Annotated in this window: 53 protein-coding genes and 1 tRNA gene (1 of these 54 running past the window's edge); 30 read left to right on the forward strand and 24 right to left on the reverse strand. The window is 41.5% G+C overall.

The features are described 5' to 3' along the window. The first annotated feature begins 161 nt into the window (after window positions 1-161). The 22 genes from ORI98_RS04015 to ORI98_RS04120 all read left to right on the forward strand — a co-directional run bounded on the left by ORI98_RS04015 (window position 162) and on the right by ORI98_RS04120 (window position 23,828). Window positions 162-237: transfer RNA gene (locus ORI98_RS04015), tRNA-Gly, on the forward strand. A 652-nt stretch (window positions 238-889) separates the two neighbouring features. After that, window positions 890-1,345 carry a hypothetical protein gene (locus ORI98_RS04020; protein ID WP_306134343.1) on the forward strand — a complete coding sequence of 152 codons (456 nt, stop codon included), beginning with the start codon at window positions 890-892 and terminating at the stop codon, window positions 1,343-1,345. Between the two features lie 165 nt (window positions 1,346-1,510). Further along, window positions 1,511-1,969: a tRNA (adenosine(37)-N6)-threonylcarbamoyltransferase complex ATPase subunit type 1 TsaE gene (gene tsaE, locus ORI98_RS04025; protein WP_306134345.1), complete on the forward strand. Its 459-nt coding sequence runs from the start codon at window positions 1,511-1,513 to the stop codon at window positions 1,967-1,969. Window positions 1,970-1,971: 2 nt separating this feature from the next. Beyond that, window positions 1,972-3,294, forward strand: coding sequence for an N-acetylmuramoyl-L-alanine amidase (locus tag ORI98_RS04030; protein ID WP_306134346.1), 1,323 nt, complete (start codon window positions 1,972-1,974; stop codon window positions 3,292-3,294). A 2-nt stretch (window positions 3,295-3,296) separates the two neighbouring features. Next, entirely contained in the window at window positions 3,297-5,240 is a 1,944-nt protein-coding gene (mutL, locus tag ORI98_RS04035; protein ID WP_306134347.1) for a DNA mismatch repair endonuclease MutL, read from the forward strand. Continuing rightward, entirely contained in the window at window positions 5,237-6,163 is a 927-nt protein-coding gene (gene miaA, locus ORI98_RS04040; RefSeq protein WP_306134348.1) for a tRNA (adenosine(37)-N6)-dimethylallyltransferase MiaA, read from the forward strand. The genes mutL and miaA overlap by 4 nt, the downstream gene beginning before the upstream one ends. Before the next feature lie 83 nt (window positions 6,164-6,246). Next, window positions 6,247-6,504: an RNA chaperone Hfq gene (hfq, locus tag ORI98_RS04045; protein ID WP_188840239.1), complete on the forward strand. Its 258-nt coding sequence runs from the start codon at window positions 6,247-6,249 to the stop codon at window positions 6,502-6,504. A gap of 21 nt (window positions 6,505-6,525) precedes the next feature. Then, window positions 6,526-7,833, forward strand: coding sequence for a ribosome rescue GTPase HflX (gene hflX / locus ORI98_RS04050; protein ID WP_306134350.1), 1,308 nt, complete (start codon window positions 6,526-6,528; stop codon window positions 7,831-7,833). Window positions 7,834-7,866: 33 nt separating this feature from the next. Further along, a complete protein-coding gene (gene hflK, locus ORI98_RS04055) occupies window positions 7,867-9,024 on the forward strand; it encodes an FtsH protease activity modulator HflK (protein WP_261297161.1) in 1,158 nt (385 codons plus the stop codon). Between the two features lie 3 nt (window positions 9,025-9,027). Then, on the forward strand, window positions 9,028-9,918 hold the full coding sequence (gene hflC, locus ORI98_RS04060; RefSeq protein ID WP_261297160.1) for a protease modulator HflC: 891 nt from the start codon (window positions 9,028-9,030) through the stop codon (window positions 9,916-9,918). Between the two features lie 411 nt (window positions 9,919-10,329). After that, window positions 10,330-10,920 carry a ubiquinol-cytochrome c reductase iron-sulfur subunit gene (gene petA / locus ORI98_RS04065; protein WP_261297159.1) on the forward strand — a complete coding sequence of 197 codons (591 nt, stop codon included), beginning with the start codon at window positions 10,330-10,332 and terminating at the stop codon, window positions 10,918-10,920. Then, on the forward strand, window positions 10,920-12,134 hold the full coding sequence (locus ORI98_RS04070; RefSeq protein ID WP_261297158.1) for a cytochrome bc complex cytochrome b subunit: 1,215 nt from the start codon (window positions 10,920-10,922) through the stop codon (window positions 12,132-12,134). The genes petA and ORI98_RS04070 overlap by 1 nt, the downstream gene beginning before the upstream one ends. Next, window positions 12,134-12,832: a cytochrome c1 gene (locus ORI98_RS04075; RefSeq protein ID WP_261297157.1), complete on the forward strand. Its 699-nt coding sequence runs from the start codon at window positions 12,134-12,136 to the stop codon at window positions 12,830-12,832. Before ORI98_RS04070 ends, ORI98_RS04075 begins: the two co-directional genes overlap by 1 nt. A gap of 94 nt (window positions 12,833-12,926) precedes the next feature. Continuing rightward, window positions 12,927-13,556, forward strand: a complete 630-nt coding sequence (gene sspA, locus ORI98_RS04080) for a stringent starvation protein SspA (protein WP_188840246.1) — start codon at window positions 12,927-12,929, stop codon at window positions 13,554-13,556. Beyond that, complete coding sequence (locus ORI98_RS04085) at window positions 13,556-14,008, forward strand: ClpXP protease specificity-enhancing factor (protein ID WP_261297156.1); 453 nt, start codon at window positions 13,556-13,558, stop codon at window positions 14,006-14,008. The genes sspA and ORI98_RS04085 overlap by 1 nt, the downstream gene beginning before the upstream one ends. A gap of 77 nt (window positions 14,009-14,085) precedes the next feature. Continuing rightward, complete coding sequence (locus tag ORI98_RS04090; RefSeq protein ID WP_261297155.1) at window positions 14,086-14,655, forward strand: aminodeoxychorismate/anthranilate synthase component II; 570 nt, start codon at window positions 14,086-14,088, stop codon at window positions 14,653-14,655. A 135-nt stretch (window positions 14,656-14,790) separates the two neighbouring features. Then, entirely contained in the window at window positions 14,791-17,298 is a 2,508-nt protein-coding gene (locus tag ORI98_RS04095; RefSeq protein ID WP_306134358.1) for a prolyl oligopeptidase family serine peptidase, read from the forward strand. An 84-nt stretch (window positions 17,299-17,382) separates the two neighbouring features. After that, on the forward strand, window positions 17,383-18,525 hold the full coding sequence (locus tag ORI98_RS04100) for an HDOD domain-containing protein (protein WP_306134359.1): 1,143 nt from the start codon (window positions 17,383-17,385) through the stop codon (window positions 18,523-18,525). Between the two features lie 550 nt (window positions 18,526-19,075). After that, window positions 19,076-20,293 (forward strand): aspartate aminotransferase family protein, encoded by a 1,218-nt coding sequence (locus tag ORI98_RS04105; protein WP_306134360.1) that lies wholly within the window; start codon window positions 19,076-19,078, stop codon window positions 20,291-20,293. A 109-nt stretch (window positions 20,294-20,402) separates the two neighbouring features. Then, the gene (astA, locus tag ORI98_RS04110; protein WP_306134361.1) at window positions 20,403-21,422 is read left to right on the forward strand and encodes an arginine N-succinyltransferase; all 1,020 of its coding nucleotides are present in this window, start codon (window positions 20,403-20,405) and stop codon (window positions 21,420-21,422) included. 9 nt (window positions 21,423-21,431) lie between these two features. After that, a complete protein-coding gene (gene astD, locus ORI98_RS04115; protein ID WP_261297150.1) occupies window positions 21,432-22,892 on the forward strand; it encodes a succinylglutamate-semialdehyde dehydrogenase in 1,461 nt (486 codons plus the stop codon). A 135-nt stretch (window positions 22,893-23,027) separates the two neighbouring features. Continuing rightward, window positions 23,028-23,828 (forward strand): DUF1338 domain-containing protein, encoded by an 801-nt coding sequence (locus ORI98_RS04120; RefSeq protein WP_261297149.1) that lies wholly within the window; start codon window positions 23,028-23,030, stop codon window positions 23,826-23,828. A gap of 104 nt (window positions 23,829-23,932) precedes the next feature. On the opposite strand, the gene ORI98_RS04125 is transcribed toward ORI98_RS04120, so the two are convergent. From ORI98_RS04125 to crp, 4 genes are all read right to left on the reverse strand, one after another. After that, window positions 23,933-25,282 carry an ATP-binding protein gene (locus ORI98_RS04125; protein ID WP_306134362.1) on the reverse strand — a complete coding sequence of 450 codons (1,350 nt, stop codon included), beginning with the start codon at window positions 25,280-25,282 and terminating at the stop codon, window positions 23,933-23,935. Continuing rightward, window positions 25,279-25,956: a response regulator transcription factor gene (locus ORI98_RS04130; protein ID WP_261297147.1), complete on the reverse strand. Its 678-nt coding sequence runs from the start codon at window positions 25,954-25,956 to the stop codon at window positions 25,279-25,281. Before ORI98_RS04130 ends, ORI98_RS04125 begins: the two co-directional genes overlap by 4 nt. Next, window positions 25,937-26,284, reverse strand: a complete 348-nt coding sequence (locus ORI98_RS04135; protein ID WP_306134363.1) for a PepSY domain-containing protein — start codon at window positions 26,282-26,284, stop codon at window positions 25,937-25,939. Before ORI98_RS04135 ends, ORI98_RS04130 begins: the two co-directional genes overlap by 20 nt. Window positions 26,285-26,370: 86 nt before the next feature. Next, complete coding sequence (gene crp / locus ORI98_RS04140; protein ID WP_188840258.1) at window positions 26,371-27,006, reverse strand: cAMP-activated global transcriptional regulator CRP; 636 nt, start codon at window positions 27,004-27,006, stop codon at window positions 26,371-26,373. A 438-nt stretch (window positions 27,007-27,444) separates the two neighbouring features. On the opposite strand from crp, the gene ORI98_RS04145 reads away from it, so the two are divergent. Next, a complete protein-coding gene (locus tag ORI98_RS04145) occupies window positions 27,445-28,134 on the forward strand; it encodes a tetratricopeptide repeat protein (protein ID WP_261297236.1) in 690 nt (229 codons plus the stop codon). Between the two features lie 325 nt (window positions 28,135-28,459). On the opposite strand, the gene ORI98_RS04150 is transcribed toward ORI98_RS04145, so the two are convergent. From ORI98_RS04150 to ORI98_RS04160, 3 genes are all read right to left on the reverse strand, one after another. Beyond that, window positions 28,460-29,344: a phosphoribulokinase gene (locus tag ORI98_RS04150; protein WP_261297145.1), complete on the reverse strand. Its 885-nt coding sequence runs from the start codon at window positions 29,342-29,344 to the stop codon at window positions 28,460-28,462. A 123-nt stretch (window positions 29,345-29,467) separates the two neighbouring features. Further along, window positions 29,468-29,710, reverse strand: a complete 243-nt coding sequence (locus ORI98_RS04155; protein ID WP_306134364.1) for a YheU family protein — start codon at window positions 29,708-29,710, stop codon at window positions 29,468-29,470. Next, entirely contained in the window at window positions 29,707-30,708 is a 1,002-nt protein-coding gene (locus ORI98_RS04160) for a hydrolase (protein WP_261297143.1), read from the reverse strand. Before ORI98_RS04160 ends, ORI98_RS04155 begins: the two co-directional genes overlap by 4 nt. 106 nt (window positions 30,709-30,814) lie before the next feature. Between ORI98_RS04160 and ORI98_RS04165 the strand changes: the two genes are divergently transcribed. After that, on the forward strand, window positions 30,815-31,321 hold the full coding sequence (locus ORI98_RS04165) for a TAT leader-containing periplasmic protein (RefSeq protein ID WP_306134365.1): 507 nt from the start codon (window positions 30,815-30,817) through the stop codon (window positions 31,319-31,321). Window positions 31,322-31,537: 216 nt separating this feature from the next. Continuing rightward, window positions 31,538-33,127 carry a GMC family oxidoreductase gene (locus ORI98_RS04170; RefSeq protein ID WP_306134366.1) on the forward strand — a complete coding sequence of 530 codons (1,590 nt, stop codon included), beginning with the start codon at window positions 31,538-31,540 and terminating at the stop codon, window positions 33,125-33,127. Between the two features lie 308 nt (window positions 33,128-33,435). On the opposite strand, the gene ORI98_RS04175 is transcribed toward ORI98_RS04170, so the two are convergent. Together ORI98_RS04175 and ORI98_RS04180 are read right to left on the reverse strand one after the other, a co-directional pair. Further along, on the reverse strand, window positions 33,436-33,897 hold the full coding sequence (locus ORI98_RS04175) for a TIGR02444 family protein (RefSeq protein ID WP_306134367.1): 462 nt from the start codon (window positions 33,895-33,897) through the stop codon (window positions 33,436-33,438). A gap of 76 nt (window positions 33,898-33,973) precedes the next feature. After that, window positions 33,974-35,899: an ABC transporter ATP-binding protein gene (locus tag ORI98_RS04180; RefSeq protein WP_306134368.1), complete on the reverse strand. Its 1,926-nt coding sequence runs from the start codon at window positions 35,897-35,899 to the stop codon at window positions 33,974-33,976. A 141-nt stretch (window positions 35,900-36,040) separates the two neighbouring features. Between ORI98_RS04180 and ORI98_RS04185 the strand changes: the two genes are divergently transcribed. Beyond that, window positions 36,041-36,238 (forward strand): YheV family putative zinc ribbon protein, encoded by a 198-nt coding sequence (locus ORI98_RS04185; RefSeq protein WP_261297138.1) that lies wholly within the window; start codon window positions 36,041-36,043, stop codon window positions 36,236-36,238. 167 nt (window positions 36,239-36,405) lie between these two features. Here ORI98_RS04185 and ORI98_RS04190 read toward each other — a convergent pair whose 3' ends face one another. The 8 genes from ORI98_RS04190 to sfsA all read right to left on the reverse strand — a co-directional run bounded on the left by ORI98_RS04190 (window position 36,406) and on the right by sfsA (window position 43,157). Then, window positions 36,406-36,930, reverse strand: a complete 525-nt coding sequence (locus ORI98_RS04190; protein ID WP_306134369.1) for a DUF4124 domain-containing protein — start codon at window positions 36,928-36,930, stop codon at window positions 36,406-36,408. Window positions 36,931-37,181: 251 nt separating this feature from the next. Beyond that, entirely contained in the window at window positions 37,182-38,027 is an 846-nt protein-coding gene (panC, locus tag ORI98_RS04195; RefSeq protein WP_306134370.1) for a pantoate--beta-alanine ligase, read from the reverse strand. Between the two features lie 25 nt (window positions 38,028-38,052). Continuing rightward, on the reverse strand, window positions 38,053-38,847 hold the full coding sequence (gene panB, locus ORI98_RS04200) for a 3-methyl-2-oxobutanoate hydroxymethyltransferase (protein ID WP_306134371.1): 795 nt from the start codon (window positions 38,845-38,847) through the stop codon (window positions 38,053-38,055). Between the two features lie 48 nt (window positions 38,848-38,895). Beyond that, complete coding sequence (gene folK / locus ORI98_RS04205; RefSeq protein WP_306134372.1) at window positions 38,896-39,399, reverse strand: 2-amino-4-hydroxy-6-hydroxymethyldihydropteridine diphosphokinase; 504 nt, start codon at window positions 39,397-39,399, stop codon at window positions 38,896-38,898. After that, window positions 39,399-40,844, reverse strand: coding sequence for a polynucleotide adenylyltransferase PcnB (gene pcnB / locus ORI98_RS04210; protein WP_371931113.1), 1,446 nt, complete (start codon window positions 40,842-40,844; stop codon window positions 39,399-39,401). The genes folK and pcnB overlap by 1 nt, the downstream gene beginning before the upstream one ends. Before the next feature lie 111 nt (window positions 40,845-40,955). Further along, window positions 40,956-41,825 (reverse strand): tRNA glutamyl-Q(34) synthetase GluQRS, encoded by an 870-nt coding sequence (gene gluQRS / locus ORI98_RS04215; protein WP_261297133.1) that lies wholly within the window; start codon window positions 41,823-41,825, stop codon window positions 40,956-40,958. A gap of 66 nt (window positions 41,826-41,891) precedes the next feature. Continuing rightward, window positions 41,892-42,335 carry an RNA polymerase-binding protein DksA gene (dksA, locus tag ORI98_RS04220; protein WP_261297132.1) on the reverse strand — a complete coding sequence of 148 codons (444 nt, stop codon included), beginning with the start codon at window positions 42,333-42,335 and terminating at the stop codon, window positions 41,892-41,894. 117 nt (window positions 42,336-42,452) lie between these two features. Then, the gene (gene sfsA / locus ORI98_RS04225) at window positions 42,453-43,157 is read right to left on the reverse strand and encodes a DNA/RNA nuclease SfsA (protein ID WP_306134373.1); all 705 of its coding nucleotides are present in this window, start codon (window positions 43,155-43,157) and stop codon (window positions 42,453-42,455) included. Between the two features lie 157 nt (window positions 43,158-43,314). On the opposite strand from sfsA, the gene pepB reads away from it, so the two are divergent. Next, on the forward strand, window positions 43,315-44,589 hold the full coding sequence (gene pepB, locus ORI98_RS04230; protein WP_261297130.1) for an aminopeptidase PepB: 1,275 nt from the start codon (window positions 43,315-43,317) through the stop codon (window positions 44,587-44,589). Between the two features lie 73 nt (window positions 44,590-44,662). Here the strand turns inward: pepB and thpR are convergent, their stop codons facing one another. Further along, the gene (gene thpR / locus ORI98_RS04235) at window positions 44,663-45,235 is read right to left on the reverse strand and encodes an RNA 2',3'-cyclic phosphodiesterase (protein WP_261297129.1); all 573 of its coding nucleotides are present in this window, start codon (window positions 45,233-45,235) and stop codon (window positions 44,663-44,665) included. A 279-nt stretch (window positions 45,236-45,514) separates the two neighbouring features. Here thpR and ORI98_RS04240 point away from each other — a divergent pair, with 279 nt between their 5' ends. The 3 genes from ORI98_RS04240 to mrcB all read left to right on the forward strand — a co-directional run bounded on the left by ORI98_RS04240 (window position 45,515) and on the right by mrcB (window position 52,845). Then, the gene (locus ORI98_RS04240) at window positions 45,515-47,815 is read left to right on the forward strand and encodes a bifunctional diguanylate cyclase/phosphodiesterase (RefSeq protein WP_261297128.1); all 2,301 of its coding nucleotides are present in this window, start codon (window positions 45,515-45,517) and stop codon (window positions 47,813-47,815) included. A gap of 120 nt (window positions 47,816-47,935) precedes the next feature. After that, window positions 47,936-50,506, forward strand: a complete 2,571-nt coding sequence (gene hrpB, locus ORI98_RS04245) for an ATP-dependent helicase HrpB (RefSeq protein ID WP_306134375.1) — start codon at window positions 47,936-47,938, stop codon at window positions 50,504-50,506. Window positions 50,507-50,547: 41 nt separating this feature from the next. Then, complete coding sequence (gene mrcB, locus ORI98_RS04250) at window positions 50,548-52,845, forward strand: penicillin-binding protein 1B (RefSeq protein ID WP_306134376.1); 2,298 nt, start codon at window positions 50,548-50,550, stop codon at window positions 52,843-52,845. 88 nt (window positions 52,846-52,933) lie between these two features. On the opposite strand, the gene ORI98_RS04255 is transcribed toward mrcB, so the two are convergent. The 6 genes from ORI98_RS04255 to ORI98_RS04280 form a co-directional block, all read right to left on the reverse strand. Beyond that, window positions 52,934-53,743 (reverse strand): ion transporter, encoded by an 810-nt coding sequence (locus tag ORI98_RS04255; RefSeq protein WP_306134377.1) that lies wholly within the window; start codon window positions 53,741-53,743, stop codon window positions 52,934-52,936. A gap of 112 nt (window positions 53,744-53,855) precedes the next feature. Beyond that, window positions 53,856-54,182: a hypothetical protein gene (locus ORI98_RS04260; protein WP_261297124.1), complete on the reverse strand. Its 327-nt coding sequence runs from the start codon at window positions 54,180-54,182 to the stop codon at window positions 53,856-53,858. 18 nt (window positions 54,183-54,200) lie between these two features. Then, entirely contained in the window at window positions 54,201-54,854 is a 654-nt protein-coding gene (locus tag ORI98_RS04265) for a hypothetical protein (RefSeq protein WP_261297123.1), read from the reverse strand. Between the two features lie 6 nt (window positions 54,855-54,860). Next, on the reverse strand, window positions 54,861-55,550 hold the full coding sequence (locus ORI98_RS04270) for a PspA/IM30 family protein (protein WP_261297122.1): 690 nt from the start codon (window positions 55,548-55,550) through the stop codon (window positions 54,861-54,863). A gap of 10 nt (window positions 55,551-55,560) precedes the next feature. Next, window positions 55,561-55,974, reverse strand: coding sequence for a YjfI family protein (locus ORI98_RS04275; protein WP_261297121.1), 414 nt, complete (start codon window positions 55,972-55,974; stop codon window positions 55,561-55,563). A 78-nt stretch (window positions 55,975-56,052) separates the two neighbouring features. Then, window positions 56,053-57,671, reverse strand: partial view of a polyamine aminopropyltransferase gene (locus ORI98_RS04280; RefSeq protein ID WP_306134378.1) — the 3' portion only. The gene runs 160 nt beyond the window's last position; only the last 1,619 of its 1,779 coding nucleotides appear in the window; its start codon lies beyond the right edge, outside the window; the stop codon is at window positions 56,053-56,055.

Raw genomic sequence — 57,671 nt, forward strand, 5'->3', positions numbered from 1 at the left:
ACATTAGCTCAGTTGGTAGAGCGATACCTTGCCAAGGTATAGGTCATCGGTTCGAACCCGATATGTCGCTCCAAATCTCATTGCCAAGATATGCGACATTAGCTCAGTTGGACGGTAGAAAGACGATACCTTTTAGATTGATACTAGTTAAGCAACAATATGCGACATTAGCTCAGTTGGTAGAGCGATACCTTGCCAAGGTATAGGTCATCGGTTCGAACCCGATATGTCGCTCCAAATCTCTATTCAAATCCAAATCCAAATTCAAATTGATAATAAATTAGCTCAGTTGAGTTAATTGAAAGAGTTGATACGCTTTTTTTGCCAAGGTATAGGTCATCGATTCGAATGCGATATGTCGCTCCAAGCTTTCCTCTGTTTTAATCGTCATTCCAATTACCCTAATCCCAATTCTCCTAAATTTAATAATCTAAATTCAATAAATCGTTGTTCAAACGATTGCTCAATTGTGTCTGTTAAAAAATGTCGATACTTTTCTTTTCAAGGTATTGGTCATCGGTTTGAACCACATTTTATTTGATCAGGCCGCTCCAAAATCCTCCCTGTTGTTTGCTATCCTTGTTGGTTTGAACCTTGATAATATGGTTTTTAGACGGTTGAACTAACCCCAATGTCTTAAGTTTATGATTTGGCAACATTCAATCTATCTCATCTGATTTCAGTTTTTAGTAGTGAATGTTTATATGCTTAAAACCCGAATGAATACAGATAAGTGATCTACAACCCATTTCTTCATCTATCCCTAATATATCTCTCTGCCATAATCAAAAAATATGACCTTGTTCAAATAATAGTTAACAAAAATTTCTAATAATGAAATTAACAAGGTTACCTGAGAATATCAGGCTGTAAAGTGAGGTAGTAAGATATGCGTATTCAGCAATTAAGTGAATTACTAGAGTATATTGCCAATTGTCGTTTGGGTATGAGTAAGTTGTACAAACGATTACATCGAAATGCTGACTCGTCTCGCGTTAAGCTAATGTTGGAGTACTTTCAACAACATGAGAAGCATATTTACGACACCATAGAAAGCTATATTGAAGATGCACCTGCAAAAATCCTTGATACTTGGTATCAGGATGTGGTGTTTGAAGATTTTCTCAAGCGCTGTGATGAAACATCTTTACCCGCGAATATGGATGAAGAGCAATTGTTAGAGTTACACCTTGATTTAGAGAACCGCCTTATTGCGCTTCTTGAGAAAATTGCAGAGCTGACATCATCAAATGATGCAAAAAGTGCGTTATTAGATGTTATTCGTGTGGCGCAAACTCAACAAAAAAGATTAGTACACAGTGTATTGCGGATGGATGATATCTAACATCAAGCCTTAAGTGATATACCGACCGCATTCAATAATGCCAGCAATTAGATTGCTGGCATTTTTATTTGTTGAAAAAAGCCCACAGCAGCTGTAGGAGTTGAATATAGAACTCTGGTATATTGTACGTTTGGTTATCTTTTATGAGTTTATTGGCTGTTTGATATGACTTCTATTGTTAAAAATCTTGAAAATGAACAAGCTACAGTGGCGATGGGGCAATTTGTAGCCCAAGGCATAACCCCTCCATTGACGATTTTTTTAACCGGTGACTTGGGGGCGGGAAAAACCACCTTAAGCCGTGGAATAATTCAGTCTTTAGGCCATAACGGTGCGGTGAAAAGCCCTACTTACACCTTAGTTGAACCCTATGAGTTTAACGGTTTTGATGTATATCATTTTGATTTATATCGTGTAGCCGATCCTGAAGAGTTAGAGTTTATGGGCATTCGTGATTACTTTAACTCCACCAGTATTTGTTTGGTTGAATGGCCTGAACATGGTCAGGGAATGCTACCTGCTGCAGACATTCATCTACATTTACGCTATAAAGATAATCAACGAGAAATTGAAATTAACGCGTTGTCTGCTTCTGGGCAGGCCCTTTTGACAAAATTAAAATAATAATGACTGTAAATAAAATATTTTTTTATTGCGCCTTTTTAGTCGTAACCAGCTTTTCATTTGCAGCGCAGAGCGCGAATGATCTTGATAGTGTGCGTATTTGGGCAGCACCAGAATCCACTCGTGTGGTTTTTGATTTATCTCAAGCGCCTGAATATGATTCTTTCACCCTGACTGGGCCAGACAGATTAGTTGTAGACATTAAAAATGCCAGTAACAAAGTAAAACTGGATAAATTAAGCAACAATAGCAAACTGATTAAACGTATTCGAGTCAGTAGCCCCCCGGTGAAAGGCACACTTAGATTGGTGCTGGACCTTACAAAACCGATTAAATCGAACCTTTTCACATTATCCCCAACGCCGCCATACGGTAATCGCTTAGTTGTCGATTTAGATGATTCATTCAGTGAAGAAGCCAGAGCAAAAACGACCATACATTCTTCAGGAACCAATCGAGACATTATCATTGCCATTGATGCAGGCCATGGCGGAGAAGACCCAGGTTCAATCGGTCCATCGGGTATGTATGAAAAGCGGGTGGTATTGGATATTTCAAAACGCTTAGCAGACAAAATCAATGCAACGCCCGGTATGCAGGCAGTGATGACGCGTACTGGAGACTACTTTGTTGACTTAAATCGCCGTTCTGAATTAGCGCGCCGAAGTAAAGCGGATTTATTGTTGTCTATTCACGCAGATGCATTTACCTCGCCTCAGCCAAGAGGGGCATCTGTGTGGGTGCTCTCAATGCGCCGAGCCGACAGTGAGCTAGGCCGACTGTTAGAGCAAACTGAAAAACATTCCGAGCTGCTCGGAGGTGTTGGCGATATTATTCAAAACTCTGATGTTGAAAAATATTTAGTGCAAACCCTTATAGATATGCAGAAAAACAACTCAATGGTGATGAGTAATGACATTGCCAAAGACATTTTACGGGATCTTGGGTCGGTAACTCATTTACACAAAAAAGCCCCTGAAGCGGCAAGTCTAGCGGTATTAAAAGCGGCGGATATACCATCTATTTTGATTGAAACAGGGTTTATTTCTAATCCAGGTGAAGAGAAGTTATTAATTAACCGAAACCATCAGCAAAAATTAGCGAATGCGATTCATAAAGGGGTTATTCGCTATTTTGAAAATAACCCTCCTTCAGGCACCTTAGTTGCACAAAGTACAAACACTAAACATAAAGTGAAGTCTGGAGAGTCTTTATCGCTTATTGCTAGACGCTATGGTGTGAGTATTGATGGCATCAAAAAAGCGAATAATTTAAAATCTGATGTGGTTCGTATCGGCCAACAATTGATTATTCCAAGGGCATAGTCATGGCTATTCAACTGTTACCACCTCAACTTGCAAACCAAATAGCCGCTGGCGAAGTGGTGGAGCGTCCGGCATCTGTGGTTAAAGAGCTGGTTGAAAATAGCTTAGATGCCGGAGCTACGCGGGTTGATATCGACATCGATAAAGGTGGCAGTAAACTGATTCGGATCCGTGATAATGGCGTGGGTATTCCCAAAGACGAACTGGCTTTAGCACTGTCGCGTCATGCTACATCTAAGGTACACAGTTTAGATGACTTAGAAGCCATTATGAGCTTTGGTTTTAGGGGCGAGGCTCTAGCGAGTATCAGTTCAGTTGCGCGGCTAACGTTAACCTCTAAAACTGTTGAGCAAACAGAAGCATGGCAAGCCTTTGCAGAAGGTTCGCAAATGGATGTTAAAATTACTCCAGCAGCGCATCCTCAGGGGTCTACCATTGATGTTGTCGACCTATTCTTTAATACTCCCGCCAGAAGACGTTTTTTAAAAAGCGACAAAACTGAATTTACGCATATTGATGAGTGGTTAAAGCGGATAGCTATTGCACGTTGCGATATTCACTTCACTCTTACTCATAATGGCAAATTGGTACGTCAATATCGTCCAGCGAATACCGATATACAGCACCAACAGCGCCTAGGGCAAATATGCGGTCGCCAATTCGCTGAAAATGCACTGACCGTTTCCTGTGAACATGATGATTTATCTCTTCGGGGTTATTTACAGTCACCCTTTGATAATGTGATCAGTGATAGCAGCTATTTTTATGTGAATGGACGTTTGGTGCGCGACAGATTAGTTAATCATGCTGTGCGACAAGCTTTTGCTGAACAAGGGGTCGAACACCAACCCGGTTATGTGCTAATGCTTGATTTAGACCCGCACCAAGTTGATGTAAATGTTCATCCTGCAAAACATGAAGTACGTTTTCATCAATCTCGTTATGTGCATGATTTTATTCTACAAGCTTTGCAGTCGGCTTTATCTCAAATGGCTGATTTAGTTTCTCATCAACCTGCGTCAAATGCAGCGGATAAACGTAATTATTCAGAGCAACTGGATTATGCTTACCCGCAGCCAAAGACCGATGACGTTGCTTTAGCCGATTCCGCTCAGTGTATTTCTCGTGAGGAATACGCTTCACATGATGTTCCTCATCGCCCCAATAGTGTTAGCCAATTTGGTAGTATGCATGTTCCGGGGCAAGCAAGTCATTCATTTGGTGGATATTCTTCTGATATAAAACCCCGTTATGATGCTAGCGCAGATAAACATGAACAATTAAATCGTGCTTTTACTCAACCGCCCAAAAAAACCGTTAACCAAGCTGCGATAATAAGCTATGGACAATTGCTACAAAGCCCTGAACATGCAGGGGGGGATTCTACACACCAAAAAAATGTGGTCAGTCATGAGGTAGACAATTTGGCCGTGATGCCAAATGTACTTGATGGTCAGTTTTGGGTTTTAGTTGTTGAAAATGAATTAAAATTAATGCCGATACTTGCCGTGCAGCAAGCGGTTCTACAACATGAAATTATACATAAATTAGCTACTGGATTAATTGGGCAACCCTTACTTATGCCTGTATCTGTAAAGGCTGAGTCAGATTGGCAATTAACAATAGATCAAAATGAATCTTTTTTGCGCCAATTGGGTATTGAACTAACAATTCGTTATGGGCAGTTGATTATTAAAAAAGTGCCCCCATATTTGAGGGATAGCCAATTAGCTGCAGTCATTCCTGAGCTATTACAATGGATGAATGCAACTAAACCCAATAATGAAGCGTTAGCTTTATGGATTGCACAGCAATCGACCAAACAGTTCATGGCTGCACAAACTATTTGGCAAAAGTTTTGTCTATTACAAGATGAAACTAAGCTGACAATTTTATTGAATGCTAAGGTGTTACCTTGGCAAGCATGGATTAAAGAAAACGCGTGAATACAATCGAAAGGCCAAAAATTATTTTTTTAATGGGGCCAACAGCCTCAGGTAAAACATCGTTGGCGATTCAAATGGCTCAACAGCATAACTGTGAGTTAATTTCGGTTGATTCAGCACTGATTTATCGAGAAATGGATGTAGGCACCGCCAAACCCACAGCAGAAGAACTCGCATTAGCCCCTCACCGTTTGATCGATATACTCGATCCGAGTGAAAGTTATTCTGCTGCTGATTTCCGTCTCGATGCGTTAACTGAAATAGAAAAAATTATTGCCCGTGGTAAAACCCCTTTATTGGTAGGCGGCACCATGATGTATTTTAAAGCGTTATTAGAAGGTTTATCCCCTTTACCTAGCGCAGATGAAACAATCAGAGCGCAAATATTTGCTGAGGCTGAAAGTTTAGGTTGGGAAGCATTACACCGTCAGTTGTGCGAAATCGACCCTGTTGCGGGTGAGCGAATTCATCCAAATGATCCACAAAGATTGTCTAGAGCACTAGAAGTTTATCGTATAACGGGTCAAACAATGACAAAGTTAACCCAAACTAAGTCAGCCGCTTTACCTTATGATGTAGTACAATTTGCCATAGCGCCGACAGAGAGAAAAGTATTGCATGATTTGATTGCAAAACGATTTTTGATAATGCTTGAGCAAGGATTTACAGAAGAAGTCGCTCGTTTAAAAGCGCGCGGAGATCTTCATTTAGATATGCCATCAATGCGTTGTGTGGGTTATAGGCAGTGTTGGCAGTATCTTGATAATGAGTTTGATCATGCGACTATGGTCGAAAAAGCGACCGCTGCTACTAGGCAATTGGCCAAACGTCAATTAACATGGTTGAGAAGCTGGCCCGATTTGCAATGGCTTCAAAGCGGCGATGAGAATAATTTAGTTACACTTATGCGACAATGCGGCTAGCTAATTAGTTGTTACTGTATAATACTCAAACTAAACAATAAAACTTGAATTACGTATTTTAAAAAGAAAAAGGAAATTACAAAATGGCTAAGGGGCAATCTTTACAAGACCCATTTTTAAACGCTCTACGTCGTGAGCGTGTACCCGTTTCAATTTATTTAGTAAACGGTATCAAACTTCAAGGACAGGTTGAGTCTTTTGATCAATTCGTGATCCTATTGAAAAATACAGTGAGTCAAATGGTATATAAACATGCTATTTCGACAGTCGTTCCTGCGCGTCCATTTAACGTATCAAATCATCAAGGTCCTAATGCCTCTGATGAAGATGATGCTGAATAATAACTAAAAAGGATATGCTTCTTGTTTGATCGTTATGAAGCTGGAGAAACAGCAGTACTTGTTCATATCGAGTTTTCTGACGAAGAACGTCGTGAAGATTTATTGGAATTACAACTATTAGTTGAGTCTGCAGGTGCACGCTCGGTAGGGGTAATAACAGGTAGTCGTCGTTCACCTGACCGTAAGTTCTTTATTGGAACGGGTAAGGCAGAAGAACTGGCAGCTATGGTTGCCGCGACAGAAGCCAATGTAGTTATTTTTAATCACGCGTTGAGCCCTGCTCAAGAGCGTAATCTTGAGGCTGCTTGTCAGTGTCGAGTATTAGATAGAACCACATTAATCCTAGATATATTTGCTCAACGTGCCCGAACTCATGAAGGTAAGTTACAAGTGGAGCTAGCGCAATTGCGCCACATGTCAACGCGTCTGATCCGAGGGTGGACTCACCTTGAGCGACAAAAAGGTGGTATCGGTATGCGCGGGCCAGGGGAAACCCAGCTCGAAACCGATAGACGTTTACTGCGAGGACGTATTAAGAATATTAATAAGCGCCTCGATAAAGTAGATAAACAACGTGAGCAAAGTCGCCGAGCTCGTAAACGTAGTGACATGGCCACAGTCGCGTTAGTAGGGTATACCAATGCCGGTAAATCGACATTGTTCAACGCCTTAACACTGTCTGAGGTATATGCAGCGGATCAATTGTTCGCCACACTTGACCCGACACTGCGTAAGTTAGATTTACCAGATGGTGCAGTGATATTAGCTGATACTGTTGGTTTTATTCGTCATTTACCCCATGACCTCGTTGCGGCATTTAAAGCCACACTGCAGGAAACACGCCAAGCTGATTTACTATTACATATAGTTGATTGTGCTGATGACAACATGACTGAAAATTTCGATCAGGTACAAAGTGTACTTGAGGAGATTGAAGCCGATGACATCACCCAATTAGTGGTGTGTAATAAGATAGATTTACTTGAAGACTTTGCCCCTCGAATTGATTATGACGATGAAGGCAAACCTGAGCGTGTGTGGGTATCTGCACAAAAACGCATTGGATTTGATCTGCTATTACAAGCTGTTACTGAGTTAATTGGTGCAGTTATCTATGAGCGGACTTTGAAAATACCAGCCTCTGCTGGACATTATCTTGGCCAGTTTTATCGACTGGATGCAATACAGCAGAAAGAGTATGACGATCTGGGGAACTGTATTTTGTCTGTTCGTCTGTCGGAAGCCGATTGGCGCCGATTAATGAAACAGAGTCAGGGGGAATTGGAAACTCTTGTTTTTGAACCATCAGAAGCAGAAGTATCTTGTTAATCTCATTTATTTCATCCAATTATGGAGTGCTAAATGGCTTGGAATGAGCCCGGTAACAAGGGTAATAAAGACCCTTGGGGAAATAAAGGTGGTAACGATAAAGGACCACCGGATCTCGACGAAGTTTTTCGTAACCTTTCAAAACGTTTTGGTGGTAAAGGCGGAGGAACTGCTTCAGGGCAACCTTTTAATTCTACCTTCCTCGTTATTCTTGTCGTTATTGCATTAATTGTATGGGGCCTATCGGGTCTGTATACGGTTAAAGAAGCAGAGCGAGGAGTCATGCTACGTTTTGGTCAACACATTGGTGAAGTAGGCCCTGGTCTACATTGGAAAGCGACTTTTATTGATGAAGTGTTTCCAATTGACGTGAAAACGTATCGTACTATTCCTGCTTCAGGCAGCATGCTGACATCAGATGAAAACGTAGTGAAAGTTGAGCTTGTTGTGCAATACAGCATTCAAGATGCTTACTCATATGTTTTTAGTGCTGTCGATGCAAATGCCAGCTTACGTGAAGCGACAGATAGCGCATTGCGCTATGTTGTTGGCCATAATCGTATGGACGACATTTTAACGACAGGTCGTGATGCGATTCGTCGCGACACTTGGCGTGAGTTAGAGCGTATTATTGAGCCCTATAAGTTAGGTCTTAAAATTGAAGACGTTAACTTCTTGCCAGCTCGTCCGCCTGAAGAAGTCAAAGATGCTTTTGATGATGCGATTTCAGCACAGGAAGATGAACAACGCTTTATTCGTGAAGCTGAAGCTTATTCTCGCGAAATTGAACCTAAAGCTCGTGGTCAAGTTGAGCGTATGGCGCAGCAAGCAAATGCTTATAAGCAACGTGTTGTCTTAGAGGCTGAAGGTAAAGTCGCTCGTTTTGAAAAACTATTACCTGAATATCATGCTGCTCCTGAAGTCACTCGCAAGCGTTTGTATTTAGACGCGATGCAAGAAGTCATGTCTGATACTAACAAAGTGTTAATTGATGCGAAAAACAACGGCAATTTAATGTATTTACCATTAGATAAGCTGATGAACAACGATAAAGCTAACCGTAAAGCGGTTGAGCCAGAAGTTGAACGTCATATTAACTCGGTTTCAGGTAATGCGAATGTCCCAGTAACGAGTATGCCTACAGATGGTCGTTTATCTCGTGAAGAGCGTACTCGCCAAGGGAGAGGATAACTCATGGGTAGATTTGGTTTAATTATTCTTGTGGTGATCCTGGGCATTGGTTTTTCATCTGTGATGGTTGTCAACGAAGGTGAGCGAGCTATCGTTTCACGTTTCGGTAAAGTGGTTAAAGACAACATTGATGGTGAAGAGGTGACTCGCGTATTTCAACCGGGCTTACACATTAAGTTTCCGGTTGTAGATAAACCACGTTATATGGATGCCCGTATTCAGACTTTAGATGGTGCAGCTGACCGTTTTGTAACTTCTGAAAAGAAAGACTTAATGGTTGATTCGTACGTGAAATGGCGTATTAGTGATTTTGAAAAGTATTATCTTTCTACCAATGGCGGTATTAAAGCCAATGCTGAAAAGTTATTACAAGCTAAAATCAGTAATGATTTACGTACCGAGTTTGGTCGTCGCACGATTCGTGAGATTGTCTCTGGAAAACGTGATGAGTTGCAAATTGATGCATTAACTAATGCCTCTGAAAGTGCTTCTAATTTGGGTATTGAAGTTGTTGACGTACGTGTTAAACAAATCAATTTACCTGCAAACGTCAGTAATAGTATTTACCAACGTATGCGTGCTGAGCGTCAAGCTGTGGCAAAAGAGCATCGTGCCCAAGGTAAAGAGCAGGCTGAAATTATCCGCGCAACAACTGATGCCAACGTAACGGTTAAAGTTGCAGGTGCAGAGCGTAATGCATTGACCATTCGTGGTGAAGGTGATGCGCTAGCGGCAAAGATTTATGCTGATGCTTATAATAAAGATGCCGAATTTTATGGCTTTTTACGTAGCTTAGAAGCTTACAAAGAAAGTTTTGCCGGTAATTCAGATATTATGGTGTTAGAGCCTGACAGTGATTTCTTCAAGTACATGAAGTCAATGAATGGAAAATAAAAGCTAACTTATTAGTTTTTTAGCAAAAGCCCGATATACGTCGGGCTTTTTTGTGGCTGAACTTTACTAATTTTGATTATCGTTTGCTATAAAAAATAATTATTTTTCAGCTGTACTGCTTTGGTCTAAATTAGTCAAACTTGTTTAAACTGATATTAATTTAAATCAATCACTTAGTTGGGGGTTGATGTTAAATTTTCTCCAGAAAACATTCACTTTTAAACAGAAAAAATTACATTTTTTCGCCAAAGAGGCTTAATCCGCAATTTAGTTGTGTGTTTTCACTATGATCTGCTTCTAATTTTTCGCTATAATGAGCCCCGCCTCAAACTATGATAATTTAACACGACCCTTAACAGGGGTTAAATTATTGAAATATAAAAATTCCAACACCCTCTGGGAGATAAGTGGATGAGCAATGCGCCAGTCGATACCGGACGTCGCAGATTCCTGACAGCCGCAACCGCCGTAGTAGGTGGTGCAGGTGCCGTAGCTGTAGCGGTTCCTTTCATCAAGTCATGGAATCCGAGTGCCAAAGCGAAAGCTGCAGGTGCGCCGGTCGAAGTAAATATTAGTAAAGTAGAGCCAGGTCAGTTAATTCGTGTTGAATGGCGCGGAAAACCTGTTTGGGTCGTACGTCGTACAGAAGCTGTATTAAACGGACTTGCCTCGTTAGATGGTCAATTACGTGATCCTGCTTCAGAAGAAATGCAGCAACCTGAGTACGCTCAAAATGCCGCACGTTCAATTAAGCCAGAGTTCTTTATTGCTGTCGGTATTTGTACTCACTTAGGTTGTTCACCGACTTATTTACCAGATTCATTTGGTGAGCAGGTAGAAGGTGTACCATCTGGTTTCTTCTGTCCTTGTCATGGTTCTAAGTTTGATATGGCTGGTCGAGTGTTCCAAGGCGTACCTGCGCCATTGAACCTCGTTGTTCCTCCTCATCAATATGTTGATGACAACACCGTGCTAATCGGTGTCGATACAGGAGCGGTCTAATGGTTAAGAATATTATTGATTGGATTGATGCTCGCATCCCAATGACGGCGACTTATAATCGTCATGTTGGTCAATATCCAACACCAAAGAACTTCAACTTTTGGTATTTCTTTGGTTCATTGGCTTTATTAGTGTTAGTTAACCAATTACTAACGGGTATTTGGTTGACAATGAATTACGTACCAACGGCAGAGGGCGCTTTCGCTTCTGTTGAATACATCATGCGTGATGTTGAATATGGTTGGTTACTGCGTTACATGCACTCCACAGGGGCTTCGGCTTTCTTTGTGGTCATTTATTTACATATGTTCCGTGGATTACTCTATGGTTCTTATCAAAAACCAAGAGAGTTGCTCTGGTTATTTGGTATGTTGATATTTTTAGTGCTAATGGCTGAAGCCTTCATGGGCTACCTACTTCCTTGGGGACAAATGTCTTACTGGGGAGCACAGGTAATTATTTCATTGTTCGGTGCCATCCCTGTTATTGGTGATGACCTAACATTATGGATCCGTGGTGACTACGTTATTTCTGGTGCAACCCTAAACCGCTTCTTTGCACTGCATGTTATAGCATTGCCTTTAGTGTTAGTTGTATTGGTGTTCTTACATTTAATCGCGTTGCACGAAGTGGGTTCTAATAACCCTGATGGTGTTGAGATTAAAAAGAATAAAGACGAGAACGGCTGGCCAGTAGATGCAATTCCATTCCACCCTTATTACACTGTCAAAGATATTATGGGTGTGGCTGGTTTCTTAATTGTGTTCTGTTATGTGTTGTTCTTTATGCCAGAAGGTGGTGGATACTTCCTAGAGAAGCCAAACTTTGAAGCAGCAAACCCAATGAAAACACCTGAGCACATTGCACCGGTTTGGTACTTCACGCCTTTCTATGCAATTTTACGTGCAATTCCTGACAAATTATTGGGTGTTGTCGGTATGGGCTTGTCTATTGCGGTATTGTTTATTCTGCCTTGGCTTGATCGCTGTAAAGTGAAATCAATTCGCTACCGTAGTGTCATCCACAAGATAAACATTGCTCAATTTTCAGTGTCTTTCATTGTGTTAGGTTATTTAGGTGTGGTTCCTGCAACACCTGAGCTGACGATTGTTGCACGTATCTTTACTTTGACTTATTTTGGTTTCTTTGTTGCCTTATGGGTATACAGTAAGAACGAAAAAACTAAGCCAGAGCCAACGAGGGTGACACACTAATGAAAAAGTTATTGATTGCATTAGTAACATTAGTGCCATCTCTTGCTATGGCAGCGAGTGGACACAATGTTCATTTAGAAAGTGCTAACGTTGATTTACATGATACCGCTTCACTAGAGCGTGGTTTGGATTTGTTCCAGAACTATTGTTCAGGCTGTCACAGTACTCAGTATCAGCGTTATGAGCGTGTCGCAACGGATTTGAATATTTCAGTTGATGATATGCGTAATAAGTATATATTCACCGGTTCTAAAATTGGTGAGCTTATGGAAAACTCAATTCCTGCTGCAGATGCCGCTAAATGGTTTGGTGCTGCGCCACCAGATTTAACTTTAGTTGCGCGAGTGCGTGGTGCTGATTGGGTTTATTCATACTTAAAAGGCTTCTACGCAGACGAGTCTCGTCCATTTGGTGTGAATAATACCGTATTCCCATTAGTGGGTATGCCGCATGTTTTGCAAGGTCTTCAAGGACTTCCAGTTAAACAAGAGGATGGTACACTTGTTGCTACTGGTGGCTCTATGACTGCAGAAGAGTATGACCAAGCTATGCGCGATTTGACAGGTTTCCTTGTTTATTCAGGTGATCCAGTTAAGTTAGAACGTGAAGCATTAGGTTGGTGGGTACTCGGATTCCTGTTTATTTTCTTCATCATTGCTTACTTCTTGAAGAAAGAATACTGGAAAGATGTGCACTAGCATCAAATAACGGGTAAAATGTATTATCCGCGTAATGTAAACGAGGGGCTTAGCCCCTCGTTTGTTTTGTTTTTTAGATTTCTGGAGGGTATAAATGGCTGTTGCTGCCAACAAACGCTCTATCATGACACTGTTTTCTGGTGCCGATGATTTATATAGCCATCAAGTGCGTATCGTATTGGCTGAGAAAGGGGTTACCGTTGATGTTTTACAGGTAGACCCAAGTGAAATGCCAGAAGAACTACTTGAAGTAAATCCATATAACTCTGTGCCAACCTTAGTTGACCGTGAATTAGTGTTATATGAATCTCGTATCATTATGGAGTATTTGGACGAGCGCTTCCCGCACCCACCACTTATGCCAGTTTACCCTGTATCTCGTGGCCAAAGCCGCTTAATGATGCATCGCATAGATACTGATTGGTATGCTCTTGTAGAACGTATTCGTAAAGGTGACAAAGCAGATGCAGCTCGTAAAGAGTTGACTGAAAGCTTAGTGGCTTTAGCGCCAGTATTTGCAGAGATGCCATACTTCATGAATGAAGAGTTTGGTTTATCTGATTGCTATTTAGGCCCATTATTATGGCGTCTACCTGTATTAGGTATCAATTTAGATCCTCGTACAGCGAAAGAGATTAATGCTTACATGACACGTATTTTTGAGCGTGAGTCATTCAAAGCATCGTTAACCGAGGCTGAGCGCGAAATGCGCATGGGCATGTAATGAAAGCTATTACTCCTAACCGTCCTTATTTATTGCGGGCTTATTATGAGTGGTTAATGGATAACCACTTTACGCCGCATGTCGTGGTAGATGCATTTGTAGAAGGTACTCAGGTACCTCAACAGTTTGTTAAAGATGGACAAATTGTTTTAAATATCAGCACTGGTGCAGTTATGGGTTTACAAATGAATAATGACGCTGTTGAGTTTAATGCTCGTTTTGGTGGAGTACCACAGCAAGTTTATTTGCCGATGGCCTCAATCATTGCTATTTATGCTCGTGAAAATGGCGCCGGTACTGTGTTTGATATGGAAGATGCTTACACACCTAATGATGAGCCTAAAGCAACATCACCAGGATTAGCTTCTGTTGACTCTAAGGCCGAAAAGCCTCAAGCAACAAAAGCTGATGAAAAACCGAAACGCAAAAGCCACCTCACTGTTGTTAAGTAAACAACATAAGGTCTAATAGAAACCAGCCTTAGTGCTGGTTTTTTTAATGGTAATGACTCAACTAAGCCGGAATTAGCATGTTGCTGATGATAGATAATTACGACTCTTTTACTTTTAATTTAGTGCAGTACTTTCAAGCGCTAGGTGAAGAGATTGTGGTTAAACGTAATAATGAGATTACAGTCGCTGATATAGAAACATTATCCCCTTCACACATTGTCATCTCTCCTGGTCCCTGTTCACCTAATGAAGCGGGTATTTCATTGGATGTGATCCGTCGATATGCAGGTAAATTACCCATACTGGGTGTCTGTTTAGGCCATCAAGCTATAGCGCAGGTTTTTGGCGCAAATGTCATACGGGCCAAACGTGTTATGCATGGTAAAACTAGCGTCATTAGCCATACAGGGAAGGGGTTATTTCAAGGGTTAAATCAGCCATTAACCGTTGCTCGCTATCATTCATTACTTGTTGATGCGTTACCGGAAGGGTTTGTGCTTGATGCATGGTTTGATGACCCTATCCATGGTCGTGAGATAATGGGCATGAGTCATCTTAATATGCCGCTTTATAGTGTACAGTTCCATCCTGAAGCCATATTGACCGAGCAAGGTCATGAATTGTTGGCTAATTTTTTGCGTGAATGATGTAAAAGTAGTTTTAAAATACAATTTCTAAAGTCTTTCTGTTACAACTTTCCACATAATTCTGCGCGAAACCTTGTATACAATTGTGCTATAAAGTAGCCCTAAAATAATAACATCTTCATTATAGGGATAATTATGTCTGGTTTTGCGATCACTTCGCCTTTCTTACGTCGTTTTGCTTTTAGTGCCTTGACGCTTGCACTTGTTAGCGGCTGTAGTGCTACAGCACAAACGCCTGCTCAAACAAATACCATGAGCAATAACGTAACAGTTCAAGCACCCTTAGCACAGCCACCAAAAGCAGAACAGCCATTAACGTTAAACCAAATCATGGCTAATCCTGATTGGCTGGGGATTTTTGCTCAAGGCGCTTACTGGTCTGACGATAGTCAGTCCATATATTTTAAACGCCAAGCACATCAAGCGCCTGTAGCGGATTATTATCAGCAAGGTGTTAATCAAAAAGCGGCCAGCAAACTGAATGTAGACCAGCTGCATTTAGCCGATCAAAAAAACGCGGTAGTTAATTTAGCTGGCACAAAAAAAGCGTACCTGTATCAGGGGAACCTTTTTGTTAAAGATTTAGTTGATGGTGAAATTAAACAAATTACTAAACAAAATACAGCCATCAGCGGTGTACGTTTTCTTTCTAATGGTGATTTAGCTTATTGGCAGGGAAATAATATTTTCCGTTTACATCAGTCATCAGGCCTGATCGAGCAGATTGCTAATATCCAAATGGCAAATGAGCCTAAACCAATCGAAGATCCAAGCTCTTATATTGCTAAGCAGCAACATCGTTTAATCGAATATGTTGCACTGCAGCATAATAATGCCAAAGCACAACAACAATACCAGCAGCAGTTAGCAGAGGTTGATCCTAGCTTTGCAGCTAAGACATGGTATTTAGGTGATGCTGAAGTGGTTTCTGACATCAGTTTATCAGCAGATGGTCGCTATGCCTTATTGGCATTAACAGATAAAAATTATACTTGGCGCGCTGAACACGACATTATGCCAAACTATCTTGGACAAGATGGTTATGTGGATGCTGTACCTGCAAGAGCTAGAGTGGCTGAGGATAAGTTTCCTGGTCAACGACTGGTGTTGCTTGATTTAACCGAACATGTAAAAAAAGACATTACTATCGAAGGGTTAACAGGCTTTGATGAAGATGTACTTGCTGACGTTAAACAAGAAAATGCTGCGGCAAAAGGTGAAAAGTATGAAAGCAAAAAATCACCGCGTTTAATTCAATTAATGCAGGATTGGGAGTGGAACCAAAGTGCGGTTCAATGGCATCCAACTGAAAATAAACTGCTTGTTATGATTGAAGCTGTTGACAATAAAGACCGCTGGATAGCATCAGTAAATCTAGATAAAGGCTCGTTAACTACCGAACATCGTTTACATGACGATGCATGGGTTAATTATAACTTTAATCAATATGGTTGGCTGCCGAACTCCGACAGCTTTTATTTCTTATCAGAAGAAACAGGCTACTCACATTTATATGTAAAAACAGTCGGCCAAAAAGCACGAGCACTGACTCAAGGTAAGTTTGTGGTTGATGATGTCACATTATCGCCAGACGCTAAGCATATTGTGTATCGAGCCAATGCTGACCATCCCGGAAGTTATAACGTTTATCGTGTAGAAATTGCATCGGGGAAAATTGAACAGCTGACAAACTGGTTTGGCACGTTATCGTATGTATTAAGCCCTGATGGACAATCGTTATTACTGGATGCGTCGTCGCTGATCACACCAAATGAGCTATATATTCAGCCCATTGGTGGAACACTTTCGCAATTAACTGATTACACAAGTAATGCGTTCAAGGAATATGCTTGGCAAGCCCCTCAAGTAGTAGCTGTGCCTTCTAACCATGGCGCGGGTGAAGTTTACGCTAGAGTGTATTTACCTGAAGGCTTTGAAGCACAAGGTGCTGATAAATACCCAGCAGTGATTTTTAACCATGGTGCGGGTTATCTACAAAATGCCCATTACGGCTTTTCAGGTTATTTTCGTGAATTTATGTTCCATAACATGTTAGCGCAACAGGGCTATGTGGTGATGGATATGGATTTTCGTGGTTCAAAAGGTTATGGCCGCGACTGGCGAACAGCCGTGTATCGTAATATGGGCACACCTGAAGTGGAAGATTTAAAAGATGGTGTGTCTTGGATGGCAAATAATGCCAATGTTGATATCGCTAAAGTAGGTACTTATGGTGGTTCATACGGTGGCTTTTTAACCTTTATGGCACTATTTAATGAACCTGAATTATTCCAGGCTGGCGCTGCATTGCGTCCTGTTACGGATTGGGCACATTATAATGCACCGTATACTTCTAATATCCTTAATACACCAGACATCGACCCTATTGCCTATGAGCGTAGTTCACCGATTGAACATGCTGACGGATTGCAAAAGCCGTTATTAATTATGACTGGTGTGTTGGATGATAATGTTTTCTTCCAAGATAGCGTACGCTTGGTACAACGTTTAATCGAATTGGAAAAGCCGATGTTTGAAACGGCAATTTATCCGGTTGAACCGCATGGCTTTAAACAGCCGTCAAGCTGGCTTGATGAATATCGTCGAATATATAAGCTATTTGAGCAAGAGTTAAAAAAATAAATCTTTGTTAGATCAATTAAGGCTTCCTTTAGGAGGCCTTAATTTTTATTATGTTTACTATTATTATAGATAAGGTTTAATTGCGTGGCAGTATCGGTAGCAGGTGGGGTTCGTCCAGGTAAGTTGATAGAAGTTGAGCGGCGTTTATATCAACATCTTATTGTGGGTAAGCACAAGGCTGCTGCCATGGAAGATGATATCAATGAGACTCTGGAAGCTGATGCCAATAAACTTGATATTGAACGCCAAGCCATTCAAGTTAGATTAGATAAACAGACTAAAGCTTTGGCTGTTTTTAAGGCTATTTCTAATCAATTAACCGAAACCGTCAATAACAGCATTGAGCATAAATTGGCTTCACCAGATTTGCTATTAACACATTCTGGTGTGCAAGAAGGGCAGATATTACTGCTTGATCTACTGCTTGACAAAGATCCTAACTTTGGTCGGATCCGACCCATTATTTCCAGTATATCCTGGCTGTCTCGGGATTTAATTACCCTGATTAATAGTCCGGCGTCTAAACATCGTCGCCCTAAAACATCTGATGTACAAGTCACTGATATTAAGTTGATACTCAATTATATTGGTCTTGAAAACCTGCGATTATTAATCCCATATTTTTGTAGTCGGCACTGGCTTCCAAGTGGTCATGCAAACTTACTTTGGACCACACGTAAATTATGGCGTTATAGCATGATTACCGCGATCGCTGCACAAGCCTTAGCACAACTGCATAATCGTCCAACTCACGTCAGTTATACCTGTGCCTTGCTTTATCAGTTAGGGACTTCAGTCATTCTGAGTAGCAGTGTTAAAGTGTTTGAGAAACATTGGGGCAACTGGTTACGAGAAGCTAGCCACAGCCGTGATAAAGAGGTTTATGATGCGGTAATGGCGACAGAGTTTCCTGCGGAGCAAATCTTTAATCATGTGATGGAGCATGGGCATCATCTAAATTGGCAGTTACTTGAGCAGCTTGAATTTAGCGACAGTGCGATTACAAAAGTACTAAAAGAGTTAGATCAAGATTACCATTTTAGTGAGTTATCGATTGATGCCGCTATTGTTGCCAAAGCCAGCTGTTTTGCCAAAATTATATTATTAGAAGAGCACCAGCTACTTGAGCCTCAGGAGCGCAAAGTCTTACTGGATTATTATGAGTTCACGCCGCAAGAATTGATTCGACTTAAAGCACAAAACTATCGAAAACTGGATTTAGCCTAACTAACCAGGGTTTAGGAAAACTAAGCTTAACTCGAGTTATTTATGCTTAAAGCAAGTTTATAAACGATCATTAAACAATCGGTTATTTGCTAGAGATGCCGTTTTACTAGGCTTTATCTTCTAATACCTTTTGGATCACTCAAATGCTCATATGTTGTGAGTGACGTTTATCCAATTAATCGTTCTATTAACGTTGAATTGAGTTAAGTAAAAATATTATTCCACAGTGCATATAACGATGTTAATTTTGTGTAATTATTCATTTTTGATGAATTGCTACCCATTTTGCGTTCAAATAACTTTTTTTATGACTATTTATGCTCTATTGCTCCTGTTAAAGCGCTTTAATCTGCCATTTTTATCAATCTTTATTCAGTTTTCGATACGTCTTAACAGAAGTTAATTGGCGATTACTGGTATTTTGATCACATTTTCGCTAATAATGGTTAATAAGTTATACAAGCATTCGTCGTTACCCGATTAAATAACAATGAAAACGACGATATTTAGCGGCTTTGCAGCCGTTTATAAAAATAAAGGATGAAATTGAATGACTGTTGAAATGAATCTTAACCGTGCCCAGTTTGATGAAGTAATGGTGCCTAATTATGCGCCTGCAGCGGTAATTCCTGTTAAAGGGGAAGGTAGCCGTGTTTGGGATCAAGACGGTAACGAGTTTATCGATTTTGCAGGTGGTATTGCGGTTAACTGTTTAGGACATTGTCATCCTGCATTAGTGTCAGCATTAAAAGAGCAAGGCGAAAAACTTTGGCATCTATCTAATGTGATGACTAACGAGCCAGCACTTACTTTAGCCACTAAATTAGTCAACGCCACATTTGCTGAACGTGTTTATTTTGCAAACTCTGGTGCAGAGGCGAACGAAGCGGCATTGAAACTTGCCCGTCGTTACGCTTTAGATAACCACGGTGCTCAAAAAGATCAAATCATTGCGTTTGATAAAGCTTTCCATGGTCGTACATTCTTTACTGTGACTGTAGGTGGACAAGCTGCTTACTCTGATGGTTTTGGCCCTAAACCACAAAGTATCACTCACGTACCATTTAACGATATCGCAGCATTAGAAGCCGTTGTTTCTGACAAAACCTGTGCCATTATGCTTGAGCCTTTACAAGGTGAAGGCGGTATCATCAATGGTGATCCTGAATTCTTAAAAGCGGTTCGTGCCTTAGCTGATAAGCATGATGCATTGGTTATTTTTGATGAAGTTCAAACGGGTGTAGGCCGTACAGGCGAATTATTTGCTTATATGGGTACTGACATTGTTCCAGATATTTTAACTAGCGCTAAAGCGTTAGGTGGTGGCTTCCCAATCGCAGCAATGTTAACAACAGCTAAAATTGCCGCACATCTTAAAATTGGTACTCATGGTTCAACATACGGTGGTAACCCATTAGCTTGTGCTATCGGTAATGCGGTAATGGATGTTGTGAATACCAAAGAAGTATTAGAGGGTGTTAAGCACCGTGAGCAATTATTCCGCGATGGTCTTGCTGCTATTAACGCTAAATACAATGTCTTCAGCGAAGTGCGTGGAAAAGGCATGTTATTAGGTGCGGTACTTAATGAAAAGTATGAAGGCCGCAGTCGTGATTTCTTGGTTGCGTCAGTTGCAGAGGGCGTTATGACCCTTATGGCTGGTGCCAACGTGGTTCGTTTTGCTCCTTCATTAGTGATCCCAGAGGCTGATATTGCTGAAGGTTTAGCGCGTTTTGAACGTGCAGTTGCCAAAGTAGTTGCAGGTTAATACATAAAGAGCGCATTTACTTGCGCTCTTTTTGTTTGGGTCAGTGTTAGATAAAGGCGTTTTGCATGCTTGTTAACGCCTTGATTTTTAACACCATGAGGAGATTTAGATGTTAATCATACGTCCGATCTGTGCCAGTGATTATGAAGCGCTTTACGGCATTGCCGTAGAGTCTGGCCATGGATTCACTTCTTTACCAGTAAATGAAGATTTACTGCGTTCAAAGATTGCGAGGGCTGAAGCATCTTTTACTAAAGACGTTAAAAAGCCATTCGATGAAGGCTATTTAATGGTCCTTGAAGACACCACTACAAAAGAAGTGGTTGGCACTTGTGGTATTGAGGCCGCAGTCGGAATGGAAGACGCGTTCTACAATTACCGCTTAGGGACTGAAGTTTATCACTCAAAGCAAATTGCCGTTCGCAATGAAGTTGAAACACTCACGCTATGCCACGATTACACCGGTACTGCGGAGTTATGTACTTTATTTTTAAAAGACGCTTATCGTAAGGGGAATAACGGTCGCATGTTATCCCGTTCTCGCTTTTTGTTTCTCGCTCAACATCAGCATCGTTTTGGCGAAACTGTCATTGCTGAAATGCGCGGCGTAAGTGATGAAAAAGGCGACTCTCCTTTTTATGAGTGGTTACAAAAACATTTTCTTGGGATTGATTTTGTTGAAGCCGATTACCTGTCAGGTTTAGGTAAGAAAGCGTTTATGGCAGAAATGATGCCTCGCAGTCCTGTTTATGTGTGTATGTTACCTAAAAAAGCACAAAACGTGATTGGCGAAGTTCATAGCAATACCAAACCTGCATTGCGTCTATTGCAAGCGGAAGGTTTCAAATTTAGAAATTATGTCGATATTTTTGATGGTGGCCCAACGGTTGAATGTAGTTTAACGGATATTAAATCTGTTAAACGTAGCCGTTTATTGACCGTTGAAATTGGCAAAATGCCTCGTACCGACACCTCATTTATTATTTCAAATACCAAGCTAGCAGATTATCGCGCAACCGCGGCTAAGCTTAGTATATCTGATGAACATGATAACGTTGTCCTATCACCAGAACTTGCCCAGGGCTTGATGGTTGAAAATGGTCAACAAATTCGTGTGCTTTCATTGTAGGAGAATACGATGACTCAATTTATTAAAGGTCAATGGCTTGCTGGCGAAGGTCATGATGTTCAATCCACCAACCCTGCAAATGGCGAAGTGATTTGGCAGGGGAAAACCGCTACAGCAGCTCAGGTTAATAGTGCAGTAGAAGCGGCTCGTGCAGCTCAGTTTGATTGGTTTATGCTTGGCTATGAAGGCCGTTTAGCGATTGTTGAAGCTTATCGTGATCAGTTAGAAGCCCATAAAGCTGAAATTGCCGAAACAATTGCTCAAGAAACCGGAAAGCCACAATGGGAAACCGCGACTGAAGCCGGTGCCATGATAGGAAAAATTGGTTTATCTGCTCAGGCTCATGATAAACGTACCGGTACTGAAACCAACGATTTACCAGCAGGACGAGCGGTATTGCGTCATAAGCCGCACGGTGTTGTTGCGGTCTTTGGACCGTATAACTTCCCAGGCCATTTACCAAATGGTCATATTGTGCCAGCTTTGTTAGCGGGTAACACTGTTGTCTTTAAACCGTCAGAATTAACCCCAAAAGTGGCTGAGTTAATGCTTAAATGCTGGGAAAAAGCAGGCTTACCTGCTGGCATTATTAACTTGGTTCAAGGTGAAGTTGAAACGGGTAAAGCGCTGGCCTCTCATCCACAAATTGATGGATTATTCTTTACCGGTAGCTCTCGCACAGGCCATATTTTGCATCAGCAATATGCAGGTCATCCGGGTAAGATTTTAGCCCTAGAAATGGGTGGTAATAATCCTTTAATTATTAAAGGCGTAAGCGATACAAAAGCGGCTGTTCACGACATTATCCAATCTGCTTATATTTCATCTGGTCAACGTTGTACTTGTGCACGTCGCTTGTATGTTGAACAAGGCGCAGAAGGCGATGAGTTAATTGCTCAGCTAATTGCGGCTGTAAAACAAATTAAAGTGGGCGCATGGAATAGTCAGCCACAACCGTTTATGGGGTCGATGATTTCAGAAACCGCCGCCCGCGGAATGGTTGCAGCGCAAGCTACATTGCAGTCGTTAGGTGGGGTATCGTTAATTGAGCTTCAACAAGTTAAAGCGGGCACAGGCATAGTGTCACCAGGACTGATTGACGTTACGGCTATTGATAAATTACCAGATGATGAGTATTTCGGGCCATTATTACAATTGGTTCGCTACAGTGATTTTGATGAAGCCATTCGCCTAGCAAATGATACCCGTTATGGTTTGTCTGCAGGTTTATTGGCCGATAGCCGTGATGATTATGATTACTTCTTAGCTCGGATCCGTGCGGGTATTGTTAACTGGAATAAGCAGATTACTGGCGCATCTGGCGCAGCACCTTTTGGTGGTGTTGGAGCTTCAGGCAACCACAGAGCAAGTGCATTTTATGCTGCTGATTATTGTGCTTATCCTGTCGCATCAATGGAAGCTGATAGTGTGAGCTTACCAGCAAGCTTAAGCCCAGGTTTATCGATTTAACTGCATTTTACCCTAGCATTGTTAGGGGCAGTAGCTTATGCGCGTTAAGTTAGCCCTTAACGCGCCTTTAAATTTGAAACATCAGATTACGATTACCCGAATTCAATTTTAATCTGCTTTTAGAAGGATTTAACCATGCATACTGACGTGAACACGTTGTTTGCTGCTATGTGGCAAGACTATATAAAAATGACCCCATCTGCTGCAAAAATTCATCAATTACTCGGTAAAGGTGCACCGATCATCAATGATCATATCGCACTACGTACCTTTAACATTGCTAAAGTAAACTTAAGTGTACTGGCTAAACATTTTACTTCCATTGGTTATGTTGATTGCGGTGATTATAAGTTTGAGCAGAAAAAGCTAGTGGCTAAACATTTTGAACATCCAGATCCAACACAACCTAAAGTGTTTATTTCTGAGCTATTAGTAGAAGAATTTAGTCCTGAATTACAACAGACCATTAATGGTTTTATTGACCAGGTTGATGAGTCGGCTTTGGTTGCTGATAACTTTATTTATTCTGGTCGTCATTGGCAATTAGATAAAGCCACGTATCAGGCTTTATTGGCTGAAAGCGAATATGCCGCATGGGTAGCAGCAATTGGTTATCGTGCTAACCACTTCACTGTATCTATAAATGATCTACCTGATTTTGAGCGTATAGAAGATGTGAATCAGGCATTAAAAGATGCTGGATTTGTATTGAATGCATCGGGTGGTGAGATTAAAGGGACTCCTGAAGTGTTATTAGAACAATCTTCAACCATGGCTGACAAAGTTGTCGTGAGCTTTACTGACGGCGATGCAGAGATCCCAAGTTGTTTTTATGAGTTTGCCCGTCGTTATCCGATGGAGAATGGCAAGCTTTACACAGGGTTTGTGGCTGCATCAGCGGACAAAATTTTTGAAAGCACCAATGTTATGATGTAAATCATTAAATGGTAAAGTGTCATTACGATGCTGCATGAAACGTTAAGCCTCATCTTTGTCATTTATAGCTGATGAGGCTTTTTTATTAGCCAGGTATAGCGCAATTAAATACTCGATTTAGTTTGCGAAATAATCACGGTAACCGCTAAACCTGATAGCAGTTCACTTGCGCTAAACTGCAGTGAAAATCCATACTGGTCACAAATTTCTTTCACAATAGATAATCCCAATCCGTGTCCCATGACGTCTTCATCTAAACGCGTCCCTCGTGCTGTCAGTAGCGCTAACTGATCCTGTGGTACACCTGGGCCATCATCCTCAACCGTGATCATAATTGCATGACCATCTTGCTTTCTAAGCGATATTTGTACGTTTGAATTTGCCCATTTGAATGCATTATCCAATAGGTTACCAAACAGCTCCATGCCATCTTCTCTGTGTATTGGAATTCTCGATAATTGCTGAGCGTTAACGAGCTCTCCAGAAATGGTTTTATGACGGTAAACTTTATTTAGCGTGCTAATTAAGCTAGTAAAGTCTTTATTTACTGTCATTTGTGCTGCAGGAAGCATATCACCTGTAACTCTAGCAGCTGCAAGCTTACGTTCGATCATTTTTCTGATTTGATCTAACTGCTGTTGCATGGCAATCGCGGCGTCAGGATCGGTTAGCCCAAGCGCTTCTACTTGCTGCTGCATGATCGCTAATGGGGTTTTTAACCCATGGCTTAAGTTACCTAGATTATTACGACTGCGTTCTATTTGTTTTGCGGTGTAGTCGAGTAATTGATTATAGGTTTCTGCTAGTGGTTGAATTTCAGATGGTATCTGCAGAGTATCAAGGGCACTGATTTCCCCCTGCCTTAATCTTGCTAACGATTGTTGGATTTTTTTTACAGGCTTAAATGATTGCCTTAGTATCACAAAAATACCGCAGATCATGGCCAATAACATGCCAATATTGATGGCTAATTTAGTGCCGTATACTTCACTGAAAACGCGCCTACCGATACTCAAGTCCTGCGCTACGGTTAAGGTTGCCGTATTAGGCGTGGCCTCAGACCCAATGCCAATAGATAGCAGCTGCATATCATTATTCTTAGGACCTTTTGCTTGCCATACCCTTTTTTCTGAATCAGCTAATGGTGCTATTTCAAGTTCTACATCCCACAGCGATCGTGAGCGAATTACTTGATTAGGTAAGTTGAGTTGGTAATAACGGCCTGAATAGGCGGGTTTGTAAAAGCTAGACAGTTGGCGAGAGTCGATTTCGATTTCGCCATCCTGTAACCGTGTGGCCAGAATGACATGTTCTAAATCTTCTTCAAGACGATTAATGATTGAGTCGTGAAAAGCTTCTCTAAGCATAGATTCAAATAGCATTAAACCTATGATGGTGCTTAAAATAACAAGACCGCTCAGCCAGAGGCTGAGCTTTGAACGAATGGAAATCATTGTTCTACTATGCCGTGGAATATGTATCCTTGTCCCCGTCGTGTTTCTATTGTGGTTTTACCTAACTTTTTACGCAGATGGGTGACATATACTTCAACAACATTACTTTCTTTTTCATCATCAAATTGATACAGCTTATCGGTTAGCTGTGTTTTTGAAAGTAGTTTTTTAGGCGACATTAAAAAGATTTTTAACAATCTAAATTCCATCGCCGTCAATTCAAATTCCTGTTCTGCAACAATCACTTTTTGCTCAGCTTCATCTAAGGTTACGCCAGCAAAACTGAGTTGTTTTGACGCGCTATTCGCACGGCCGTGGGCCCGATTAATCAAGGCTTGAATGCGTGCGAGTAATTCTTGAGCGTGAAAAGGTTTACCTAAGTAATCATCAGCTCCAGCGTTAAAACCTTCGACCTTTTCATGCCATTGTGAACGTGCGGTGAGCATGATAACCGGTGTTTCTATGCCTTTCTCGCGCCAACTGGTGACTAAATTAAGCCCATTACCGTCAGGCAAGCCAATATCAAGAATAATACAGTCGTATTGAGTTTCTTTAATGAGGTAATCGGCTTCAACGGCCTTGTCTGTTACATCGGTAACATAACCAGCTTGTTTGAGTTGCTTTTCAAGTTCAGCCACTAAAAGTGGATTGTCTTCAACGAGTAGCAGTTTCATGTTGGGTGCATTCACTAGGTAATTGAGTTAACGAATTGAGAGTACCACTTTTTGCGTCAAATTGCAGATTAACAGTGTGGCCTTGTTTTAACTGTAATTGTAGATCATAACGCCACGTATTCTTGTGTTGGAACAGCTGTGCATCTATTAGCTGAACATCACAATATTGCGCTAACCAATTGAGACTTTCATTTAAAGAACGGATATGGCCTTGGCTGACCAATTGTTGCACATGGTCATGATCCACTTCAAATAGTTGTTGGGCGTCAACTAAGTGGGTGTTTAATGTACTAAGACTAAATAAGCCTATAGTGATAAACAAGGACATACTCACTCCAAGACATAAAAAAAGTGGTGTTCAGATAAACTGCCACCACTTTAATAATCTTGGCTTAAATCAAGCTGAAGCTTAACTTAACGTGTACCGTAAACCACGATTGTTTTACCGTGCGCTTGAATCAAATTCTGCTCTTCAAGCATCTTTAAGATACGGCCTACAGTTTCACGTGAGCAACCAACAATCTGGCCAATCTCTTGGCGAGTAATTTTGATTTGCATACCGTCAGGGTGAGTCATTGCATCAGGCTCTTTAGCAAGATGTAATAATGTTTGCGCGATACGACCAGCAACATCTAAGAAAGCTAAATCACCGACCTTTTGGCTAGTGCTTTGTAAGCGGTAAGCCATTTGAGCAGATAATTTCATCAGAATTTCAGGATTAACCTGGATCAGCTGCTTAAACTTTTTGTAAGAGATTTCAGCAATTTCACAGGCTTGTTTTGCACGAACCCAAGCAGTACGTTCAGCTTGTTCTTCAAACAGACCTAGCTCGCCGATAAAGTCACCTTGATTGAGATAAGACAGGATCATTTCTTTACCTTCTTCATCTTTAATCAATACGGCAACGGAACCTTTAACAATATAATATAAGGTATCAGAATCTTCACCAGCATGAATTAATGTGCTTTTTGCTGGGTATTTATGAATGTGACAGTGTGACAGAAACCATTCCAATGTTGGATCAGGTTTTGGCTTACCAATCAGAGCCATTGTATATTCCTCGATTGATTAAAAAGTAAGTAAGTAATCTCTAATTAAGCATTTTACGCTGTTTACTAAGGTAAAACTTTGATGGAGATCGAATTTAGTAATACGGCATTCTATATTAACTAGCTTAATTTTAGATTTATTTGCTCATATTTGGGCGTTAGGTCAATTAAAATGTCATAGTCTGGTCAAAATCACAATCATTTCACCTAAGCATTTATGTAAGAGCGATTTTTAGTATTGATATTAATTATCATTAATCAATGATGAATGTTCTATGATACTTTGTTGTATTACAAGTCTCAGATGGTTTATGTTTAGTCTGTGGTTGCTGTCGTTATCGAGGTTAATGTGAAGAAGTTATTTCAAATAGGATTAAGTTGTGCCGTATTGTATGGGGTGATTTTACCTCAAGTACAAGCATTTACACTGCCGCAAACGATGGCCTCACAAACACAATCTAGAGTCGTTCATATTCAATTAAAGGCTGCCCAAGGTGATGCTGATGCTCAATTTTTATTGGGATTAATGTATTTGTCGGGACGGTTTGTCGAAACTAATATTCCTGAAGGGTTTATGTGGGTTGAACAGGCCGCTAATCAGCAACATTTAAAAGCCCAGCAAACGATCGCCGATTTAACCTTTGAAGGCAAGTTAGTGCCGCGTAATCTGTTAAAAGCTGAGCGATGGTATTTGGCAATGAGTGAGCAAGGTGACAAATGGGCTAATTTTCGTTTAGGCTTTATTTATGCTGCTGGCGGTGATGGTATTGAGCGTAATTGTGGTAAAGCTTTGACCCAGTTTGGTACTGCTGGAGATGATGTCTCTTTGGGGAATGTCGCATGGATTTTGGCAACGTGCCCAGAATCTGAATATCGTGATGGTTCAAAAGCGGTGAGTTTGTCTCTTAAACTGCTTGAAGCCAATCAAGGCGATCCAACTATACTGGACAATTTAGCGGCAGGTTATGCTGAACTTGGTGATTTTACGCAAGCTGTGAGCATTCAGAAAAAGGCCATTGATGCCTTAAAGCTTTACCCAGAAGTGGCTAAAAGTGATGAATTTTTACAGCGATTACAGCAGTACGAGAATAATCAAGCTTACCGTGAGGTAATCCCGCTACTGGATTAAGATGAACACAAATGGAAGGCAGATAAGTGAATTAAACGCCAATATGCTCAAGGTGCTAACAGATAAATATGGGGGAATTAACACATGAGCATATCAGCTATCGTTCTTTCGCCTGAAGTCCCGATAGCGGTAGAATAATATAACTAGCTTAATGCAAACTTAAGTCTTCATTAATCGTTGTTTACTGCATAAACCATAATCTATAAAAATGTATCCGCATTACATTTTATTCTGACAAGGCAATAGCTTACACTCACCTATTTAACCGATACTTTGGTAGAAAATAGGTATAACAATTGAGTCATAGTGATGTTGTTAAGCAGCATTAGTCATCCAGTTTTTCAAGTTCAATCCGTTTATCCATTAAATCTTTAATCAATGGTGTCAGGATCAATTCCATCGCAAGAGACATTTTCCCCCCGGGGACGACTAAAGTGTTTACTCTAGACATAAATGCACCCTGGATCATGCTTAAATAGTAAGGGAAATCAACATTGTTCATCCCACGAAAACGAATAACCACAAAGCTTTCATCTAAACTTGGAATGTCTTTGGCGCTAAAAGGGTTAGATGTATCGACGGTAGGCACTCGTTGAAAGTTAATATGGGTACGAGAGAATTGAGGCGTCATATGGTTAATATAATCATCCATACTGCGCACTATGGATCCCATGACCTTTTCGCGACTATGGCCACGGTCATTGGTGTCACGAATAATCTTTTGGATCCACTCTAGGTTAACAATCGGTACCATACCAATCAGCAAGTCAACATGTTTTGCTACGTCAGCATCATCTGTGACTACACCCCCATGTAAACCCTCGTAATACAGCATATCTGTATTAGGAGGTAAATCTCGCCACTGGGTGAATGTACCTGGCATTTGGTTAAAGGGCACTGCTTCATCAAACGTGTGTAAATAACTGCGGGTTTTACCAGTGCCAGTTTCGCTATAGCTGGTAAAACATTCTTCAAGTTTTACGAAGTTATTTGCCTCTGGACCGAAATAACTAATATTACGATTTTCAGCTTGAGACTTGCGAATTAACACTTCCATCTCAGCACGGGTGAAATTATGAAAGCTGTCACCCTCAACAAAGGCTGCGTTTATCCCCAATTGGCGAAAAATATGCGTAAAAGCCATTGTCGTTGTTGTTGTGCCGGCGCCAGATGAGCCCGTTACAGCAATAATAGGGTGTTTAGCTGACATTGTTCCTGCCTAGAAATCATAATGATAAACATGTTTTACATGGCACTTTTTTAATGCAATGTAGTCGTTGGACTAACATTTATACGGTAGTTAAGACCTTTTGGTCAATATTAGGTCGAGTTATTATTTTGAATTCACGATGTTTTGTCTGTGTCTGATAGCAATCGATTCGTCATCTTCACTGTATTCGACGACAAGCTCGCCTGTTTTTAAGGCCTGTTTACATTGGATAATCATGCCTGACAGTGGTTGGCTATTAAATTCACTAAAGCTGCCATCTTCTACCTGAGTCAGTAAGTATTCTTTAATCACATTGTTTAGCGTTTCTGTATCTAACCCCAGTAGTGTTTCATAGGGAATAATCATTGGTTATCACCTTGTAAGGTTTCAGGCTGCTTAGCAAGTAAGAATGTGAGTACTCGTTTTTCAAGATAGTAGCTTGGTTTCCATGGCCAGCCGCCATCAATAAACCCTACATGGCCGCCATTATCATGCAGTTCATAACGAATGCTAGTTGATAATTCATCTTGAGTTGGGATAACAGCTTCAGTCATAAAGGGGTCGTCTTTGGCATGAATGATTAAGGTTGGCTTGCTGATATGTTTTAATAACCCTAATGCACTCGAGCGTAAGTAATAATCCTCTACACCGTTAAAACCATGCAAAGGTGCAGTGACTTTGTCATCAAATTGATAAAAGGTTTTCAGCTGTTTTAATTCCGCTTTGCTTAGCGGCATTTGCGCGACTAAATCATTATTATCGAGTTTTTCGCTCATTTTTTTCTGTAAACGGCTAATTAAATGTGTTTGATAAATTTTAGAAAAGCCTTTTTCAAGCTTTTTAGCACAGGCACTGAGTGTTAACGGTGCAGATATCACAACCGCTCGATCCAGTAAGCTATCATTTTGGGTCGTTCCCTGGTATTTGGCTAATACATTGCCGCCAAGGCTGTAACCGACGGCAAATAATGGTGAGTCAGGGTAATAGGTTTTGAGTTGTTGCAACGTGAATGCAAGATCGTTGAAATCACCACTGTGATAACTTCGCGCCAGACGATTTGGCTCACCGGAGCAGCTACGATGATGATGCACAACCGAACATAATTTCTCTTGCTTAGCCGCAACTAACATTCTGCGAGCGTAATGCGATTCTGTACTGCCTTCTAATCCATGGCTTATCACCAAAATGGGTTCACCATTTTGTGGGGTACCGGACCAGTCTAAATCGATAAAGTCGCCGTCTGGAAGCTCCTGTCTTTGGCGGAAAATATCTGGTTTGGCCACTTTGAATATAAAGGGCAAAATAGTCTGTATATGCGGGTTCGCGGCCCACCATGGTGGCGTAAAAAGGCTTTTTGTCGGCATGCGTCATTCTATGAGTGTTTGTGAAAGTTTAAACGTGTGTTTAAATACTATTCATATCACTTTAACACAGATAAAAATCTCACAACAAAAGAATAGGGGTGATCGCATGAAACGTCGTACTTTTTTGACCAGCGCTTTTGCGGGAACCGCTGCGCTTGCGTTAGGTGCCAATTTATATTCATCCGATCCCATTCCAGTGCCTGAAGATGTAAATTATCGTGTTTTATTCAGTGTGTTAATACCTGCTTTACTCGATGGCGCTTTACCTGAGGTTGCAAGCCAAAGAAAGATTGCCATAGATACCACTTTAGACTCCATTCAGGCTTCAATATCTGTGTTGCCAGATGAGCAACAGGCTGAGCTTAAAGAATTGCTCAGCCTACTTGAAAGCCGACTTGGTTTACTCTTCCTCACAGGCAGTATGACTCCTTTGATGTTGCGTTCCCCCATTGAGTTAGTGGATATGCTTGAAGAATGGCGTTTTCATTATTTAGATATGGTTCACACTGCATATACAGGCTTAAGAGAGCTGATTCTTGCCAGTTATTATTCTAGCCCTGCTCATTGGGGGAAATTAGGTTACGCAAAACCGACTTTTTTGCTTAATGCCTAGGGTCTGTTGATCTTTTAAGGTTGTTTTTGCAGCGAATTGTTGGTCTTTTATACAAAGTGGAGGCTTTGAGGTGTAGTTATTCTACATAAAAAGTCGATAACGCAGTAGAAATGGCCAACAAACGTTGCCCAAAGGGTTCGAGTTAAAAATTCAACCAGCAAAGATCAACAGACCCTAGCAACCATAATTTGTTCTGCTATTAAGGAGTGACTTCAATTGGCTATAATCGATCCAATTACGACCGGCTTAGCATCTGGTTGGCAGCACATAGATGCCAGTACTTTGCAGCAAAATCGTCATTTTGAGGCCGATGTTATTATCGTTGGCACAGGTGCTGGCGGCGGAACTGCGGCCGAGATCCTGACTGAAGCTGGGTTAACTGTCATTATGATCGAGGGGGGCTCGCTTAAATCCTCTAAAGATTTTGATATGGAAGAGCGCCACGCATACCCTAATTTGTACCAACAAGCAGCGGCGATGAAAACCGCTGATAAAGGGATTGGGATCTTTCAAGGTCGAACCGTCGGCGGCTCAACCACCATCAATTGGACAACCTCGATAAGAACGCCTAAGCCAACGCTAGATTTTTGGGCCGCTGAGCGTTCAGTAATCAATACTTCAGCTGAGGAAATGTTGCCCTGGTTTGAAAAAATGGAACAACGCCTGAATATCAAAGAATGGCAGTATGACCCAAACCGAAATAATGGCGTGTTACGTGAAGGATGTGAAAAACTGGGCTGGGAGCACACCGTTATTAAGCGTAATGTTACGGGATGTTGGAACACGGGTTATTGCGGTATGGGCTGCCCTGTAAATGCTAAGCAATCTATGCTGGTTACCACCATTCCTGCGGCATTGAATAAGGGCGCGACCTTAATTTCTCGTGCAAAAGTAACGCGTCTAGAGCATAAAGGCGATAAGGTTAAAGGTTTAACGGCACAGGCTTTAACTGAAGGTTTAAAGCCAAGCGGTGTGGCGCTCACCTTTAGTGCTAAACATTATATTTTAAGTGCTGGTGCAATCCATACTCCTACCATTTTAATGCGGTCAAATGTGCCAGACCCACATCAGCTATTAGGTAAAACCTTTTTACACCCTTCATTATTATCAGGTGCGATGTTTGATGAGCAGATAAATGGTCATAGCGGAGCACCGCAATCTATTTACTCCGATCAGTTTGTTTGGCATGACGGTGCGACTGGGGACTTAGGCTATAAGTTAGAAGTTGCGCCAATTCACCCAGTGTTAATTGCCTCTAAAACGATTGGTTTTGGCCAGAGTCATGCACAGTTAATGGCCAATTTTAATAAATTGCAGGTGGTTATAGCCCTTATTAGAGACGGCTTTAATGATCAATGTGTTGGTGGACAAGTACACTTAACAGATCATGGCTTTACCCTAGATTATCCATTAACAGAGGGTTTTTGGGCTGGGGCAAGAAAGGCATTTTTATCTATGGCTGAATTACAGTTTGCTGCTGGTGCGAAAAAGGTTTTGCCGATGAATGACGGATTAGACTTCTTAACTTCATGGAAGCAAGCGCAGGAAGTGATAGGTTCGATGGATTTAGGTTTACTAAAAACCATTGTGGCTTCAGCGCATGTTATGGGAGGCTGCCCCATGGGAGAAGACACCACTAAAGCAATGGTGGATAGTTTTGGCCAATCACATTATTTTGATAACTTATCTGTGTTTGATGGTTCAATGTTTCAAACCAGCTTAGGGGCAAATCCACAGTTATCTATTTATGGATTAGTGGCTAGAAATGCCACTTTGTTAGCCAAGCGATTAACTCAAGCAAGTTAACATTGCCGCTGAGCAAATGAGCCGATACTTATTGTTGGCTTTTCATTTTTTGGCTTTGTTTAATGATGACTAGCCGTGAATAAATGTTGATTAAAAAGTTGTTTGCTGCTCTTAACTTTGTTCGGTTTACTTATCATAGACGGATTAACGTTATGACGAGTTTATGCGCCAAGATCTTTTTGGTAAGTTCAACTATTCCGGTGAGCAATTCGATGGTGGCGTACTCGAATTCGATTATTTAGCCACACATTAGAGTTGTGGTTAACACGGACGGCTTACAATGACTGATATTAACGCTTGGAAATGGGTTAGCGCTTCGAAATAGATTGAGGCAGATGAGTACAATCTAGGCCGTATAAACTTAAATAATGATGGGTATTATTCACACCCTCATGTGTTGATAGCGGCTCGCCTTGAATCAGATTGACCTGTTGCAGTAAAATTTTTTGCGATTTTCGCTCCATGATCAACTCAACATCTAACATTTTTTGATATTCCGTGGCAGCTAGATGAGCTTTAGCAATTCGGCGTAATTGACGGTAAGGTTTTAGCACATTGGTTTCCCATTGCTCAATTACAGCTGCTAATTGCTGCCACTGCTGAATATTAACTAAGTATCCTTGATGATCTAAGTTTTGTGCTAACAACAATAAATTTACGTTAACCTGATAATCATCTTGCAGCGTGATATAGGCCTTTGGGTCTACTTGGTATTGTTGTTCACATTGTTGCCAAATTTGCATCGAAAATGTGGTGTTAGAAGATCCCATTTCTGTTCCTTGATTTTTGCTGTCTTATCGCTTTTGTTGCTGGTACAAGCCTTGGTGTTTCTGTTGGTTATTAATATTAGCCAATGTCAGTATTAACACTAAGTTCAATGGCTTCGATTTGCTCTTGAATATCTAACCAGTTCATTTCGCTTTCATCCATTGCTTGAGTTAGCTGTGTTCGCTCATTAAGTACCTGAGTCATTTTGGCTTTGTTTTCTGCTTCATACAGGCTGCCGTCTGCTAAGGTGGCTTCAAGTTCAGTTAAACGGTCGGTAATTTTTTGCTGCTCAGTTTCTAATTTTACTTGCTGCTTTCTAAGGGGCGACACTTTTTGACGTAATTCTGCCTCAATGCGTTTTTGCTGCTTTTTATCTATTTGAGCGACGTCGCTGGTTTTTACATTGTCTGACTTTTGACTGGCTTGCGCCGCTTTTGCTGCATCTAACAGCCATTGATGGTAATCATCTAAATCGCCGTCAAAAGGCTTTACTTCACCTTGGTCTACGAGGTAGTAGTCACTGCAGCTTAAGCGGAGTAAATGACGGTCATGTGATACGATAACCATTGCGCCTTCAAATGTTTGCAATGCCATTGTTAGCGCATGACGCATTTCTAAATCAAGGTGGTTGGTAGGCTCATCGAGCAGTAATAAATTAGGGCGTTGCCAAACCAATAAAGCTAATACTAATCGGGCTTTTTCACCGCCAGAAAAAGGCCTTACCGCTGATAAAGCCATATCACCATTAAAGCCGAATCCGCCTAAAAAGTTACGTAGTTCTTGTTCTCTGGCATTCGGTGCTAGACGAGCCAGATGTTGTAATGGGGTATCATCAAGCTGTAGAAATTCAATTTGATGTTGCGCAAAGTAACCAATATTTAAACCTGGGTTGGGTTCATATTTTCCTGATAGCGCCTGTAGTTGCCCTGATAGCAATTTAATTAAGGTCGATTTACCCGCACCATTTCGTCCTAGCAAACCGATGCGTGCGCCGGGCACTAAGTTGAGCTGTACTTTGCTCAAAATAGTTTTCTCACCATAACCGACAGAAACTTGTTCCATGGTCACTAATGGATTGGGTAAGGCTTCTGGCTGACGAAAGGCCATTTGAAAAGGGTTATCCGCTTGGGACGGTAATAACTCTGCCATCCGTTCTAGTGCTTTTAAGCGGCTTTGTGCTTGCTTGGCTTTACTGGCTTTGTAGCGAAAACGATCCACAAAAGATTGGATATGCGCGCGCTCTTTTTGTTGGCGCTCAAATGCGACTTGTTGCTGGGATAAACGTTCGGCGCGAATATGTTCAAAGGCGCTGTAGCCACCCTTGTAAAAGTTGAGCTTGTGGTTTTCGACATGAATAATTTCATCAACAATGGCATCAATAAAATCTCTATCATGGGAAATCAGAATCAAGGTGCCTTGATAAGATTTAATCCAGCCCTCTAACCAATACATGGTATCTAAGTCTAAGTGGTTGGTTGGTTCATCGAGTAACAATAGATCAGAACGGCACAAAAGCGCCTGAGCAAGGTTTAAACGCATGCGCCAGCCACCAGAGAAGCTTTTAACAGGGTTATTTTGTTCGGCATCATTAAAGCCTAAACCTGCCAGCAATGCACCAGCACGAGCGCGAATAGCATAACCGCCAATGGCATCAATCTTTCCATGAATTAAGGCAATCGCATTACCATCATTTTCATCCTGAGCTTTGGCCAGTTCCGCTTCTAATTGTCTAAACTCGGTATCGCCATCAAGCACGTATTCTAATGCTGATACGTCAAGCGCGGGGGTCTCTTGAGCGACTGATGATATTTGCCAGTTTGCGGGTAATGAAAACTCACCTTTATCTAAATGTAAATGTCCTAAAATTAAGGCTAATAAAGATGACTTACCTGTGCCATTTGCGCCGACTAAACCGACCTTGTGACCTGGATAAATTGTCACAGAAGTTTCGTCGAGTAGGGTTTTACTGCCTCGAATTAATTGGGCTTGGCTAATACTGATCATGAATGCAACTTGACGCTATAAAATAAAGTGGGGGGATAATACCGTATTCGTCATTTTTTTCCCACATTCGCGGGACGCAAGAAGACTAATAGGGCAAAATAGTCGTATTGCTTTCAAGATAAAAATTAACCAGAGTAAATTATGACAAAAATAAAAAAACGTTTTGTGGCTGGAGCAAAATGTCCAAAATGTGGCGCTAAGGACAGTATCTTATTATTTAAAGAAAATAATATAGAAACCATAGAGTGCACCGATTGTGATTATCGTGAACAACAAACGGATATTGCCGTCCCTAAAAAGGCGACAGGCAATATGATCGGAGTGTTTAAACCAGAGTAAATAATATGTTGGTGACGCTCAATAAGCCTGCTTGCTGATATGAGATAAGCGAAATTGAAAATTTATCTCATCCGTTACTTTCACTTTGATAGTGCTATTTTTGAGAAGTAACAGGTTACTAAGAATAGTTTAGAAGTGGTTAAAGGCTGTGTGGTTAATTGCTGTTATTATTGACTCATCAGTTGATCGGGTGTGACTTCACCTTCAATTTTTTGTTTATGCTTGTTTAATACTTCAATCACATTAGTATTGTTCAGCATAAGTTGGTCAAATCGCTCGTTGATTTCCTGTAGCTCAAGGCCATAACTCGGGTCATCTTTAGCCTTGGTTTGCCAAAAACGTTTGCGATCTAATTTTTGAATTTCACTGGCTCGTAATATCTCAAAATAACTATTTTCTTGGTTTAACCGATAAATTTCACCGTCAAGTAACAAGATTAACTTTTCTTTTGAAATAGTTTGTTTGTTCAGAAGGGCTCTAAGTGGGTCGACTTTGGTTTCACGTTTGTCTGAATCGACTTCAGTGGTGATACCATTTTCATATTCAATTTTATGTTGCCGAAATGCTTCAGGGCAAACGCTATGGCTGAAAACAACTTTGTCGTCTTTCATACATTTATAAATAGCATTAGTGTTAGCCAGCGCCATAGAAGGGCTGAGGAAAAACACCACTAAATATACAATTTTTGCCATGCGGCCACATATCCTTTTGTAAATCCACGATATACCGTTAATTAGTATAGGCTCATTGCAGCGTTGCCGCATAAAAATTTGGAGCAATTTATGCTAAATAAGCCTGAAACAGTTTACCGACAAAAACAGATTATTGACAATGGATTTTTAATTGACGCAGTTAACATGATGTTAAATATGAATGAGATAGGTGGTTAATTGAGATGTATGCCCTGCATATTGCAAAAAAATGCAGGGCATACAGTGGAGGGCTATCGGATAAAGGTCAAGTTATCAATTAATCTGGCTTTACCTATATAAGCGGCTGCTACAATAACCAGCTCTTTATCCTCATCAGTTGCAGGCTTTAAATTATGGGCATTTCTGAGTTCAAGATAGTCAGGAGTAAACCCTGCTGCAAGCAATGATTGTTGTGCTATTTGAGTGGCGGTATCTAAATCCACACCTTGTCTTACGTTTGCTGCCATATTATCTAATGCTTGCTTTAGCGCTGCGGCATTTATTTTTTCTTGTGCAGTTAAATAACCATTTCGTGAACTCATAGCCAAACCAGATGGTTCACGGATGGTATCAATACCAATAATATCGATGGGTAATGATAAATCTTCCACCATGGTTTTGATGACTAATAATTGTTGAAAATCTTTCTTACCAAATAAGGCCATATCTGGTTGAACAATATTAAACAGTTTGTTGACGATAGTTGCCACGCCACGAAAATGTCCGGGGCGACTTGCACCGCAAAGTTCATCACCAATTTCAGGCACATCAACATAGGTCTGTTGGGCTAACCCTTTGGGGTAAATGATTTCTGGTGTTGGCGTAAACAATAACTCTGCACCCGCAGCGATTAACGCTTTGCTGTCTTGTTCTAACGTGCGTGGATAGGCGTCAAGATCTTCATTTTGACCAAACTGCATTGGATTAACAAAAATTGACACAACCACATGGTCAGCTTTTTCACGTGCTTGCTGCACAAGTGTTATATGCCCTTGATGTAAATTACCCATGGTCGGCACAAATGCAATGGTTTCGCCTTTAGTGCGCCAAGCGTTAACTTGGGCGCGAATGTCAGCGATAGCGGCGGTAGTGATCATGATTAATTAAACCTGCAACAAATAATTAGTTAAAAATGTGTTCTTCAGCAGGGAAAGAACCGTTAGCTACTTCATCGATATAAGCTCGAATGGCGCTACGAATCTCACCTGTTTGCTTTAAGTAATTTTTAGAGAAGCGTGGGATGTATCCACTAGAGATACCTAACACGTCATGCATGACCAAAATTTGCCCGTCGGTGTCTGCCCCAGCACCAATACCTATAACAGGAATTGTTAATGCTTCTGTAATGGCTTTGGCTAAGGTGGCAGGAATACATTCAAGCACTAACAATTGTGCTCCAGCAGCTTGCAATGCTTTAGCCTCATCTAAAATACGTTGCGCATTATCAGCATCACGCCCTTGCACTTTAAAGCCACCAAATACATGCACAGACTGAGGTGTTAGCCCCAAATGAGCACACACAGGAATCCCTCTTTCGGTAAGCATTTTAACGCTTTCTAATAACCAATGGCCGCCTTCAACTTTAACCATGTTGGCGCCCGCTTGCATGAGCTTTGCAGCATTTTCCATGGTTTGCTCTGGTGTTGAATAGCTCATAAAGGGCATATCAGCAATTAATAGCGCACGGTTAATACCACGTCGAACACAAGCAGTATGATAGGCAATGTCAGCAACGGTAACAGGAAGGGTATCATCATGGCCTTGTAACACCATGCCCATAGAGTCACCGACTAAGAGTACATCAATCCCTTCACTGTCGAAGGCGCCCGCAAAACTGGCATCATATGCAGTCAATGCGGTAAATTTTTTACCTTCTTGTTTAAACTTCATTAGGGTGGAACTAGTGACTTTTGACATAGTGGACTCTTAAAACAATTCAAATTAATACGCTATAGAGCATATACTCTAAAGTGGCAAAATCAACTCTTTACTGGATAATTTGTGCAGTGACTGGTGCATTTCTGTGGTCAACAAAGATGTTAATGCCTGACCACAAGGTAAGATTAAATCTTCTGCAATCTCAGCTAAAGGTACCAGTACAAAACTGCGCTGCTTCATACCATAGTGCGGCACTTGAAGTCTGGGTTGGTCAATCATTTGCTGCCCATATAACAACAAATCAAGATCTAATGTTCTAGGTCCCCAGTGTGCTTTTCTAACTCGCCCTTGTTGTTGTTCAATATTTTGTAGCGCATCTAATAACGCGATAGGGGCTAACTGAGTCTGAAATCGGGCAACCGCATTGATATAATCTGGCTGGCTTATGTCGCCCATAGGTGTTGAGCTATAAAAGCTAGAAACGGTGAGTTCGCCTAAATCAGCTATCTTTGTCAATGCAGCAACAGCTTGATTAAGCTGTTGCACAGGTTGTTCAAGGTTTGCGCCTAAAGCAACATAAACTAAGGTCATTATTCTGCCGAGGTATCTGGGCTTTTTGCCGCTGGTTTACGTTTTCTTTTGCGTTGAGTGGCGCTGCGATTTCTGTTACCGCCGGCTTTGTTTGAGCTTTTTGCGATGATATTACGTTGTGCTTCATCGCCTTCAACAAAGGCTTGCCACCAACTAGCTTGTTTAGCCGTATGACCGCCTTCTGCTTCACCACGTAATAAAAGTAGATCATATGCGGCACGGAACTTAGGGTGCTCTAATAGCTTAAATGCACGAGTTCCCTGACTGCGTTCAAATCTTATTTGCAGTAACCAAATATCTTTTGCCGGTGTGCTAAAGCGACGTGGGATACTAATCGTTCTGCACTGCTCTTCCATAACATCGCCCATAGCGGCAACTTGCGCATCATACAAAGGCAAGCCACTTTCGAGAGCGATATCATCAGCGCGTTGTTTTAACGGATACCATAATATCGCGGCATAGAAAAATGCAGGGGTAACAGGTTTGTCTTGGTTGACACGCTCATCAGTGCTGCGCATAACCAAATTTAACATTTTAGCCGCATGACCTTTGGGGAATTCAGAGATCACACCTTGAATTTGCGGGAACAAAGGGGCAAACAAACCAAAATCTTGCATCATTTGGTAATTAGCCTGGGCTTTACCCGCAAAGAAAAGCTTTAATACTTCTTCATACATTCGCGCAGCAGGAATATCTGCTAATAACGGCGCTAATGATTTAATCGGGGCCGCTGTAATGGCTTCGATCTGCATGTCTAGTTTAGTGGCGAACCTTACTGCGCGTAACATGCGCACGGGATCTTCACGGTAACGAGTTTCTGGATCGCCAATTAACTTGATTTTACGGGCATGTAAGTCATCAATGCCACCGCCATAGCTACGGATAGAAAAGTCACTGATATCGTAATATAACGCGTTTACGGTAAAGTCACGTCGCTCGGCATCTTCATCAATTTCACCGTAAACGTTGTCGCGTAAAAGACGACCTTCGGCATTCGATTTGGAAATGTTGTCACTGTTTTCACCGTGATGACCACGGAAGGTAGCCACTTCAATCACGTCGCGTCCAAACACGATATGCGCTAAACGGAAACGGCGCCCAACTAAACGGCAATTGCGAAACAGCTTTTTAATTTCATCAGGGGTTGCGTTGGTGACTACATCAAAATCTTTGGGTTCTAGACCTAATAAGATGTCACGAACACCACCGCCCACGAGATAGGCTTTAAATCCTGACTTGTGCAGTCGATAAAGCACTTTGAGTGCATTTTCACTGATTTGACGGCGCGAAATATCGTGGCTATCACGGTTAATGATATCCAAACGTAAGCCATTTTCTTCTAAAGACGGCGTTTCGAGCTCGGGTGCTGCTTTATTATCAAATAATTGTTTGCAGAACTGACTAATACGGCGAAAAATAATACACCTCGTTGAAGCTAAATTCATTGATTAAAAATCTGGCGGGTATGATATACCAATTGCGATCGAATGAGTAGATAGGGAATGTGATAAGTGCTGTGGATTAAATTCATTCGCAGCTTTTAGCTATGACACGCACTAAGCTGTTTGCGGCAAGATTATTTCTGCTTGTTTTGGTACATCCGCTAACGAAAATTGGCTAATGGCCTGGGTAAGCATCACATCGATATGATCTACATCGACAGTGGCTTGTCCTAAAAAGGTTAACGCGGCATTAAGGCTTTGCTGCGGTGCCTTGATATCAATTGCAGGGGCATAGTTTTGTTTCGAGAGTTTGAACCCAGGCTTGGCACAAGCTAGCGGCAAATGTAACCATGCCGGAGCAGGTACATTTAACATATCGAACAAACTTAATTGTCTGCAACTCGCTTCTAATAAATCGCTGCCTCTGACCACTTCAGTGATACCTTGAAAGGCATCATCTAAGACCACCGCAAGTTGATATGCAAAAAGTCCGTCGCTGCGCTTTATAATGAAGTCTTCAGCAGCAAACGCTTGTTCAACATGAATATCACCCCTATTAATATCGTGAAAATGATTCACTTTTGCGGCGTTACGTACACGGATTGCTCCGCTTGAATACGATTTTAATCCTGAACCACAACGACCATCATAAACCCCGCCCATGGCGTGAATCATTTTACGTGTACATTGGCAAAAATAGGCTTGGTTGTTGATAAGTAATTGTTCAATGCAATCTTGGTAGGCTTGGCTTCGCTTACTTTGATATAAGACTGAACCATGCCAACGCAAACCATAGGCTTCAAGTGTACGAAGTATGTCGTCACTGGCACCTACTATTTCGCGAGGGGGATCGATATCTTCCATTCTCACCAGCCACTGTCCCGATAAACTATGGGCGCGCAAATAACTGCCAAGAGCGGCAATTAATGAACCAAAATGGAGTGAACCTGACGGAGATGGCGCAAAGCGTCCGATATATGACATATCTTTTGCAATAATATTTGAGGGTGATAAATAGAAAGGGCGAGATTAATCTCGCCCTAAACGTATTTAACCAGCCATTTGCTTTTCTTTGATCTCTGCTAGTGTTTTGCAGTCGATACATTGATCAGCAGTTGGTCTTGCTTCAAGACGACGGATACCAATTTCGATACCACATGAGTCACAAAAGCCAAAATCGTCTTCTTCGATTTTTTGTAATGTTTTCTCAATCTTCTTGATGAGCTTACGTTCTCTATCACGAGCGCGAAGTTCTAAACTGAACTCTTCTTCTTGAGCTGCACGATCGACAGGATCTGGAAAATTAGCAGCTTCATCTTGCATATGAGTCAGTGTACGGTCTACTTCTTCACGCAATTGGTTACGCCATGCTTCGAGGATCAGCTTAAAGTGACCACGTTGCTTGGTATTCATATACTCCTCACCGGCTTTCTCTTGGTAAGGATCTACACCTGCGATAGCGAGTACGCCAAGTTTTTTCGTGCCTTCAGGCATAACGCATCTCCTGTTATCGTTTGCGTTTAAATTGCGTCTTAATTTTACGGCCGCTATCTATACCAGAATCTGTATAGCGAGGCAAACTTTTTACTGGATAAATCATTTTTATTTGATCTACACAATTACTTTGCATGGACCGATAATACCACTGGCATGGGGTGAAATGGAGCTTTGGTATGCCAGAACTTCAACGCCTAATTTAATTGCTTGTTTGAGTAAGTCTGCGTAAAGAGGATCGATATGCTCAGCGGGTTTTACAATTGAGATCCCACTGTGCTGTACCACAAACAATAATACAGCGCGGTGGCCCTGTTGTACCATTTGGATGAGTTCTCGCAGATGCTTTTGTCCCCGCGTTGTAACAGCATCAGGAAAATAACCCACTCCTTCTTCTAACAAAGTACAACTCTTGATTTCAATATAACACTTAGGTTTATCTTGACCAGTTAAAAGAATATCAATTCGGCTATTTTCTTCTCCGTATTTGACTTCCCGCTGTAAACTTGTGTAGCCGTTTAGTTCATCAATGATCCCCTTATTAATCGCTTCTTCTGCCAATGCATTGGCCCTACCACTATTGATGCCAATGAGATGATGTTCATCTGATTGCATTATTTCAAAAGTGTATGGGTATTTACGTTTGGGATTATCAGATTGCGAGAACCACACGCTTTGCTCTGGATATAAGCAGTTTTTCATTGAGCCAGTATTGGGGCAGTGAATGGTGATTTCGGTGCCATCATCTAATATGATGTCAGCTAAAAATCGCTTATATCGTTTGATTAAACGGCCATGTTGTAAAGGGGGGGTAAAGTCCATAGTGTCACATTTTTACTGTAAATAATGGCAACCATACAGCATTAGATAAAAGAATGTGACTGCTGATATACTTGTTTCAATTTCGTGATGTCAGTTTAGTTATATTTAGTCTTTCATGTTGACATCCCCCACCGTCGCTGCAAACAAGGAATTTATCATGCAAGTAATGACCGTCACCTTAACCCAATCAGTTCCAGCTTCGCATTGGGGTAAAGCCGATGTGACCTTTGAAGGCCAAACAAGCTTTATTCATTTAAATGGCAATGCTCCATTACGCCAAGTGCAAATGGCAGCGCGTAAAATTCGAAGTCAGGGTATAAATCAAGTTCAACTTGAAGGTGATTTATGGACGATAGATTTACAGTGGGTGTTTGCCCAAGGGTTTGCTACGGCAAAACCAGGTTATGAAGTACTTTGGTGTGGCGATGAAAAACAACAACAAACCTTAGCGCATCGTCTTGAAGCGGCAAATTTTGCTCGTCAATTAACGAATGATACTCCTGAGGACCTTTCACCAGTGTCTTTAGCAACTCAAGCGGCTAACTGGCTAAAAGCGATCGGTGGTGACAAGGTTAGTTTTAATATTATTGAAGGTCAGGCTTTATTAGAGAAAAAATGGGTTGGTATTCATGCGGTTGGTCGTGGCAGTGATCGTCCGCCAGCATTACTTGAGTTAGATTTTAACCCTTTATCGGCAGACGCGCCTGTGGATGTTGCGTTGGTCGGTAAAGGTATTACCTTCGACTCGGGGGGATATAGCCTAAAATCTTCAGAAGGCATGTTGGCGATGAAATGTGATATGGGTGGTGCCGCTACGGTAACCGCAGCCTTAGGGTTAGCGATAAAGTCAGGTTTGAATAAGCGCGTTAAACTGTATCTGTGTTGTGCAGAAAACTTAGTCAGTGGTCATGCATTCAAACTGGGTGATATTCTTACCTACAAAAATGGTACTACAGTAGAAATTGTTAACACGGATGCTGAAGGTCGTTTAGTACTGGCTGATGGTTTACAAGCTGCCTCTGAATCTGGCGCGAAATTAATTATTGATGCAGCCACATTAACCGGTGCAGCTGTGATGGCTGTGAGTAATGAATATAATGCGATTTTCTCGCCACAAACCGAGACTATCAAAATGGCGCAGCAATGTGCCGCCGCAGTGGGTGAAAATGTATGGCCATTGCCATTAGACCCTTGGCATCGTGATGCGTGTCCATCTGCGTATGCTGACACAGCAAATAGCCGCCCAGTTAAAGGTGGCGGTGCGGGCGGCGCATCTAATGCGGCGGGTTTCTTATGGCGCTTTGTTTCACCCAATGCAAACTGGCTGCATATTGACTTAGCGGCGGCATTTGAATCATCAGCAACAGGCCTTTGGGGGGCAGGAGCAACAGCTCACGGAGTACTAACCGTTGCTGAGTTATTAAAGCGCTAAGCAATAGTGCCGATAGATTTACTCTTTATGTAGAGCTCATCCTTAAAAGTATTAAGCCATCGTAAGATGGCTTTTATTTTTGTGTTTGTTGATCTTGTTCCAATTGCCAGCTGTGTAAAATGTCATACTGCACACCAGAGGTGGTATTGCATGATTCATATAAGTGCAGTTGTGACACTGAAACATGAATGGGTAATTTATCATGTAAACCTTTGATGGGGTGTTGAGGTAAAGCCAGATTGGTTGCCTGTCTAAATAAGGTGGTATGAGGGCAATAACTGTACGAGTGCTGATATAAGTCGAACTTAGCCGCTATCTGTGCAACATCTGAGGCCATGGCTAAAAGAGATGCATTAGCCTGGCCTTGTAAACAAATGATTTGTGGTTTTTGCCACCAAGATATTGCAGATAACATAAGTTCAAATGACGGTTTGTAAAGTGAATCGACCTCAGCCAATAGCGCAGGTATGCAAGATATTTTTACCTGACCCAAAAAGCCAAGGGTAATATGTATATTGGGTTGTAATACTGTTAAAGCTTCTGTATTAATGTATGGTGTAAGCTTTTGCTGTATATCAATAAATTGACAGTGTAGTGTTTTTTTGACGCTAAACCCAAGAAATAACCTTTTAGTGGTATTTTGCATATTGCGCTTCTTTCGTTTTCTCTTAATGTCGAGTTATACAGTGTCATAATATGAAAAAATAACATGATGTCTTACTGACTAACACCTTGTTTTCTACTATTGTTATTGTTGAGTGATTATTAATCAACAAACAAAAATATGTCCCGGACATTTTTGGGTGGCATAACAACAAAATTGGTTGGCAGATCAGGGACAGATTATCATGTGTGTATATGGGTTGAATCTGCTGTTTTAGTAGATTTTCCGAAGATGTTAAAGCTAACTTAATTGAGTTGATGAATGGCTGAAAGTACCCCACAATTGTTGAAACTAGCATTAGCGAATGGCTCTTTACAGGAGAATGAAAACACCACCATTATGATGCTGGATGATGTGTTGGCATTTGTGTGTAAACAGCTTAATTGTGATGCGGTTATTGCGATTAAAAGTTGCCATAGCAATAATACTTTTTCAGCCAGTTTAGAGATAGTGGATACTTCCATTAATACAGTGGTCAGTCATTTTAGTGATTATTTATCGTTTCAAAGTCAATTAACTAAGAAGATTGAAAGCGACCAAACGCTAATTGATGCGTTATTAAACCATCAACAGCCTGTACATATTTTTCAAGAATTAACCTCTCCAGATAGTCAGCAAGCCCAAATAATATCGCTACATTTACGTCAGCACCTAGATAAAAGCGTGCGGATACTTCATGGTGAAATCACTCCTGCTGTGTGCGTTGGCAATGTCACTATGGTATTAATTGCTATGACGTTTCAGCCAGCGAAAACGCTTTCTAAGCAGGAGAAACCCTTGAGCTGCGAAAGCTTTTGGCAGTCAATGTTAGATGAGCATTGTTTTCAGCTAGCAAGTGCATTTGAGCTTACTCGATTGTCGACTTTACTCGACAGTAAAGAGAAACAATATCAAGAGTTGTTTAGTCATTTGCCTATGGCATGTGCCTTGATTGATGTTGAAGATAAAGTGGTGTTACAAAATCACGTGTCTGAAAATATGCTTAAGTTTCAAATTGGTCAAAGCTTATTTGATGGCCTGAGACACGATGATCATGCGTTATTGAAAGATACCCTGCACATAGTGAGGCAAGGCGTACTGCGTCAGGCATGGTGTGAGGTTCCTTTAAAATTAGGGTTATCGACTCATTGGTATAAAATGAGTTTTTGTCATGCCTTGAACTCGCAAAAACAACTATTACTGATGGTCGAAGATGTCACTGAACGTTATCGATTGGCTGATGAACTGACTTTTCATTCAAACCATGATGCATTAACGGGTTTACCTAATCGAGTGCAATTTGAAGGTATGTTGGATGAACTTCTGGCCAATGATGAAGATATTCCTGCATGTGTGGCATTTCTCGACTTAGATCAGTTTCAGGTTGTGAATGATCTTAGTGGTCACCAAGCGGGTGATGAATTGTTGCTACAGGTTTCTAAACGACTTAAGCAATTGGTGCGCAAAGGCGATGTTGTTGCCCGTTTAGGTGGTGATGAGTTTGGTATTTTGATGTACTACTCTGACGATGTTTCGGCTAAACAAGTGGCAAAACGCATATGCCAACAGTTGTCGGAGCATGAGTTTAAATGGAAGAAAGTTAAACATAATGTCAGCATGAGCATAGGTATTTCGACATTTGATCATAACTCGAAAGACATATATGAGGTGATGAGCCAAGCCGATGCTGCATGTCGATTAGCGAAAGAAGAGGGCCGAAACCGATGGCATTATTTTAATTCAGATGACCCACAAGTCCACATCCTGTATACCCAAATGGTAGCCTCGGTTGATATCACTGGGGCGCTAGCACTTAATCAGTTTGAATTATTTTATCAATTAATTGAACCGCTTGATAAAAATGAACATGGTCTACATATGGAGATTTTGCTGCGAATGGTACAAGAAGATGGTGCCTATGTGTCGCCAGCTATCTTTTTACCCGCAGCCGAGCGTTATAATTTAGCCTCGCGAGTGGATCAATGGGTTATTGATAATCTGCTTAAATGGGGCGGTGCAAACCTTAACATTTGGCGTGAAATGTCGATGGTATCCGTTAACTTATCTGCTATGTCTTTAGCCGACCAAAAGTTTATGGGCTGGCTTGAGATGCGTTTAATGGTAGAGCCAGAATTAGTTGATAAATTGTGTTTTGAAATAACCGAAACCGCCGCTGTCAGCCAGCTCGATCAAGCCACTGCATTAATTGACTTATTGCGTCCATTAGGCTGTAAATTAGCGCTAGATGACTTTGGATCAGGTTTTTCCAGCTTTGCCTATTTAAAAACGTTAGATGTGGATTTTGTCAAAATTGATGGTCAGTTTGTGGTGAATGTTTGTTCTGATCGCAGTGATAAAGCGATTGTTTCAGCGATATGCCAGTTGGCAAAAGATATGGATTTTGAAGTGATCGCTGAATTTGTCGAAACCGCAGAAATCGGCCTAAAACTGAAATCATTAGGGGTTGACTATGCCCAAGGTTATGCCATCAATAAACCTTGCCCTTTATCTACACTTGAATCGGGGATCCGTTCTCCTTGGTTAGCTCTGCATTCACCCGATGAAGTGATTTACGATATTTAATCTGGTTGTTATTTGCAATAAGTGTCAGTGTCAGTAAACTTGCCTACAGTGATATTCCTGCACCCCATAAAGCGCATAGCCTAAAACGGCCTTAACGGCTATTTACTTGAAAGTTAGCCAATGACTGATGTAACCAATATGACCCTTTCAGCTTTCGATGTTCCTATTACGACGGTACTCCCTGAAATCCTTCAAGCTGTTCAGAGCGTTAATCAAATCATTCTTCAAGCGCCTACAGGCGCGGGTAAGTCGACAGCCTTACCATTAGCTTTACTTCAATCAGGTCTTATTAAAGGGAAAATATTAATGTTGGAGCCGCGGCGAGTGGCTACGCGTAATATTGCTAAATTCATTGCCAAGCAACTGCAGCAACCTGTTGGCCAGCAAGTGGGATATCGAGTTCGTGGTGACAGCCAGGTGAGTGCTAATACTCAGCTAGAGGTGGTCACTGAAGGTATTTTAACCAGAATGATCCAGGACGATCCTGAGTTAGCGGGCGTTGATATGATCATTTTTGATGAAATTCATGAGCGCCATTTGCCTACCGATATCGGTTTGGCGCTTGCATTAGAGGTGCAATCATCTTTACGTGATGATCTGATTATACTGGCGATGTCGGCCACATTATCGGCCTTGCCACTGCAAGATATCATGCCTAATGCGCAAGTGGTATTCAGTGAAGGCCGCAGTTTTCCTGTGGATGTCGAATATGTCCCGATGGGCGCTGCAACCGATTGGTTAAGCCATATGGCAAAAGTAATTACTGAATGGATGACCATCTCAAACACCCATAGTAGTGAGCTAGGTTCTTTGCTAGCTTTTTTGCCAGGTAAAGGCGAAATTAATCGACTTGCTGCAATACTCGCCCCCAAACTGACTGATAATATTTTATTGTGTACTTTGTATGGCGATTTAAGCCCCGCTGAGCAAGATAAAGCCATTCAAATCGCGCCAGCGGGATGGCGAAAAGTTGTCTTAGCCACTAACGTCGCTGAGTCGAGTTTAACCATCGAAGGTATTACCATGGTGGTCGACAGTGGCTATCAACGCAGTGCGAGTTTTAATCCAAAAACCGGCGTGTCAAAACTCAGTTTAGCCCGAATTAGCCAGTCATCTGCCATACAAAGAAGTGGCCGAGCTGGGCGATTATCTGCAGGTAAAGCACTGAGATTATGGGGCCAGGAAGAACAAGGCCGCTTATTACAAGTCACCCAACCTGAAATCGTGTTATCTGAATTAACCAGTGTGGCCTTAGATTGTGCATGTTGGGGAGCCCAAAAATTCAGCGATTTAGCTTTACTTACCCCAGCACCTAAAGTAAATGAGCAATTAGCGTGGCAGTTATTACAGCAGCTTGAGCTGGTGGATAAAAACCGCAAATTAACCATGTTGGGCCGTGAGGCACATCACTTAGGTTGCCACCCTCGTTTAGCTCATATGTTGCTGCAAGCTAAAGTGCTTTCACAGATAAATACCACGCCGCATTTTGCATTACTTGCCTGCTTGTTGGCCACTATTGTTGAGGCGCGGGGATTGCCTGCAAAAGGAGCGGACATCAGTGGTTATTTATCGATGGCAATCCAAGGGCAAATGGGGCAGCAGGCAAAGGTTTGGCAAAAAAAATTGTCGTTACAGGGTGATTTGAAACAAGCCTTAAGTGGGGCAAATGATTACGATATTGCGCATCTTTTAGGATTAGCTTATCCAGATAGAATTGCTAAAGCCCGCGGGAAACTGGGGTTTTTACTCAGTAATGGTACGGGAGTTACCCTTGACCCACAAGATCCCCTTTGCCACGCACCTTGGCTAGTGGTGGCTGATTTTCAAGAAACTCAAGGTCGAAATGCTGGTAGAGTCTATCTTGCTTGTGCGCTGGATGAACGCTTAATTAATGACGAACTTGCGCATTTAGTTACAACCCAAAGGGTAAGTGGATGGGATGATATTAAGGGGCGTTTTTTTGCTGAAACGCAAATGCAACTTGGCAGTATTGTGCTGAAATCTGTTACGGATAATAGCATCAGTGCCGATGATATCCGCAGCGCTCTTGTGGCTTTAGTGCGACAAAAGGGACTGTCTATTTTAAATATGGATGACAATGTTAAGCAGCTGCAATTAAGAGTTATCATTGCCAGCTGTTTGTCGGAGCATCTAGCATGGCCTGATTACAGTGATGAAGGTCTGATGGATAGCATTGAAAAATGGCTAACACCTTATCTTACCGATGTACGTAATCTGGCACAATTAGCCAAATTGGACTGCAATAAACTGCTGTTAAATCATTTATCGTGGGAGTTACAACAAGCGTTGAATGATGTGGCTCCAACCCGCTGGCTAATGGCAACAGGAACCTATGCGCCAATTCGATATCAGTTACCCGTTGATGAGCATGGACAGGCTTATTTTGAACATCAACAAGCAAGAGCATTTCTTAGCGTCAGACTGCAAGAAGCATTGGGAATGGCGCAAAGTCCAAGATTATTTAATGGCAAATTAACCGTAACCATGGAATTATTGTCACCGGCGCAGAGACCGCTAGCCACAACCGCAGATTTAGCCAGCTTTTGGCAAGGACCTTATACTGAAGTAAAAAAAGAAATGCGTGGCCGTTATCCAAAACATTTATGGCCTGATGATCCTGTAAATACCACCGCGACCAAATTTACTAAAAAGAAAACCCCAGGCTTATAAGCCCGTTAGAACCTATCTAATGCATGACGTTGTAGAGAGACATGGCAAAAAATAAATCGACAAAGAAGCACCCCAAAAATCGCAGTAAAGGTTGGCTAAGAAGCCTATGGTCATTGACATGGAAACTGTCATTAATCGGCATTGCTTTTGTAACGTTTTATGCCATTTATTTGGATCAAATTATCGCGCAAAAATTTGAAGGGCAAAAGTGGCATCTACCTGCACAAATCTTCAGCCGCTCTATGGCGCTTTATCCTGGTGCTGCAGTAAACCATCCACAGTTAATGGCTGAGTTGAAACTACTCGGCTATCGCAAGGTCAGCAATCCTCGCCAAGTTGGTGAGTTTTCAGCCTCGAGTACTCGCATTGAGCTATGGCGTCGTCCTTTCTTACATCCAGAAGGCAATCAAGCTGAGCAACGGGTAATGATCAGTTTTGATAGTTTAGGGGTTAATTCCGTCAAACGTATGAGTGATAAACGCGAATTAGCCGTGTTTCATTTAGAACCCGTATTACTCGATCGTATTATTGCGGGCGATGGCGAAGATAGGCTGTTTGTTCCAACAACTGAAATGCCTAGTTTAATTGTTGAGTCGCTGTTACAGGTTGAAGACCGAAGCTTCTATGAACACCACGGCGTAAACCCATTTGCGATTGCGCGTGCAGCCATCGTAAACATCACCGCAGGTCGAGCAGTACAGGGCGGGTCAACTTTAACCCAACAATTAGCCAAAAACTTCTTTTTAAGCAGCGAACGTTCGCTAATTCGAAAAGCCCGTGAAGCCTTAATGGCAATTATTATTGATTTTCGCTACAGCAAAGATGAAATTTTAGAAGCATATTTAAATGAAGTTTACATGGGCCAAGATAAAGCCCGCGGTGTACACGGTATGGGGTTAGCGTCGCAATTCTATTTTGGACGTCCTATAGCCGAGCTCACAGTTGCTCAACAAGCTTTTTTAGTGGCAATGATTAAAGGGCCATCGTATTACAATCCATGGCGTTACCCTGAGCGTGCTCAGGAGCGACGTGATCTTGTATTACGTATATTAATGGAAAACGATAAGTTGACTGTCGCTCAGTACAAGGCGGCAGCAGAATCGCCATTAGGTTTAAGAGACGGTAAAAAATCGGTTCATCAAAAACTACCTGCTTTTTTTGCCGTGGTTAAAAACGAACTTCGCAATCGCTATGGTGACAGTTTATTAAATCAATCTGGCGTTAAGGTTTACACCACTTTAGATCCTATGGCCCAAGATGCGGCTGAAAAAGCCGTAGTCTCAACCTTAAAATCTTTAGACAAACGGGTTAAAAATGTTCAAGTGGGGATGGTTTTAACAGACAAGTATACCGGTGGTATTGCCGCAATGGTTGGTGATAAACAACCTGGTTTTGAAGGTTTTAACCGTGCAGTTGAGATCCGTCGGCCCATCGGTTCGTTAATTAAGCCGTTTGTGTATGCCACAGCATTAGCACAAGGAGATAAGTTTAGTTTAGCTAGCCCATTAGCTGATAAGCCAATTACCTTAACAAATGAGCAAGGCAAAACTTGGTCCCCCAAAAACGTTGATAAGCAATTTAGTGGAGAGGTATCTTTATTAGAGGCTTTTGCTAATTCAATGAACGTACCCACTGTGAATGCGGGTCTCGCCATTGGTGTCGACAATGTTGCCAATACCATGCAAAAAGCAGGTTGGAATGAACCCATTGCCCCATATCCATCGATGTTACTTGGCGCAGTGAATGGCTCGCCATTAATGGTGGCACAGGTTTATCAAACGATCGCAGATGAAGGCCGCTACCGTAAATTAACCTCAATTACTGCGGTTTTGGATAGCCAAAATACGCCATTAGCAGTAACACATTCAGCGAGTGAAATGGCGATAGATCCCGCGACAGATTACCTCGTTCAATACGCCATGAACCAAGTTGTTGCCAAAGGCACAGGTAAACGTTTAGGGGCTGCATTCCCAGGGGTGAAATTAGCCGGTAAAACGGGAACCAGTAACGATAGTCGTGACTCTTGGTTCGCTGGTTTTGATGAGCGAAATGTTGCGGCTATTTGGGTTGGACAAGACGATAACAGTAAAACAGGTTTGTACGGCAGTAGCGGTGCGATGGCAGTTTATCAGGCATTTTTACACCAGCGACCACCGCTGAGTTTACGTATGTCACCAGTTCAAGGCATTGTGAATGGCTACTTTGATCGCACTAATGGTGCGCCTATGCAGCCTAATTGCCATAATGTGATTAATTTACCCGCCCACAATGTCAGTTATAAACCTGCGGCTAATTGTGGCGAATCCTTGTCTTGGTGGCAAAAGCTGTTAGGCGAGTAATGCTTTAATTAACATTTTCAATCAAGATAAACCTTAAAGGCAGCTGCCTGTAGGGTTTATCTTGAATTGGAATAGAAAATAAATAGCTTCATTTCTTGGCTAATTCCTTCCTAAGTTGAGCTATTTCATTCAACATTTCAGTTTGATTTTTTTCCATTTGATGCTGATTGGCTTCCATTCGAGACAATACTTGCTCTAACTCAACTCTAATCAATTCCTGTTGTGACTCTTTGCGCTCTTGCTCATCAGGAGCAACAAATACTGAAGCCATATAACCCGATATGACCCCGAAAAAGCTGACACCACTGATAATGACAATGCCACCAATGACATGACCTAAAGTGCTAACTGGATAGAAATCGCCATAACCAACAGTTGATATTGTCACTAGTGCCCACCAGATGGCTTGTTCGGCAGTGTGAATATTGGCGCCTTCATTACCACTTTCAACCAATAGAATCAGTACGGAGGCATTAGCTAAGATCAACACAGTGGCTAATAAAAGGCTTGCGAGTGTAGCTTGTTTTTTTTGTCTTAATAATGGCCAAAGAATAGAGCTGCTCATGCGGATCAGTCTTATCACCCGAAGAATTTGGAATACGCGGGCAATTCTTAAGGCTTCAATCGCGGGGATACTGGCAAGAAAATCTATCCAGTGGTGGCGCAGGAAATACATTTTATTGCGTGCTTTATGTAACTCCCAAAAGAAGCGGGACATGAAGATAAAGCAAATAGCACCGTCAATATATAACAACAGGCGATAAGTTTCTTTTTCGAGCTTACCAAATGTTATTGTGAGCACTATGATGACAGAGAAAAAGGACAATACCATCATTGCCAATTCAATGGGTTCAAGGGTGTTAAATTTTTTGGATGACCATCGTTTAGCTTTGAACATGACAAAGTCCGTTTATAAGTAGAATCTGAGGCAATTTCTCTTCCCCATAATAAAAAACGCGCTAGGCAAAAGTCTAGCGCGTTTTAATAATTAATATCGGACTATCTGATCATTACTTTTTATCGACAAAGTGTACTAAATCATCAAGGACGCGTTTTTTGATTTCAAGCTGGGCATCAGAGTCTAACCCGTATTTTTGCGCTAACAAAATATAATCATCACCACTTAAAGAAACCGTCAGCCTTGGTCGTTTAGGGCGCTTTGAAACCGATAAACCCAGAATAGTTCTTATTTGATCCGAAGGGCTAACACCTCGATCAAGTGCCGCTTTGCGAATGGAGTATTGAAACTTTTCATCAATATCAAAAGCCACTTGAGTGGCTTTTGCGGCTTTTTGATTATTTAACCATTTTTCTGGTAATGGTTTGCCTTTACTCATAGAGGCGACTCTCCTTGATTAACTCGCAGGCCAGTATTCACGAATATCAGTTAGTGGACGATATAAGGTGAGCATTACTTCTGTATCTCCACCGTCATAAACTTCAATATCAACAGCAAGCGTTTCCTGACTATTAATCAATGAATAACTTTCGAAGGCTTCACCTCTGGCGCCATTTTCATCTTGAGGTGGCTTTTGATTGCGATAATCTTCTCGGTGAAAATAACCAAAACCTGCAAACTCCACTTGATGATAATCGTCAGCGAGCCATTGACTGAATGTTTCAGCTAATTCTTCAGGTAAAGATTCTGGGGTCAGGTTAGCCTTGCCGGGTTCTTCAAATATTTCAGCAAAAGCATCTAAGTCAAACAGCTGTTCAACCACAGCGCGACTGATTTTGATAGAAAAGCTTAAATAGGCTTCGTCTTCAACCACATAAGACATATAAATGGCATTGTCACTATGGCCGCGTAATAAGTATTCACATTGCTGAGAACGCTGATATTCATAGGTATGGATTGCTTCAACCTTTAACTGTTGCCCTCGCAGTTGCGCAGGCAGAGCAAAACTGTCATCAAGGGTGATCATATCACCCTTGAGCAGTTTACTGGGATGGTCAAGCAGACGCTTAGGGGCTTCTTTTTTGCCAAATAGACCGCTTAAAAATCCCATAGTCAATTAACCTTTTCTTGCTTTAATGCGATCAAGCACTGCATTAGCACTCGATTTTTGTTCACCAATACCCGCTTCTGCCAGCTTAGCGTGCAAAGACTTATCGCTGTTCTCTTCCGCCAAGGTTTCAGAGGCTTTTAAGCGATCATCAAACTGTTGCTGACGTGCTTTAATACGCTCTAATGAATCTTTAGCATTCAGCAGTTTTGAGTTGCTAGATGCAAATGAATCAGTAATGGTTGCCGTCGCTTTCTGTACGCTTTCAGTGGTTTTTACCATGCTTAATTGGCGCTGATAATCAGATAGCTGACGTTCAGTTTTCTTAACCAAATCTTTAAGACGAACAGCATGTGAGCTGAAGCTGTCATTTGCAGCTTGTTGCTCAGATAGCTCTTGATCAAGTTGTGCGATCTTTTCAGCAATCTCGATGGCCAAGGCTTCGTTTTCTTTCTCTAAAGCCTGAGTCACATAGCCTTCATGCTCAGCAATACTTCGCTTTAAGCGGTCGACTTCACGGTTAGCCTGCATTTCTTTGGCCATAACGTCAGTTAATTCACGTTTGGCTTTGGTTAAATGCTTTTCTGCATCACGAATTTCTTGCTCAAAAATGCGTGTTGAGTTTGCGTCAACAATGCTTTGGCCTACTTCTGTTGCACCGCCACGAAATGCGGTAAGAATTTTATTTAAAATGCCCATAATTGACTCCTTAATTCAAAAACTCTGAGAGTTCGTCGATCACTTCCAAACAATTGTCTGAAAGTACTGCTAATTCTTGCTCAATCTCTTCCATACTGGATTCGACTGATAATGCGCCATACACCACATATTTATCGTCAATTTTGGCGAATGAAGACAGTGGCATAGGAATGTTGAGCTCTAACATGGTCTCAAACATTTCTGCACGACGAGATTGATTAACTTCATCTTCGCCCCACAAATAACTGATACACAATATTTGGTTGTCAGTGACTGAGACAAAAACCGGAATTTCTTCACGGCTTACAACATTGACTTGAAGTACTTCTACATCACCGTCAATCGGGTAACAATCAAATTGAAAACCGGTACGACTTTTGTCACAAAGACCATTTAAATGGTTAGCAATAGTATGGATGTTCATAGTTGTCCTTAATTGACATATTATGTCTGTGTTCAAAGATAGCATCGAGACATAATATGTCAAGCACTATCGTGTCCATTAAAAAAGATTCATCGCTTCATTTTCTGACCAGGCAGCTAAATGATAATGATAAAGTTGCAATGAACCGATTTCGTTAATTTTTACATCTTGCTGTTCCGCATAATAATTTCCCGGAAATTCGAATGCACCATTGACGAGGCCTAAGGTTAACCAGTCGCTTTTTATCGGTAATTGAGAAAGTGACGCTAACCTGTTTTTAGGTGATAAACCTTGTTTACTGCCAATACTCCACCCCCATTCGCCAAAGCTGGGTACATTATGATGGAACTGGTCTACGTTAAAACCAGCAGATGCTAAGGTTTTACCGATAGAAATGAACGCTTTCGGCGCATGGTATGGAGAGGTGGATTGCACGGTTACAATACCATCGGCACTAAGTAGTTCATTAAGCTTGCGGTAGAATAAATCGGAATAAAGTTTATTTAAATCCGGGTGACTGGGATCGGGTAAGTCGACAATGATGGCGTCGAAATGCTGTCCATCAGCAATTAACGTTTCCACCCCGTTAAATGCGTCATCGTTAATGAGCGTTAGCCGTGGATCATTTAAACTATTACCATTTAATGTCAGCATAGCTTTGCTTAAGAAAGCTGGCATATCCTCAGGGGGGGACTTAAATAAACTGACTAAATCTTTATCTAAATCCATTAAGGTTACCGACTTAGGCTCCCAATCTAATACCTGCTTCAAACCTAGGCCATCACCACCACCAATAATCAGTACCTTATCATGGCGCGCACTGGCGGCCAGTGTTGGGTGGACTAAAAACTGATGATAAATATGTTCATCACTACTGGAAAATTGCAGTCTGCCATTAATATATAAATTATAGACTGGCGCTAATCCATTGCCCCTTAAGCGCTCAGTAAAAGTCAGTTGTTGAAACCGGGTTGACTTTGCATAAACAACTTTATCTTTGTAGAGCAAGTTATTGAAGTGTTGTTCCCACTGTGGCCCTTTGGTTGCCAACAGTCCAATGCAAACACTGGCAATGATATGGCCGACAAGCAGCCATTTGGCATGATTTATATTATGCCAAAAGCGCCAAATAAAAATGGCTCCAGCAATCAGGTTGACGCTGGCGGTGAGGGCGGCTGCAAGTTGGATATCAATCGCCAACATGAAAAACACCCAAATCGCTGCGCCAATACCCGCGCCTATATAATCGGCACCATAAATCGTACCAGCATTATGCAGTAAATGGGCTTCAGATAATGACTGTCTTACTCTGGCTATCAGAGGGATTTCCATGCCAATCATCAAGCCCAATAGTACGCCCCATAAGTAAGGAAGGTATTCACTAAGGGTTTGTAAACTAGCAATAAAGCCGCCATTTGGCAGTTGATCTGGAGGTAAACCTAAGGTGTTAGCGATTGCCAAAGGGAGTTGTTGACCAAAACCAATAACAGCTGCCGTAATAATGATGGCAAACGAGCCACACAAAGCGACCGAGAGCTCTAAAATAGCAAAACCAGTAAACGCACATTTGATTTTGCGGGCGGCAAATGCGCCGATACCCATAGAGACAATCATTAAGCCGATCATGGTATAAATCGCGGCTTCTAATGCACCTAATATACGTCCCGCATAGTGTGATAGTAAGTACTCATAGATTA

It is taken from the genome of Shewanella sp. ULN5 (genome assembly GCF_030731885.1).
Classification (GTDB): Bacteria; Pseudomonadota; Gammaproteobacteria; order Enterobacterales; family Shewanellaceae; genus Shewanella; species Shewanella holmiensis.

What these genes read in the sequence shown, in the direction of transcription:
- ORI98_RS04260 (WP_261297124.1), bottom strand. Translation starts at nt 54,182, where the DNA reads ATGAGTAAAGGCAAACCATTACCAGAAAAATGGTTAAATAATCAAAAA.
- ORI98_RS04120 (WP_261297149.1), top strand. Translation starts at nt 23,028, where the DNA reads ATGCATACTGACGTGAACACGTTGTTTGCTGCTATGTGGCAAGACTAT.
- astD (WP_261297150.1), top strand. Translation starts at nt 21,432, where the DNA reads ATGACTCAATTTATTAAAGGTCAATGGCTTGCTGGCGAAGGTCATGAT.
- mutL (WP_306134347.1), top strand. Translation starts at nt 3,297, where the DNA reads ATGGCTATTCAACTGTTACCACCTCAACTTGCAAACCAAATAGCCGCT.
- ORI98_RS04270 (WP_261297122.1), bottom strand. Translation starts at nt 55,550, where the DNA reads ATGGGCATTTTAAATAAAATTCTTACCGCATTTCGTGGCGGTGCAACA.
- ORI98_RS04030 (WP_306134346.1), top strand. Translation starts at nt 1,972, where the DNA reads ATGACTGTAAATAAAATATTTTTTTATTGCGCCTTTTTAGTCGTAACC.
- sspA (WP_188840246.1), top strand. Translation starts at nt 12,927, where the DNA reads ATGGCTGTTGCTGCCAACAAACGCTCTATCATGACACTGTTTTCTGGT.
- ORI98_RS04090 (WP_261297155.1), top strand. Translation starts at nt 14,086, where the DNA reads ATGTTGCTGATGATAGATAATTACGACTCTTTTACTTTTAATTTAGTG.
- ORI98_RS04135 (WP_306134363.1), bottom strand. Translation starts at nt 26,284, where the DNA reads ATGTCCTTGTTTATCACTATAGGCTTATTTAGTCTTAGTACATTAAAC.
- crp (WP_188840258.1), bottom strand. Translation starts at nt 27,006, where the DNA reads ATGGCTCTGATTGGTAAGCCAAAACCTGATCCAACATTGGAATGGTTT.
- ORI98_RS04255 (WP_306134377.1), bottom strand. Translation starts at nt 53,743, where the DNA reads ATGTTCAAAGCTAAACGATGGTCATCCAAAAAATTTAACACCCTTGAA.
- hrpB (WP_306134375.1), top strand. Translation starts at nt 47,936, where the DNA reads ATGACTGATGTAACCAATATGACCCTTTCAGCTTTCGATGTTCCTATT.
- thpR (WP_261297129.1), bottom strand. Translation starts at nt 45,235, where the DNA reads ATGCAAAATACCACTAAAAGGTTATTTCTTGGGTTTAGCGTCAAAAAA.
- panB (WP_306134371.1), bottom strand. Translation starts at nt 38,847, where the DNA reads ATGTCAAAAGTCACTAGTTCCACCCTAATGAAGTTTAAACAAGAAGGT.
- ORI98_RS04175 (WP_306134367.1), bottom strand. Translation starts at nt 33,897, where the DNA reads ATGGGATCTTCTAACACCACATTTTCGATGCAAATTTGGCAACAATGT.
- ORI98_RS04275 (WP_261297121.1), bottom strand. Translation starts at nt 55,974, where the DNA reads ATGAACATCCATACTATTGCTAACCATTTAAATGGTCTTTGTGACAAA.
- ORI98_RS04145 (WP_261297236.1), top strand. Translation starts at nt 27,445, where the DNA reads ATGGCCTCACAAACACAATCTAGAGTCGTTCATATTCAATTAAAGGCT.
- ORI98_RS04150 (WP_261297145.1), bottom strand. Translation starts at nt 29,344, where the DNA reads ATGTCAGCTAAACACCCTATTATTGCTGTAACGGGCTCATCTGGCGCC.
- ORI98_RS04095 (WP_306134358.1), top strand. Translation starts at nt 14,791, where the DNA reads ATGTCTGGTTTTGCGATCACTTCGCCTTTCTTACGTCGTTTTGCTTTT.
- ORI98_RS04185 (WP_261297138.1), top strand. Translation starts at nt 36,041, where the DNA reads ATGACAAAAATAAAAAAACGTTTTGTGGCTGGAGCAAAATGTCCAAAA.
- tsaE (WP_306134345.1), top strand. Translation starts at nt 1,511, where the DNA reads ATGACTTCTATTGTTAAAAATCTTGAAAATGAACAAGCTACAGTGGCG.
- pepB (WP_261297130.1), top strand. Translation starts at nt 43,315, where the DNA reads ATGCAAGTAATGACCGTCACCTTAACCCAATCAGTTCCAGCTTCGCAT.
- pcnB (WP_371931113.1), bottom strand. Translation starts at nt 40,844, where the DNA reads ATGAATTTAGCTTCAACGAGGTGTATTATTTTTCGCCGTATTAGTCAG.
- ORI98_RS04105 (WP_306134360.1), top strand. Translation starts at nt 19,076, where the DNA reads ATGACTGTTGAAATGAATCTTAACCGTGCCCAGTTTGATGAAGTAATG.
- mrcB (WP_306134376.1), top strand. Translation starts at nt 50,548, where the DNA reads ATGGCAAAAAATAAATCGACAAAGAAGCACCCCAAAAATCGCAGTAAA.
- ORI98_RS04075 (WP_261297157.1), top strand. Translation starts at nt 12,134, where the DNA reads ATGAAAAAGTTATTGATTGCATTAGTAACATTAGTGCCATCTCTTGCT.
- ORI98_RS04180 (WP_306134368.1), bottom strand. Translation starts at nt 35,899, where the DNA reads ATGATCAGTATTAGCCAAGCCCAATTAATTCGAGGCAGTAAAACCCTA.
- ORI98_RS04165 (WP_306134365.1), top strand. Translation starts at nt 30,815, where the DNA reads ATGAAACGTCGTACTTTTTTGACCAGCGCTTTTGCGGGAACCGCTGCG.
- ORI98_RS04070 (WP_261297158.1), top strand. Translation starts at nt 10,920, where the DNA reads ATGGTTAAGAATATTATTGATTGGATTGATGCTCGCATCCCAATGACG.
- ORI98_RS04085 (WP_261297156.1), top strand. Translation starts at nt 13,556, where the DNA reads ATGAAAGCTATTACTCCTAACCGTCCTTATTTATTGCGGGCTTATTAT.
- ORI98_RS04160 (WP_261297143.1), bottom strand. Translation starts at nt 30,708, where the DNA reads ATGCCGACAAAAAGCCTTTTTACGCCACCATGGTGGGCCGCGAACCCG.
- sfsA (WP_306134373.1), bottom strand. Translation starts at nt 43,157, where the DNA reads ATGGACTTTACCCCCCCTTTACAACATGGCCGTTTAATCAAACGATAT.
- ORI98_RS04265 (WP_261297123.1), bottom strand. Translation starts at nt 54,854, where the DNA reads ATGGGATTTTTAAGCGGTCTATTTGGCAAAAAAGAAGCCCCTAAGCGT.
- ORI98_RS04130 (WP_261297147.1), bottom strand. Translation starts at nt 25,956, where the DNA reads ATGAAACTGCTACTCGTTGAAGACAATCCACTTTTAGTGGCTGAACTT.
- petA (WP_261297159.1), top strand. Translation starts at nt 10,330, where the DNA reads ATGAGCAATGCGCCAGTCGATACCGGACGTCGCAGATTCCTGACAGCC.
- astA (WP_306134361.1), top strand. Translation starts at nt 20,403, where the DNA reads ATGTTAATCATACGTCCGATCTGTGCCAGTGATTATGAAGCGCTTTAC.
- ORI98_RS04190 (WP_306134369.1), bottom strand. Translation starts at nt 36,930, where the DNA reads ATGGCAAAAATTGTATATTTAGTGGTGTTTTTCCTCAGCCCTTCTATG.
- dksA (WP_261297132.1), bottom strand. Translation starts at nt 42,335, where the DNA reads ATGCCTGAAGGCACGAAAAAACTTGGCGTACTCGCTATCGCAGGTGTA.
- ORI98_RS04125 (WP_306134362.1), bottom strand. Translation starts at nt 25,282, where the DNA reads ATGATTTCCATTCGTTCAAAGCTCAGCCTCTGGCTGAGCGGTCTTGTT.
- ORI98_RS04020 (WP_306134343.1), top strand. Translation starts at nt 890, where the DNA reads ATGCGTATTCAGCAATTAAGTGAATTACTAGAGTATATTGCCAATTGT.
- hflC (WP_261297160.1), top strand. Translation starts at nt 9,028, where the DNA reads ATGGGTAGATTTGGTTTAATTATTCTTGTGGTGATCCTGGGCATTGGT.
- ORI98_RS04240 (WP_261297128.1), top strand. Translation starts at nt 45,515, where the DNA reads ATGGCTGAAAGTACCCCACAATTGTTGAAACTAGCATTAGCGAATGGC.
- hfq (WP_188840239.1), top strand. Translation starts at nt 6,247, where the DNA reads ATGGCTAAGGGGCAATCTTTACAAGACCCATTTTTAAACGCTCTACGT.
- gluQRS (WP_261297133.1), bottom strand. Translation starts at nt 41,825, where the DNA reads ATGTCATATATCGGACGCTTTGCGCCATCTCCGTCAGGTTCACTCCAT.
- hflK (WP_261297161.1), top strand. Translation starts at nt 7,867, where the DNA reads ATGGCTTGGAATGAGCCCGGTAACAAGGGTAATAAAGACCCTTGGGGA.
- panC (WP_306134370.1), bottom strand. Translation starts at nt 38,027, where the DNA reads ATGATCACTACCGCCGCTATCGCTGACATTCGCGCCCAAGTTAACGCT.
- ORI98_RS04155 (WP_306134364.1), bottom strand. Translation starts at nt 29,710, where the DNA reads ATGATTATTCCCTATGAAACACTACTGGGGTTAGATACAGAAACGCTA.
- folK (WP_306134372.1), bottom strand. Translation starts at nt 39,399, where the DNA reads ATGACCTTAGTTTATGTTGCTTTAGGCGCAAACCTTGAACAACCTGTG.